The 47989-nt window shown below is 60.0% G+C and carries 41 protein-coding genes and 3 pseudogenes; 20 read left to right on the forward strand and 24 right to left on the reverse strand.

Features of this window, described 5'->3' with window-relative positions; all coding sequences use genetic code 11:
• Positions 1 to 878 (forward strand): annotated as a pseudogene (locus tag BO1_RS60405) (Mu transposase domain-containing protein); the annotation flags it as partial.
• Positions 829 to 1599 (forward strand): IS21-like element helper ATPase IstB, encoded by a 771-nt coding sequence (gene istB, locus BO1_RS34435; protein WP_028221454.1) that lies wholly within the window; start codon positions 829 to 831, stop codon positions 1597 to 1599. The pseudogene BO1_RS60405 and the gene istB (BO1_RS34435), both read left to right, overlap by 50 nt.
• A gap of 35 nt (positions 1600 to 1634) precedes the next feature.
• On the opposite strand, the gene BO1_RS53930 is transcribed toward istB (BO1_RS34435), so the two are convergent.
• The 3 genes from BO1_RS53930 to BO1_RS34450 form a co-directional block, all read right to left on the reverse strand.
• Entirely contained in the window at positions 1635 to 1958 is a 324-nt protein-coding gene (locus BO1_RS53930; RefSeq protein ID WP_043287786.1) for a DUF4158 domain-containing protein, read from the reverse strand.
• A gap of 3 nt (positions 1959 to 1961) precedes the next feature.
• The gene (locus tag BO1_RS34445; RefSeq protein WP_028221455.1) at positions 1962 to 2522 is read right to left on the reverse strand and encodes a recombinase family protein; all 561 of its coding nucleotides are present in this window, start codon (positions 2520 to 2522) and stop codon (positions 1962 to 1964) included.
• A gap of 369 nt (positions 2523 to 2891) precedes the next feature.
• Positions 2892 to 3770 carry a LysR family transcriptional regulator gene (locus BO1_RS34450; RefSeq protein WP_218002842.1) on the reverse strand — a complete coding sequence of 293 codons (879 nt, stop codon included), beginning with the start codon at positions 3768 to 3770 and terminating at the stop codon, positions 2892 to 2894.
• 184 nt (positions 3771 to 3954) lie between these two features.
• Between BO1_RS34450 and BO1_RS34455 the strand changes: the two genes are divergently transcribed.
• From BO1_RS34455 to BO1_RS53940, 4 genes and pseudogenes are all read left to right on the forward strand, one after another.
• Positions 3955 to 5379, forward strand: a complete 1425-nt coding sequence (locus BO1_RS34455) for a purine-cytosine permease family protein (RefSeq protein WP_028221457.1) — start codon at positions 3955 to 3957, stop codon at positions 5377 to 5379.
• 32 nt (positions 5380 to 5411) lie between these two features.
• Positions 5412 to 6992, forward strand: coding sequence for an AMP-binding protein (locus BO1_RS34460; protein WP_028221458.1), 1581 nt, complete (start codon positions 5412 to 5414; stop codon positions 6990 to 6992).
• On the forward strand, positions 6989 to 7981 hold the full coding sequence (locus BO1_RS53935) for a thioesterase, FlK family (RefSeq protein ID WP_043287788.1): 993 nt from the start codon (positions 6989 to 6991) through the stop codon (positions 7979 to 7981). The genes BO1_RS34460 and BO1_RS53935 overlap by 4 nt, the downstream gene beginning before the upstream one ends.
• Positions 7982 to 8084: 103 nt before the next feature.
• A pseudogene (locus tag BO1_RS53940) lies at positions 8085 to 9047 on the forward strand (PIN domain-containing protein); the annotation flags it as partial.
• A gap of 9 nt (positions 9048 to 9056) precedes the next feature.
• Here the strand turns inward: BO1_RS53940 and BO1_RS53945 are convergent.
• On the reverse strand, positions 9057 to 10022 hold the full coding sequence (locus tag BO1_RS53945; RefSeq protein ID WP_156992552.1) for an SIR2 family protein: 966 nt from the start codon (positions 10020 to 10022) through the stop codon (positions 9057 to 9059).
• 61 nt (positions 10023 to 10083) lie between these two features.
• Between BO1_RS53945 and BO1_RS61815 the strand changes: the two genes are divergently transcribed.
• Positions 10084 to 10209 (forward strand): hypothetical protein, encoded by a 126-nt coding sequence (locus BO1_RS61815; RefSeq protein ID WP_281179224.1) that lies wholly within the window; start codon positions 10084 to 10086, stop codon positions 10207 to 10209.
• Positions 10210 to 10713: 504 nt separating this feature from the next.
• On the opposite strand, the gene BO1_RS34480 is transcribed toward BO1_RS61815, so the two are convergent.
• The 4 genes from BO1_RS34480 to BO1_RS34495 all read right to left on the reverse strand — a co-directional run bounded on the left by BO1_RS34480 (position 10714) and on the right by BO1_RS34495 (position 15129).
• Complete coding sequence (locus BO1_RS34480) at positions 10714 to 10938, reverse strand: hypothetical protein (protein WP_028221460.1); 225 nt, start codon at positions 10936 to 10938, stop codon at positions 10714 to 10716.
• Positions 10935 to 11693: an IS21-like element helper ATPase IstB gene (istB, locus tag BO1_RS34485; protein ID WP_407670034.1), complete on the reverse strand. Its 759-nt coding sequence runs from the start codon at positions 11691 to 11693 to the stop codon at positions 10935 to 10937. Before istB (BO1_RS34485) ends, BO1_RS34480 begins: the two co-directional genes overlap by 4 nt.
• Positions 11686 to 13194: an IS21 family transposase gene (istA, locus tag BO1_RS34490; RefSeq protein WP_028221462.1), complete on the reverse strand. Its 1509-nt coding sequence runs from the start codon at positions 13192 to 13194 to the stop codon at positions 11686 to 11688. The genes istB (BO1_RS34485) and istA overlap by 8 nt, the downstream gene beginning before the upstream one ends.
• A gap of 1026 nt (positions 13195 to 14220) precedes the next feature.
• On the reverse strand, positions 14221 to 15129 hold the full coding sequence (locus tag BO1_RS34495; RefSeq protein ID WP_028221463.1) for a LysR family transcriptional regulator: 909 nt from the start codon (positions 15127 to 15129) through the stop codon (positions 14221 to 14223).
• Positions 15130 to 15233: 104 nt separating this feature from the next.
• Here BO1_RS34495 and BO1_RS34500 point away from each other — a divergent pair, with 104 nt between their 5' ends.
• The 5 genes from BO1_RS34500 to BO1_RS59680 all read left to right on the forward strand — a co-directional run bounded on the left by BO1_RS34500 (position 15234) and on the right by BO1_RS59680 (position 22629).
• Positions 15234 to 16040, forward strand: coding sequence for a phytanoyl-CoA dioxygenase family protein (locus tag BO1_RS34500; RefSeq protein WP_028221464.1), 807 nt, complete (start codon positions 15234 to 15236; stop codon positions 16038 to 16040).
• A gap of 228 nt (positions 16041 to 16268) precedes the next feature.
• The gene (gene ydiJ, locus BO1_RS34505) at positions 16269 to 19319 is read left to right on the forward strand and encodes a D-2-hydroxyglutarate dehydrogenase YdiJ (protein ID WP_028221465.1); all 3051 of its coding nucleotides are present in this window, start codon (positions 16269 to 16271) and stop codon (positions 19317 to 19319) included.
• 74 nt (positions 19320 to 19393) lie between these two features.
• Positions 19394 to 20698: an MFS transporter gene (locus tag BO1_RS34510; protein WP_028221466.1), complete on the forward strand. Its 1305-nt coding sequence runs from the start codon at positions 19394 to 19396 to the stop codon at positions 20696 to 20698.
• 75 nt (positions 20699 to 20773) lie between these two features.
• Entirely contained in the window at positions 20774 to 22216 is a 1443-nt protein-coding gene (locus BO1_RS34515) for an aldehyde dehydrogenase family protein (RefSeq protein WP_028221467.1), read from the forward strand.
• Positions 22217 to 22410: 194 nt separating this feature from the next.
• On the forward strand, positions 22411 to 22629 hold the full coding sequence (locus tag BO1_RS59680) for a hypothetical protein (RefSeq protein ID WP_156992554.1): 219 nt from the start codon (positions 22411 to 22413) through the stop codon (positions 22627 to 22629).
• Positions 22630 to 22825: 196 nt separating this feature from the next.
• Here BO1_RS59680 and tnpC read toward each other — a convergent pair whose 3' ends face one another.
• From tnpC to BO1_RS59685, 4 genes are read right to left on the reverse strand one after another with little or no spacing between them, the layout of a single operon-like run.
• A complete protein-coding gene (gene tnpC / locus BO1_RS34520) occupies positions 22826 to 24355 on the reverse strand; it encodes an IS66 family transposase (RefSeq protein ID WP_028221468.1) in 1530 nt (509 codons plus the stop codon).
• Between the two features lie 29 nt (positions 24356 to 24384).
• Positions 24385 to 24729, reverse strand: coding sequence for an IS66 family insertion sequence element accessory protein TnpB (gene tnpB / locus BO1_RS34525; protein ID WP_028221469.1), 345 nt, complete (start codon positions 24727 to 24729; stop codon positions 24385 to 24387).
• Entirely contained in the window at positions 24726 to 25151 is a 426-nt protein-coding gene (gene tnpA / locus BO1_RS34530) for an IS66-like element accessory protein TnpA (RefSeq protein WP_245643978.1), read from the reverse strand. The genes tnpB and tnpA overlap by 4 nt, the downstream gene beginning before the upstream one ends.
• Positions 25152 to 25196: 45 nt before the next feature.
• Positions 25197 to 25376, reverse strand: coding sequence for a hypothetical protein (locus tag BO1_RS59685; RefSeq protein WP_028221471.1), 180 nt, complete (start codon positions 25374 to 25376; stop codon positions 25197 to 25199).
• Positions 25377 to 26138: 762 nt separating this feature from the next.
• Here BO1_RS59685 and BO1_RS34540 point away from each other — a divergent pair.
• Positions 26139 to 28058 (forward strand): diguanylate cyclase domain-containing protein, encoded by a 1920-nt coding sequence (locus BO1_RS34540; protein ID WP_043287795.1) that lies wholly within the window; start codon positions 26139 to 26141, stop codon positions 28056 to 28058.
• Positions 28059 to 28072: 14 nt separating this feature from the next.
• On the opposite strand, the gene BO1_RS34545 is transcribed toward BO1_RS34540, so the two are convergent.
• Positions 28073 to 29524, reverse strand: a complete 1452-nt coding sequence (locus tag BO1_RS34545) for an aminotransferase-like domain-containing protein (protein ID WP_028221473.1) — start codon at positions 29522 to 29524, stop codon at positions 28073 to 28075.
• A 247-nt stretch (positions 29525 to 29771) separates the two neighbouring features.
• On the opposite strand from BO1_RS34545, the gene BO1_RS34550 reads away from it, so the two are divergent.
• A complete protein-coding gene (locus tag BO1_RS34550) occupies positions 29772 to 31328 on the forward strand; it encodes an EAL domain-containing protein (protein WP_028221474.1) in 1557 nt (518 codons plus the stop codon).
• Positions 31329 to 31393: 65 nt separating this feature from the next.
• Complete coding sequence (locus tag BO1_RS34555; protein WP_028221475.1) at positions 31394 to 32845, forward strand: aminotransferase-like domain-containing protein; 1452 nt, start codon at positions 31394 to 31396, stop codon at positions 32843 to 32845.
• A gap of 634 nt (positions 32846 to 33479) precedes the next feature.
• On the opposite strand, the gene BO1_RS34560 is transcribed toward BO1_RS34555, so the two are convergent.
• The 5 genes from BO1_RS34560 to BO1_RS34580 all read right to left on the reverse strand — a co-directional run bounded on the left by BO1_RS34560 (position 33480) and on the right by BO1_RS34580 (position 36340).
• Positions 33480 to 33917: a host attachment protein gene (locus BO1_RS34560; protein ID WP_407670035.1), complete on the reverse strand. Its 438-nt coding sequence runs from the start codon at positions 33915 to 33917 to the stop codon at positions 33480 to 33482.
• 7 nt (positions 33918 to 33924) lie between these two features.
• Complete coding sequence (locus BO1_RS34565) at positions 33925 to 35139, reverse strand: alkene reductase (protein ID WP_028221477.1); 1215 nt, start codon at positions 35137 to 35139, stop codon at positions 33925 to 33927.
• Positions 35140 to 35208: 69 nt separating this feature from the next.
• Positions 35209 to 35415 (reverse strand): hypothetical protein, encoded by a 207-nt coding sequence (locus BO1_RS53950; protein ID WP_043287798.1) that lies wholly within the window; start codon positions 35413 to 35415, stop codon positions 35209 to 35211.
• An 86-nt stretch (positions 35416 to 35501) separates the two neighbouring features.
• Positions 35502 to 35714, reverse strand: coding sequence for a hypothetical protein (locus tag BO1_RS34575; protein WP_028221478.1), 213 nt, complete (start codon positions 35712 to 35714; stop codon positions 35502 to 35504).
• A 95-nt stretch (positions 35715 to 35809) separates the two neighbouring features.
• The gene (locus tag BO1_RS34580) at positions 35810 to 36340 is read right to left on the reverse strand and encodes a DUF1269 domain-containing protein (RefSeq protein ID WP_028221479.1); all 531 of its coding nucleotides are present in this window, start codon (positions 36338 to 36340) and stop codon (positions 35810 to 35812) included.
• Positions 36341 to 36747: 407 nt separating this feature from the next.
• Between BO1_RS34580 and BO1_RS34585 the strand changes: the two genes are divergently transcribed.
• Positions 36748 to 37401 carry a BON domain-containing protein gene (locus tag BO1_RS34585; RefSeq protein ID WP_028221480.1) on the forward strand — a complete coding sequence of 218 codons (654 nt, stop codon included), beginning with the start codon at positions 36748 to 36750 and terminating at the stop codon, positions 37399 to 37401.
• 456 nt (positions 37402 to 37857) lie between these two features.
• On the opposite strand, the gene BO1_RS34590 is transcribed toward BO1_RS34585, so the two are convergent.
• Positions 37858 to 38730, reverse strand: a complete 873-nt coding sequence (locus BO1_RS34590; protein WP_245643979.1) for a helix-turn-helix domain-containing protein — start codon at positions 38728 to 38730, stop codon at positions 37858 to 37860.
• 579 nt (positions 38731 to 39309) lie between these two features.
• Here BO1_RS34590 and BO1_RS34595 point away from each other — a divergent pair.
• Complete coding sequence (locus BO1_RS34595) at positions 39310 to 39804, forward strand: MgtC/SapB family protein (protein ID WP_028221482.1); 495 nt, start codon at positions 39310 to 39312, stop codon at positions 39802 to 39804.
• Positions 39805 to 39891: 87 nt separating this feature from the next.
• Here BO1_RS34595 and BO1_RS34600 read toward each other — a convergent pair whose 3' ends face one another.
• Complete coding sequence (locus BO1_RS34600; protein WP_028221483.1) at positions 39892 to 40326, reverse strand: PRC-barrel domain-containing protein; 435 nt, start codon at positions 40324 to 40326, stop codon at positions 39892 to 39894.
• Between the two features lie 289 nt (positions 40327 to 40615).
• Between BO1_RS34600 and BO1_RS34605 the strand changes: the two genes are divergently transcribed.
• The 3 genes and pseudogenes from BO1_RS34605 (at position 40616) to BO1_RS53955 (ending at position 45339) form a co-directional block, all read left to right on the forward strand.
• A complete protein-coding gene (locus BO1_RS34605; RefSeq protein WP_028221484.1) occupies positions 40616 to 41191 on the forward strand; it encodes an HdeD family acid-resistance protein in 576 nt (191 codons plus the stop codon).
• Positions 41192 to 41350: 159 nt separating this feature from the next.
• Positions 41351 to 41977, forward strand: a complete 627-nt coding sequence (locus BO1_RS34610) for an Hsp20/alpha crystallin family protein (RefSeq protein ID WP_028221485.1) — start codon at positions 41351 to 41353, stop codon at positions 41975 to 41977.
• A gap of 529 nt (positions 41978 to 42506) precedes the next feature.
• Positions 42507 to 45339: pseudogene (locus BO1_RS53955) on the forward strand (ATP-dependent Clp protease ATP-binding subunit).
• 48 nt (positions 45340 to 45387) lie between these two features.
• Here the strand turns inward: BO1_RS53955 and BO1_RS58285 are convergent.
• From BO1_RS58285 to BO1_RS34630, 4 genes are all read right to left on the reverse strand, one after another.
• A complete protein-coding gene (locus BO1_RS58285; RefSeq protein WP_084688426.1) occupies positions 45388 to 45660 on the reverse strand; it encodes a UBP-type zinc finger domain-containing protein in 273 nt (90 codons plus the stop codon).
• A 57-nt stretch (positions 45661 to 45717) separates the two neighbouring features.
• Positions 45718 to 46965 carry an NAD(P)/FAD-dependent oxidoreductase gene (locus BO1_RS34620; protein ID WP_043287801.1) on the reverse strand — a complete coding sequence of 416 codons (1248 nt, stop codon included), beginning with the start codon at positions 46963 to 46965 and terminating at the stop codon, positions 45718 to 45720.
• Positions 46966 to 47141: 176 nt separating this feature from the next.
• On the reverse strand, positions 47142 to 47381 hold the full coding sequence (locus BO1_RS53960; RefSeq protein ID WP_052409711.1) for a DUF6566 family protein: 240 nt from the start codon (positions 47379 to 47381) through the stop codon (positions 47142 to 47144).
• 27 nt (positions 47382 to 47408) lie between these two features.
• Complete coding sequence (locus tag BO1_RS34630) at positions 47409 to 47651, reverse strand: hypothetical protein (RefSeq protein ID WP_028221487.1); 243 nt, start codon at positions 47649 to 47651, stop codon at positions 47409 to 47411.
• Positions 47652 to 47989: the final 338 nt, after the last annotated feature.

The following is a 47989-nucleotide window of genomic DNA, read 5'->3' on the forward strand; positions in this document are numbered from 1 at the left end:
TACCGTGGAAAACGCAATCAAGCATACGCAGAACACAGCCCTCAAGGGGCGCCGCTTCGACTCCATCGAATCCCAGAACGAATTCCTGATGCACTGGGAGGAGAACTGGGCCGCAAAACGCATCCATGGCAGTGCGCGGCGGCAGGTCGAGGCGATGTTCCAGGAGGAGAAGCCGCATCTGCAGGCGCTGCCGCTCACCGGGTTCCGGTACTTCAAGGAGGTCGTGCGTACCGTCAACGACGACACCACCGTCAGCATTGACCGCAGCCACTACGCCGCCCGTCCCGCACCCATCGGCTCTCTCGTGTGCGTGCGCGTCTATGACACTACCGTGGAGATCCGCGACCGCCGCACCCAGGAACTGCTTCGCACGCATCCCCGCCACACCGAGCCCGGCTCGCTCGAGCTTCCCGAGAGCGAGCGTCCGTTCAACCCGTCGCGCCAGACAAGCCTGGCGCTGGCTGGCGCCGGCGACATCGGACCGAGGGCGAAGGCACTGTGCCAGCACCTGTTCGACGCCGAAGGTCGCGTCGGCCATCGCGGCATGTGGGGCATCGTCGCGCTGGCGAAGAAGTACCCCGCCTGGCTCGTCGAACAGGCCTGCGACCACGCCCTGCGTCATCACCTCTATCGCTACCGGCAGGTGCGCGCCGTCGTCGAGCGGCTGTTCGAGCAGGCGCTCGAGCGCCTGGATCGTGCGCCACAACTCGCCTTGCCACTCACCCAGGAACACGCCCTGATCCGGCCCGCCGCCGAATACGGCGCGCTCTTCAACGCCGGCGCACAGCACAGTGCCGGCACCCAACCCTCCACAACGGGAGAAATTGAATGACTACCACGCTACCCGACATCGAACGCGCACTCAGGCTACTACGCCTGTCGGGCGTACGCGACACGCTCGAGACACGGGTGCTGCAGGCACAGGGCAGCCAGCAGCCGTTTCTCGAGACCTTCGCGCTGATTCTGCAGGACGAACTCGACCGGCGCCAGTCACGGCTCATCGAGCGACGCTACCAGCAATCCGGACTCGAGGAGAAGCTCACGCTTGCCGAAATCGACTGGTCCTTCAACCCGAAGCTGCCGCGGCAAGCCTGTTTCCAGCTGCATACCCTGAAGTTCATGGCCTGCGGCGAGAACGCGCTGATCATCGGCAAAACCGGCACCGGTAAGAGCCACGTTGCGAAGGCCGTGGCATACCAGGCTGTCCTGCACGGCCACAAGGTGCAATACATCGAAACGGACGACTTCTTTAACCGATATGTGCTGAGCCCACCGGCCCAGCGCGAGGCTAGGCTACGGGCCATCCTCGAGTGCGATCTGCTCGTGCTCGACGATTTGTTCCTCTCGCGCACGATCCCCGACGAGGCGGGGGCGTTGCTGCAAACGCTCATCCATCAACGCTACAAACTGCACCGCAGCGTGGTCGTCACGTCAAACCGGATCGTCCAGGACTGGGGCGCCTATCTCGGCGACAACACAATGAGCACCACAATCCTCGACCGGCTCATGCACCACTGCCACCTGCTCGAATTCGACGGGCGCAGCTATCGCCTCAAGGAGGCCGCCGAAACCCTTGCGAGAAAAACGAAAGAGAGCTAAAACCGATCTCGTCCTGCTTCACGGGGTGGGGGAATTTACGCGCCCATAAGTGGAGGAATTTGAACTGCCCGCCGGGGCGCATAGAGATCCCACACCGCAGGCGCGACCCGCAGCTGCGTCGCCACGATACCGAGAATCGGCGCATGGGGTTTCTCGCCCGGCCCCAGCACGCGTCCTGGATAGCGCAGGTAGATCATGAGCACCGCGACGCCGAGGCGGTTGTGATTGCCGCGGTGCTGACGCACGAACGCGAAGTCTTCCTTCGACAGGGTGGCGAGACGGATCAGTTCGCTTTCGTCATCGGGAAACGCGAACAGCTGGAAGCGCTGTGCGGGCGTAAGCAGTTCGCGGCGGGGCACGCTTCACCTCTCCGCGCGAAGGTACTGGTACAGCGTTTCCCGGCTGATCCCGTAATCGCGTGCGATCTGCGCCTTGCGTTCACCGGCTTCGACCCGACGCCGTAGATCGGCGATCTGCGCATCGGACAACGCGGGCTTGCGCCCGCGATACACTCCGCGCTGGCGCGCGAGCGCAATACCCTCGCGTTGGCGCTCGCGAAGCAGCGCGCGCTCGAATTCCGCGAACGCACCCATCACCGACAGCATCAGGTTGGCCATCGGCGAATCCTCGCCTGTGAAGGTCAGGCACTCCTTCGCGAATTCGATCCGCACGCCGCGCTGTGTCAGCGACTGAACGATATGGCGCAGGTCGTCCAGGTTCCGCGCCAGGCGGTCCATGCTGTGTACGACCACCGTGTCGCCACCGCGCACGAAGGTGAGCAGCGCGTCGAGTTGCGGGCGCTTCGTGTCTTTGCCCGACGCCTTGTCGATGAAGGTGCGGTCCAGCGTCACACCGTCGAGCTGGCGCTCGACATTCTGCTCGAACGTACTGACCCGAACGTAGCCCACGCGTTGCCCGTTCATGACCACCTTCTGGTGAATGTGTCAGGCTGAAATCTATGACGCGGAAACGGAAGCGTCAATAAAGCGCGAGTCGGACCCTAACCTGACGATGCTGACAGGCTTTACCTGACGTCAGGATAGGGTAAACCTCTGGCTGACAGGTATCTGGCCAATCGTCTCGGTGACGACCTTATGGCTATCGAAAGGCCGGGATCGGGTCACTGTCGGCCGTTCGGTCGGGTCCTCGGGCGGAGATCCGAGGGGCGGCACCAAGACTCGAAACAGTCGCTGGGAGGCTGCTCTGTCCCGTCTCTGAGTCACGCGGACTTTGCCGGTCCCTCTAACGGAATTTTTATGCCCGTGGGACATATTTGGCGCTACCAAGAACAATTAGGACTTCATGAACCGGTCGCGCATCACTTCAAGAAACGCGGCCGCCGGCCGCGGCAACTGCGTGGTCTGCGGCGCGGCGACGACAACCCGTTGCGCAGGAATCGTGGAGTCCAAAGGCCGGCAAACGATGGGCCGGCCGTCGTAGCTCATATCACCGACAGGGCGAGTCACGAGAATCGAAATTCCATGCCCGTTCGCGACCAGCGATCGGATCATCTCGACAGAACGCAGTTCCAGCGCGACAGATGGCGATACGCCAGCCAACCGGAACAGGGAAAGAAAATAGTCACGACTGTGCGGCATGTCCAGCAGGAAGAACGGCTCAACTGTCAGCTCCCTGATTGAAACAGCAGTCTGCTTGGCCAGCCGATGCCCCTCCGGGAGCAGGGCATAGGGTGATTGCTCCCCAACAGCGTGAAGCGTCACCTGACGCGCGAGATCCATATCGTAGATCAGCGCCAGATCGAGCGTGCCTCGCTCCACCTCTTCGACAAGTTCCTCCGTATCGCCTTCCTGGATCGTCAATCGGACGTCGGGATAGTGATTCTGAAAATGCCGGATGATCGGCGGAAGATGGCGCGCGCCGAGCGTCGCGAAACAGCCCACCGACAGGTCGCCCACGACGCTGCCGGTGTCCCGTGCGCCGAGTTGCGCCGCGCGTTGCATCAGTTCACGTGCTTCCTTGTAGCGGCGTTTGCCTGCGGCAGTCAATTCCAGGCCCCGGCTCGGGACACGCGTGAAAAGCCGCTCACACCACAACGCCTCCAGTTCGCCAATCGCGTGTGAGATCGAAGGCTGCGAGACGTTCATCGCCTTCGCGGCCGCCAAAGCGCCGCGATGTTCCACCGCCGCCATGAAATATTCGATCTGCCGCAACGTGAAGTGTATCAAGATCTTTGATATACAGAATTAAAAACCAACATTTTTTATTATACGGCGCTTTTCCTACTATCTGTGCATGGTCGCGCCGTTTCGGGATCGTCGATCCGAATACTGCGTACGTTCCGTTCCATATCGCCGGGTTGCTTCCGGCATCCATCACCACTTCAAGGTTCATGCCATGGCCACCTCGAAAGAAGTTGGCGCTTCCGCGTCAGTGATAGAGAAGCGTTCGCTTGACTACATTCCTGAAAACGAGCGCCACGGCACGGCGTTCGGCCAGTTCACGCTGTGGCTCGGCGTCAATCTGAATATCACTGCAATCGTCACGGGGGCGCTTGCCGTCGTGTTAGGCGGCGATGTCTTCTGGTCATTGATCGGCCTTTTCATCGGCCAGGTGCTGGGCAGTATGGTGATGGCTCTGCAGGCATCGTTCGGTCCAAAGATCGGTCTGCCGCAGATGATCCGCAGCCGCGTGCAGTTTGGCGTGTTCGGCGCGGTCATTCCGCTCCTGCTCGTGAGCTTCCTTTACGTAGGATTTTCGGCAGGCGGGACCTTGCTCGCCGGACAGGCTGTCGCCCGGATCCTGAGCATTAGTGACTGGCTGGGCATCGTCGTGTTCGGCATCGTAACGCTGCTTCTCGCGACGCTCGGGTACCGCACGATCCACTCGATCGCCAGGGTGGCCAGTGTGGTGGGTGTCTGTGCGTTCGTCTATATGTTTGCCGCTCTACTGGCACATCACGACATTAGCGGCCTGCTTGCGCAGCGGGACTTCGTCGCGAGCCATTTCGTGTTTGCCGTCTCGCTGGCGGCCGCCTGGCAGATTTCGTACGGGCCGTATGTAGCCGACTACGCTCGTTATCTTCCCGCCAGCACGTCGCGCCTCAGGATTTTTCTGGCCGCATCGCTCGGCACGGTAATTGGCTCGCAGGCATCCATGACCTTCGGCGTCTTCGCGGCGGCGCTCGCCGGTGCCGCCTTCTCGGGACGCGAGGTGCAGTTCGTGGTCGGGCTCGGCGCGACAGGCCCCATGGCGATGGTGCTGTACTTCATTGTCGGCTTCGGAAAGATAACGATGATGACGCTCAATGCCTATAGCAGCTACATGTCGACTGCGACCATCATCGGAGCGTTTCGCCACCGCGATGCCGTGTCGGTCCGTCACAGGTTCTTCTACGTGCTCGGCATGGTATCGCTCGCGGTGTTGATTGCCATAACGGGTTCGCATTCGTTTATCAAGTCGTTCTCGTCATTTCTGATCTTTCTCCTCGCGTTCATCACGCCATGGAGCGCTATCAGCATCGTCGATTATTTCTTCGTCAACGGGTCGAACTATGACCTGCACGCGCTCTCCGATCCCAGCGGCCGCTACGGAAGCTGGAATCTGTCGACGATCGCTGTCTATGTCTGCGGCGTTCTACTCGAACTGCCTTTCATATCGAGCGGCTTTTATACCGGCCCCATCGCGCGCGCACTCGCGGACTCCGATATTTCCTGGGTGATCGGGCTAGCCGCGACGGGATTGCTGTATGGCCTCGTCGCCAGAAAGCGCCGCCGTGCGCAGTCCGAACATCTGACCATCCCTACCGAACTGAGCCGCTGACGTGCTCGACATGCCCGGAGAAATTCGACGATATGCAAATACACGATCCCTACCAGGCCCTGCTTCAGTGCTTCGCCCGCTTTCCCGACCACGAGGGCCTTGTGTTTCCCGAGACAGGCCGACGTCTCACCTTCGCGCAATGGCTGCATGATGTGCGCGCGCTTGCGTCCGCGCTGCGACATGCCGGCGTCCGTCCGGGCGAGAGGGTTGCAATCTGGGCGGAGAATCGCATCGAGTGGCCCGTTGCGCAGGTTGCGATCGCAGCGATCGGTGCCGTGATGGTCCCGGTCAACACGCATTTCCGCGCGGAAGACGTGCGGCATGTGCTGACGCATGCCGGTGTCGCTGCCATCCTGTTGTCGGAGCGTTTTCGCGCCAATGAATATCTGTCGATCATCGAGTCTCTTCGACCGCAACTGAAACATCTGCGCGTCGTAGTGAATTTCGACGGCTTTGCGGTCCGGTCGCCGGGTACGCTGTCGTATCGGACGCTTCTTGACGAGCATAGCGGGAAGGCGGTGGAAGCATGGCAGTGGAACGTGCGCGACTGCGCGAGCATTCAGTACACGTCTGGCACGACCGGCAGGCCGAAGGGAGCGGAATTGTGTTTCGACGGCATGCTGCGCAACGCTCAGGGGACGATCGAGCGTCTGGGGGTCATTCCCGGCGATCGCTGGACTTCGATCATCCCGCTTTTTCATTGCGCGGGTTGCATCATGAACTCGCTCGCAGCGCTGCTCGCCGGGGCGACATACGTAGGTATCAGTGCATTCGACGCAGAACGCATGTTGCAGCTGATCGAGGACGAGCGGTGCACCGTGCTGACTGGCGTGCCGACCTCCTATCTTGCGATGCTGAACCATCCCCGGCGCGCGGAATGCGACCTGGGTTCACTGAGAACCGGCACTTGCGGCGGCGCCGATTGCGATCCGGCGCTGCTCGAGCGGTGCGCACGCGAATTCCCCATGCATGGGCTGGTTCAGGTATATGGCCAGACCGAAGCGAGCACGCTGATTTCTCTCGACGACGCTGCGAGTCCCCAGCGCATGCGCACGGCCGGACTGCCGCTGAACGGCATGGAAGTGCGTGTCACCGATGTCCACACCCGCGTGCCGCTCGGCAATGGTGAAGTGGGACAGCTCGAAGTGCGTGGCCCGATGGTTATGCTCGGCTATCACGATGACCCTGTCGAGACGGATCGAACCATCGACAGCGATGGCTGGATGCAGACAGGCGATCTCGGCTGCCTGCGCCATGACGGACGGGTCGAGCTGGTGGGAGGGCGGCTGCGCGACGTGATCATCCGGGGCGGCGAGAATGTTTACCCGGTCGAGGTCGAAAACCTGCTGAGAGAGCATCCGGACATCCGGGAGATTGCAGTTTTCGCTGTGCCCGATCATTACTACGGTGAGATCGTCGCAGCAGCGATCGAGTCAGACGCGTTGCTGACACCGGCCGATCTCAGGCAATTCTGTCGCGGCAGGATCGCGGGGTTCAAACATCCGGCCAGAGTGTTTTCGGTTTCCGAATGGCCGATGACGTCTAGCGGGAAAATCATCAAACGTCAGCTCCAGGTGGCGGCGAAAGAGGGCCGGCTGAAGGAGCTCACATGAGCAGGGTCGAGGCAGGCCGGCATTTCGCCGGCGAGTACCTCCCGACGGATGCGGATACCGCTGCCGCAATAGGGAACACGGGCGTGGCGGCAGTCTCAACGCCGGCAACGATCGCGTTTGTCGAACAGACCTGCCATCTGAACATCAGGAGCGCTTATGAAGTAGGATGGGGTTCGGTCGGCACGTCGGTGGAAGTGAAACACGTTGCGCCGGCGTGGCCGGGAATCGCCATGGTCTGCGAATCGACCGTCGAATCCGTGGCAGGCCGCGTCATTCGTTTCGACGTGCGTGTCGAACAGCGCGAACGCGTGATCATGTCTGGCTGGCATGAGCGGACGCTCGTCGATCTCGCGCGATTTTCCGCGCCGATAGCGCCTTCGGCCGATCGGGCACCGGTCGAATTTTTCTTCGACTTTCACAGCCCTTGGTGCTATCTCGCAATCGACCGCCTCGTGCAGATCGCGGCGAAGCACGGTCGTCAGATTGTCTGGAAGCCGATGCATCTTGCGAACCTGATCGATCGCATCGACGGACGGCGCCCGCTGGAGGCGTCCGGCGCGTTCGTCCACTGGTTCATGCAAGACATGCAGGACTGGGCGAGGCAGCGGAACCTCGTGATCCGGTATCACCCTGATTTTCCGCTGCGCCCGTCCCGCGCGCTTAGATGTAGTGTTTACGCAACCGAACAAGGCAAGGCGCATGAGTTTGTGAGAGCGACCATGCGCGCGTACTGGTCGGAAAGCCGTGACATCAGCGATCTGTCGACGCTCGAGAGAATTGGCGAATCTGTCGGCCTGAATGCGCACGAACTTGGGGCTGCCGCGACTTCTTCGCGATACAAGGAATTGATCGACAAGAACACCGACGATGCGATCGCGCGAGGCGTATTCGGCGCGCCCTCGTTCCTGGCTGATGATCGACTATTCTGGGGCAATGATCGACTTGAGATGTTGGACAATTTCCTCGGTAATTCGACGACGGGAAGCTGATATGACTTATGGGTCGTTCAGCGACATTCGGAACAGCCGCCAAAACGCTTAGCGTACGAAAAAGTCCGAATCTTGAGCGCACCCCGACTATCACGAGCAGCCCGTCATCAGTGCGCTCGAAGACCTTGTCGAGAACGGCCATATTGAACTGATCGTGCCGCAGCAGGTGCTGGACGAATTCGATCGGAACAAGGCCCGCATCGTCGGCGAAGCGCGACGCGGCCTGCAGTCGCATTTCCGGCTGGTCAGGCAGGTCGTGAATCAGTTTGGAGACGACGGCCGCAAAGCTGACCTGCTTGCAGGACTGAACGAGGTTGACCACCGGATCGGCGTTGACGGCGACGCGGTTGGCGGTTCGATCGAACGTATCGACAGGCTTCTACGCCGCGCTCCCGCGCTCGCGACCAGCGACGCGGTCAAGCAGCGCGTCACCGAGCGCGCGCTCGCGAAGCAGGCTCCTTATCACCGCGCGAAGAACAGCGTGGGAGACGCGATCCTCGTCGAGATGTACGTCGATGTGGTTTCGGACGCGACCGAGGACGCGCCATGCGTGTTCATCACTCACAACACGAAAGACTTCAGCGATGCAAACGGCGACTTTCGGAAGGCGCACGCCGACCTCGTGCACCTGTTCGATGCGCCGAAGTCATCCTACTGGATATCGATGGTTGAATTCCTGAAGGACTACTGCCCCGATCTGCTTGGCGAACACGACTTCGAGTTCAGCTACTCGCAGGAAGCGCGGCGGCTACCGGAGATCCTCGAAGCTGAACACCTGTTGTTCCGGCAGGTTTGGTACAACCGCCACTGGAACCTTCGCCATGAGATTGAGACTGGCAAACATCATGTCGTCGCGGAGAAGGACTACAGCCGGAACCCGTATCGGGCGGACCAGATGCTCGATACCGTATGGGAGGGCGCACTAGCTGCCGCGAAGAGGACCGAAGACGAGGTCGGCATCGAGAACCTCGGCCCGTGGGACGACTTCGAGTGGGGAATGATCAACGGCAAGCTCTCGGCGTTGAGATGGATTCTCGGGGATGAATGGGACATGCTGGACACGTAGGTGTCTCAATCAAGCGTTGAAGAAGCGCATCAGCTTCGCGCGTTCGAGTTCGTCGTTCGTGAAGGTCGTGCGTAGCGATCGTGTCGACCCACCAACGTAGCGGACGTCCTCGATCGCTCGACGCGGTTGCGGGATCTGGCCGGTGTCATTGTGTGGTCGGAGTGCCTTGCGTCCGCTCGGATTGACCACGAACATGCCGAAGGTCTCGTCGGCCTCAGCAGCGTCGACGATCGCCTGATTGACGTGCTCGTCGCCAAAGCCGTAGCCGATGGTCATTAAACGCGAGCCGCGTTCGCGCAGGCGCGCGCGGAACTCCGCGTCGTATCGCGTGAGAAGCGCCGAGCCTGCAATCGCCTCGACCTTGCGTGTACCCATCACGAGCAGTTCGTTCCCGTCCTCGCTGCGCCAGTTGACCGAGCCATGCAGCTTGAAGACCGGCTGGCCTTGATGTTCCACACGGTACTCGGCGTCCGGTCGCGGCCGCCAGTCCGCCGCGAGCTTTTCCTCCGGGCGAAGATTCCAGAAGTTCGGCGGAAGCGCCATGCCGGGGTATTGCACGCTTATGCGTGGATCGTGGGGCACATAAAACAACTCAAGGAGCAGATCTTGGTTGAGCGTGAAGATAGCGTCGAAGCGGGCCAGAAAGCTGGTGATGCTGCGCTGGACGAAGTTCGGACCGTTGCCCTGAAACTCCAGCCCGGGTCGATCCGCGAGCATCGCGTTCATGTCGTCGAAAGATGCCCTGACTGCGTGCTCCATCAGGTTTAGCCGCTCGCGGTGCGCGGGTTGCTGGTGATGATGCCACTCGCGTTGCAGGTCACCAAGTACCTCTTCGAAGTTTGGATTGTCGGTGAGTCGTTTGCAGAGATCCCGGTTGTCCGCAAGGCGGCTAATCAGGTCGTCGGCTAGTTCGCCGGCGAGCCAGCCATCCCAATTGCGGGTGAATCCCGCCCCGAGCAAAAGTAGATGTGCCACCCGCTTTCCCCTCACGATTCAGATCACTCATTCTACCCATGCGGCTGGACGCAGTTCTAACGTGAACGCAATTGCCGATGAAGGGCGGACGAAAGAAAAACTGGCTCGTCGCAGATTTGCGTGGCGGGCGTTTTCGGCTGCCTTCGGCCACGAGTCGCCGGTCGAGGTCGCCATCAAATTTGAATAACCGAGGTCTCGTCCGTGCTCACTCAAAGGCCGGTCTCCGGCGAGCGAATTACCGGCGGTACTGCCTCAACCCGGCCATGTGCAGTCGTTGGTTTCCACGGCATCAAAGGACAGTCGAACGGCGGCTTTGCAAACGTATAGCTGTCCGTCACCCAGCAATTGTGATCAAGACATCTCCGTGCGCCGACTATATCTCCCAATAATTTGGCCGCTGTCCTAGCTGATGCGGATCGTGCGAAAGCGAGACGTGACGTTAATGAGCTGCTTCAGCGATTTCACACTGCCTTATAACGCGATCGGACAAGCAGTCAAATCAACGCTACATACGGCGGCCGCAAATCAAAGCAGTTGTGAGCCCAGTTCAACCGGAAAAACCCTGTTCATCGCAATTGAAGTCGTACCGTGTTGGCGGCTTTGTAAATCCGACACTAAACGGCGGCGCAAGGTCGAGTAAATCGCTCAACAATGGAACGGCAGCCGACGCCGGCCGCCGGTACGAGTCGATTCAGATCGGTTCCGAGAGATCGTTGATGTCGCCGAGGTTCGGTGCAGGCCATCGCTGCCGGCGGATCAACTCGATCACGTCTTCGCCGTAACGTAGCCAGATGCGCGTGCGCAGATCGTTGAGCAACTCGTACACGGCGAGTGCCTGCTCCGGAGACCAGTTCGTGTCGATCAGGAAGTCCAGCCCGCAGGACAGCCCAGAGGGTAACGGGGTGCGCCTGCTCATGGCTTTTTCTCCGGGCGTGAAGCGCTACGTTTGCGGGCGCGTTGCTCGGCGCGCTCCTTTGCCTCCTTGACGCGATACGACTCTCCCTCGATGGCGATGACCTCAGCACGATGCACGAGGCGATCGACCAGGGAGACCACGCATGCAGCATTGGGGAACACCTCTGACCAGTCAGAGAATGCTTTGTTGGTTGTGACCACCGTACTTGCGCCACCATATCTGCGGCTCACCAGCTCGAACAGCAGGTCAGCGTAACGGTTCGAGTAGGCCAGGTATCCGACCTCGTCAATGACGAGCAGCGCAGGTGATGCGTAGTATCCGAGGCGCCGGCGCAGCGCTGCATCGCTGTCGGCGGCGGCCAGATCGCCCAGCATCTTGCCAGCCGTCGTAAAGAGCGCCGTGTAGCCATGGATGAGCGCCTGGTACGCCACGTTCAGTGCGAGTGTCGATTTGCCCACGCCGTTCGGGCCGATGAACACGGCGTTGGACTTCTCCTTCACGAACTCCAGCGCCATCAGTTCCTCGACGGCAGCGCGGTCGCAACGCGTGGGCCAGTTCCACTCGAAGTCGGCCAGCGGCTTGAAGCTGCCAAGGCGCGCGGCACGGATGCGCCGCTCCAGCGAGCGGCGCGTGCGCTCCTCCTCTTCCCACTGCAGCAGCGGTCCGAGCCACGGTTCGCCCAGTACCTCGGACCAGTGAGCAAGCAACCCGTGCAACCTTAACTCGCTGGCGCGTTCGCGCAGGATGTCAGTCATGCTTGTCGTCATCGTGTCCTCCGGTAAGCTGATCGTAGATTTCCAGGCGGTGCGGCGTGACCACTGCGTCCTTGCTGCGGATGTGCTCGGGCAGGTTCAGCGAGACCGGTGGTGGCGCCTGGCGCGCAATCCGTCGGCGCTCGAGTGCTTCGCGCACCGGGTTCGGATGGGGAGCCGCGTCGCTGGCGAGTGTCTCCTCGATGGCGGCCTGCAGCTCGAGCGCGCCGTAGCAGTCGAGCAGTCGCAGCAACTGCGTGGTGATATTGCCGATGTTGCCGCCCACCTCGGCTGCGCGCAGCATCAGCGCACGCGAGGCCGGCGCAGCATGGGCCAGGTGGTCAAGGCCGCGATGCTGGCGTGCGGCGCGCTTGCGCTGGACCAGTTCATCGATATGGGCAGGGTTCTCGACCTGCTGGCCGCGATCGTAGCTGCGCACATGCTCGGCCACAACGTCGGCGCCGTCGAGTATGCGCACCCGGTGTGGATCGGCGCGCACGGTGAGCGTGCGTCGTACATACGCCGATGGCGTTGAGTAGTCGTTGAGGTCGAAGCGCACGTAGGGCGTCTTGCCGACGCTCGCGGGCTCCTGCAGGTCGCATTCGTAGGGGTTGTCGGGCAGTGCAAGCAGACTGCCTTTTTCCCGCTCGAAGGCTTCACGTACGGTAATATCAGGCTCATCGGGGCACGGACGATCAGCGGCCACCGTGGCGCACCACTGCGCGGCCTGCGCGTTCAGGTCATCAATGTCGGTGAACTTGCGGGCTGCAAAGAATGAGGATCGTACGAAACGTATTGCGCGTTCCACCCGGCCTTTTTCGTTGCCGCGGCGAACGGCAACGGGTCTTGGCTCGAAGCGGTAATGACTGGCAAACTCGAGCAGTTGAGGGTTAAAGCGGATCGCATCACCCTGGCGTTCGAGCACGGCACTTTTAAGGTTATCGTAGAGGAGGACGCGGGCCGTCCCGCCCCAGGCCTCGAACGCGCCTACGTGGCCGAGCAGGAAGCTGTCCATGCGCGCATCAAGGAAGAACTTCAGCCAGATCTGCCTGGACCATGACAGCACCATCACGAAGGCCATCAGGGGTCGACTCGCACGACCAATCTGTAGGTGTCCGAAGTGAGCCCAGTCGACTTGACTTTGCTCCCCGGGCAAGGTGCGCAGACGCAGATAGGCCTCCGCTGGAGGGCGTGGCCGGTGCAGGGATATCAGATGTCTGAAGTGGTCCGGCGCCCCCTTGTAGCCACGCTCGCGTACCATCGCGTACAGCCGGCTTGCCGTGAGCGAGGGGAACTTCTTTAGCGTGTCGTGGATGAACGGCAGGAACGGTTCAATCTGCGAAGGCCGCTGAACCCCTCCCACCCTTGGCAGGCCCGCCTGGGCGAGCACCCGCTGCACGGTGCCCCGATGCACATGCAGCTGACGGGCGATGGTGCCGCATCGCCACTTTTCCACGTGATAGAAGCGCAATATCTTCGCCTCCAGTTCCGTGCTGATTGTCATGGATCAAATCCCCTTGTTCCAGTAGTAGTCCGAAGCGGACGGATGACCCGGTGTCGTAACGGCCCGTGACGTACAAATTCGCACGTGCGACGGCAGAAGTGGCATTGTCCGGACGCGCGCGAGGCACCCGCGATGGTGCCGGCCGGGTTGGCCGCCGTCGCCGAAGTCGGGCCTAGTAGAGCATCAGCGGCGGGCGGGGAACAGGGGTGATGCGTCACTTTCTTCTGGCAGTGACGACAGCGGTGTCGCCTGGCGGCGCGCTGTAACGGGAGAGCCCCCGCGCGTGCAACCCTGCCCGCGTGCCCGCAGCAGTCGCATTGCTCACACGGGTGCGCACCGGCGCTCGGGATGGGCGGCGCACTGGCCGATGTTGTCGAAACCGAAGCCGCCAGTGGCGTATCAGCGGCGTCGGCAGCATAGCGCCGATGCGCTTTTTCCTTCTGGCGCTGGCGATAGCGGCGTTGCCTGGCGGCGTGCCTCATGCGCCCGCGCATGCTGCGCTGGTAGCGCACGGCGGCCGTGCGCAGGCTCGCCCGACGCGCGTCATCGGCGCACTCCGGGCTGCAGTAAGTCCGGGCGCTATCGCATCTTCTGCACACGATCACCTGTGCCCGGCACCGCGCGCATAGAAACAAACGGCCTGAGTCCGCCATCGGCGCCCCCGTAAGCGCCGAATGCACACACTATCGACCGTGGCGGCAGGCCGTGCCATACTGGCGCGGCACCGTCCCCGGACAGTGTGGCGTGGAGGCCCGGCACCGGTCGAACCTGGCAGTTTGCGGTGTCGGGCCTGTTTTTCGGCGCTGAATTTTCAACGCCGCTCTTTCTACCTCATCCCGGGTTGGCCTTCACGCAAGTTGTGCGTGTATGCGCTCGCCCTACGGGCTCCCGCATACACGCACGACACCGATCGCCTGCTTGCATCGCCCCGATCCCCCGCTTTAAACGAGAGTCATTCCTTTCTCTAAAAATGCGACGCCGCCATTTTTTGTCGGTTTTCCACCGCCACTGACAGTACCGCTTGCCTTACTCGACCTTCGCTTTGCCCGGTGCGTGCGCGGCTATTTCGCACGCGAGTTGAACAAAAGAGCCTAGCGCAGCGGGCGGGTTGGGTTCCTTCCACACGAGGTAGAGTTCGCTTTGCGCGTGCTGTTCGCGCAGCGGACGATAAACGACGTTGTCCATGTGCGTTCGCTGAACCGACGCAGGTACGAGCGTCACACCAAACCCGGCGCTTACGAGGCCAAGGGACGCGTAGATCTGTCCCATTTCGAAGCTCGTGGAAGGAGAGAAGCCGGCCAGTGCGCACAACTGGTTGATGGTGGCGTGATAGTCCGGCGCGACATCTTTCCGGTAATTGATGACGCGAAGGTGCATACAGTCCTTGATGGAAATCTGCCGTTTCGCTGCGAGAGGGTTGTCCTTCGCGATGGCAACGTAAAACGGCTCCTGAAGCAACAAGACGCTGTGTAGTTGGGTATCCGGCGGCAAAGAGCGAACGAAGGCCAGATCGACGTCCCCTCGATCCAGCGCATTGATCTGTTCCGCAGAGGAAAACCATCGAAGTTCGACTGTCACCGCGGGGTAACGCTGCTGGAATTCACGCAAGATCGGCGGCAGCAGCGTGTACGCGATGTGCTCAAAGAACCCGACCGCCACCCGGCCGATTTCTCCTCTTGCTGCACGTTGTGAATCCACGATCGCGGAGTTCGTGTCCGCCAGAATTCGCCTGGCCCGTTCTTCGAAAACCTGGCCCGCCGATGAAAGAAAGACACGTTTGCCTTGGCGCTCGAAAAGCGCCACGCCGAGTTCCTCTTCCAGTTCCCGTATCTGCCGGCTCAACGGCGGCTGGGCCATGTGCAGTTCCTCCGCCGCCTTCGTGAAGTTGAGTGTGCGTGCCACTACCAGAAAGTAGCGAAGATGACGTAGCTCCATTTGGAACCTTTTAGGTATCAATACGCAACTTATTATATCTTTTACATTGGACTCGTGGGGTCTTAGGATCATGACAGCACACCAACAAGTCAGGAGATCCCCTCATGAAACTTACCGCGTCACAGTTGGAAGCGTACGAGCGCGATGGATTCGTTGTTCTGCCGGAGCTTTTCTCGGAAGAAGAAGTCGAGCATATGAAGAGCGAGTTGCGCCGGATCCAGAAGATCGACACCGACCATCTCGTCCGTGAAAAAACGGGCGGCATCGCGAAGACGATCTACAAAGTTCACGAAACAGAAAGTCCGACGGCATCGGCGGTCTTTCACTCGGCAGTGCGCTCCCCCAGATTGCTCCAGCCGGCCCAACAACTGATCGGCGATCCCGAACTCTACGTCTATCACACGAAGTGCAATCTGAAGACGGCTATCGACGGCTCCGTCTGGCAATGGCATCAGGACTTCGGCACCTGGCATATCGACGGCGTGAAAGAACCGCAGATGACAACCGCGTTGGTCATGCTCGACGAGCCGACCGAAATGGGCGGATGTCTCTACTTCATCCCGGGAAGCCACAAGCTTGGTTCACTCGATCCGACGTTCGATGAGGCAACCGGTTACCGCTTCTACGTTGTACCCAAGCCGACGATGCTCGATATTTTGTCCAGTCATCCCAAGGCCGTGCCTATCATGGGCCGCCCGGGAACAGTCGTGTTCTTCGACGCCAACATCGTGCATTCCTCGGGTCACAACCTCTCCGGTGACGATCGATGGCAGGCCTATGTCGTCTACAACCAGGTGAAGAACAAGCCTGAACAGGTCGAGCAGCCGCGACCGGATTATGTGCGTTCGACTAATTTCGTTCCTCTCGAGGTTGGCTCAGACGAGATTCTCGACAGAGTTCAGATCGGCTGAACTTGCGCGCGCGCCGCTCGCCGGGACGCATGTACCTGGCGAGCAGCGGCAAGTCACATCAACAGGGTAAGCCTTATCTCCTGAATGTCGGGCAGCCGACGCGTGACCTCGCGTCTTCTCTCCGAATGCGGCCATCACGACAACGCGTCGGGCCTGTTGCTCTGATGGACGCAAGTGAAGCGATACGTACGCAGAGTGCCGCGCAAGGACGCATGAAAGGTAAGCGACATGAAGGTCATAAAGATAAAACTGGAAGAAGCACGAGACACTACTTCCGAAGCAGCGTTTCTCGATGCTTTGCGGGTTGCGGGACTGGAGGGCGAGATCGACGTCAGCCATGCGACGCGCACGGTACTCGCAACGGACAATTCGATCTATCAGCGCAGACCCACGGCTGCGATTTTCCCTCGCAACGCCGCTGACGTTGAGCGCATCGCGCGGCTGCTCGCCGAGGAGCGATTTCGAAGCGTCGTGGTATCGCCCCGAGGCGGTGGCACCGGCACCAACGGCCAGTCCTTGACCGACGGTATCGTCGTCGACCTGTCCCGTCACATGAACCGCATCATTGAAATCGATCCAATTAAACGCACGGCGAGGGTTGAGGCAGGCGTCGTCAAGGATCAATTGAATGCGGCTCTCAAACCGCACGGATTATTCTTTGCTCCGGAACTGTCCACGTCGAATCGCGCCACAATTGGTGGAATGATCAGCACGGACGCCAGCGGACAAGGCAGCTGCACCTATGGAAAAACGCGCGACCACGTCATCGCTCTGAAAAGCGTGTTGCTTGGAGGCGTTCCGCTCGTCTCCGAGCCGGTCGACGATGCAGCACTGGAACAGCTTTGCGCACGGACGGATATTGTCGGACGGGCCTACAGAACTGCCCGCGAGATTTCCGACAACCAGGCTGAACTCATACGAGACACTTTCCCGCCGCTTAATCGCTGCCTGACGGGCTACGATCTCGCGCATCTTCGCGAACGGGACGGAAGGCTGAACCTGAATAGCCTGATTTGCGGCGCGGAGGGTACGCTCGGCTTCGTTGTAGAGGCGACATTGAACGTGTTGCCGATACCGCTTCATTCGGCGCTGGTGAACGTCCAGTATGAAGGATTCATGGATGCGCTGAGGGATGCGCGCGCTCTGATGGAACATCGACCGCTGTCTATCGAGACGGTGGACTCCACGGTACTCGCGCTAGCCCGCGATGACGTTGTCTGGACTTCCATATCCGAGTTCTTCCCGGACTATAACGACAAGCGAAGCGCTCAAGGTATCAACCTCGTTGAATTTAGCGCCGATGATCTCGGTCAGCTCCAAAGCCTTGTCGCTGAATTTGTCGAGCACATCAGGACGGACCAGAGCGTTCGGCGTCTCGGCCACACGATCGCCTGGGGACATGTGGCGGTCAACCGTGTTTATGCAATGCGAAAGCGCGCAGTCGGCCTTCTTGGCAACGTACGCGGTAGCAGGCGGCCACAGCCGTTTGTCGAGGACACGGCTGTCCCTCCGGAGCAGCTTGCGGAGTACATCGCAGAGTTTCGTGCGTTGCTCGATTCCCATGCTTTGAAGTACGGGATGTTCGGCCATGTCGACGCTGGCGTGCTGCACGTGCGTCCTGCGCTCGATCTGAGAGACCCCGATGATGTTGCCTTGATCAGGCCCATCTCGGATGCCGTGTCCGCGCTCACCATGAAGTACGGCGGACTTCTTTGGGGCGAGCACGGGAAGGGTGTGCGCTCGGAGTATGCACCGGCCTTCTTTGGGCGCCTTTACCCCTCCTTGCAGCGAATCAAGGCAGCGTTTGACACGTTTAACCAGCTCAATCCGGGAAAGATCGCCGTACCTGAAGGCGTCGATAGCACGCTTCTCAAGATCGATGCCATCACCTTATCAGGTGAGCTAAATCGTGAGATCAGCGACGCCGTATGGGAAGCGAATAGTGACGCAGTTCAATGTAATGGAAATGGCGCTTGCTTCAATTTCGATCCGGACGATTCGATGTGTCCGTCATGGAAAGCGACACGTCAACGCATTCATTCGCCGAAAGGCCGTGCGTCGTTGATGCGTGAGTGGTTACGTCTGCAGGTAGCGGCAGGTACCGACGTGATCGCACGACCGCGTGCGATGCGCTTACCCGTACGTTTCTTGAATTCGCTGCGTCGCGGTCGAAACAAAGAAGATTTTTCGCACGAGGTGTATGAGGCGATGAGCGGCTGCCTCGCCTGCAAATCTTGCGTCGCCCAGTGTCCTGTCAAGGTGAACGTCCCGGAGTTCCGATCGCGATTCCTGGAGCATTACCACACGCGATATCTTCGCCCGGCTCGCGACTACATGATTGCTTCTCTCGAATACACTATCCCACGGCTAGTCTCCATGCCCGGTGGGCGACAGTTTTACAACGGCGTTGTGGAAAGCCGGTTCGCGCGACTATTGCTCAAGCACGTTGTTGGAGTGGTCGACACACCGAGTATCGCCCAGAGCGAAGTCAGGAAAGCGATCCGGTGCGCTATTGCGACGCCTGAGCTTCTGATGCGCATGGACGCAAGCGAACGCGAGCGTTGCGTGGTCATTGTTCGCGACACTTTCACGCGTTTCTTTGGTGGAGACGTCGAAACTGCTTTTGTCGAACTCGCGGAATCTTTGGGATTTCGCGTCCTTTTTGCACCCTTTCATCCAAATGGTAAGCCGCTTCACGTTCTGGGCTTTCTGACACGATTTGCGCGAGCCGCACGTAAGAACGCCCAGACGCTGCTCGATATTGCTAATACGGGCGTCACGTTGGTTGGAGTCGACCCGGCCATGACGCTGACGTATCGCCAGGAATATTCCAAGGTACTCGGGAGCGAAAACGTCCCGAATGTGTTGCTGCCACAAGAGTGGCTCGCGGCTGCGATCACTTCGTCACACACGCCTATCGAGAGACGCAAGTCGTTCAAGTTACTAGCTCATTGCACGGAGAAGACGAATGCCGCGCAAGCTACGGCGCTTTGGAAAGCGGTCTTTGCCGCGGCAGGTCTGGACTTGGCGATGCCCACGACGGGGTGTTGCGGTATGTCCGGCACTTACGGTCATGAAGCGAGGAACCTGGCTACATCGACCGACATTTTCGCGCTGTCGTGGGCGTACCAGATTCCTGAGTCTGCTTACCCAACCATCGACGAAGAAGGCCCAGAGGTCCTGGCGACAGGCTATTCCTGTCGCTGTCAGGTCAAGCGGCTGCGAGGCAAGACGCTTCGTCACCCCGTGCAGGTGCTCGCGGATATCTACCGCCGATAGTCGTTAGCAACTCGGACGTCGCGCTGTTCAATACGTAAACTGAGACTTACTTTCCGAGAATATAAGGAGACGGAATGATCGAGAAGTCCAAGAAATTAAAGCGCATACAGGTAGCATCAATAGCGCTTCTGACCCTGGCCGGGATTGTCAACTATCTCGATCGGAGCACGTTGTCTATCGCGAACCATTCCGTCAGCAGTGAACTAGGGTTGTCGGCATCTCAGATGGGAATATTGCTTTCTGCCTTTTCGTTTGCTTACGCCTTTGCGCAGCTGCCGGTCGGAGTGCTTCTCGACAAATTTGGTTCGCGAGTGATGCTCGGACTTGGAATGTTCGTCTGGTCCGCCGCTCAGCTTAGCGGAGGGCTCATAACAAGCCTTCATCAGTTCATCATCGCGCGTATCGCGCTCGGAGTGGGTGAATCGCCAAACTTTCCGGCTGGCGCAAAAGTAGTGAGCGAGTGGTTTGGAATTCGTGAGCGGGGTCGACCGACGGGCATCTTCATTACTTCCTCGACGATTGGGCCGGCTCTCGCGCCCCCGATTTTGACTGTGATGATGCTGTCGTTCGGTTGGCGGCAAATGTTCATGATCATGGGTGGCTTCGGAATTGCGGTGTCGATCGGCTGGTACTTGATCTATCGTGACCGGAAAAGCGTAAAGCTCTCGGATGGAGAAACTGCCTATCTGAACGAAGGTGCGAGCGATGCTAAGATCGAGCGCAAGATGACCATGTCGGAATGGCGCAATCTGTTTCTGATGCGTACCACCTGGGGCATGATTCTCGGCAATGCGGGCATCATCTATATGCTGTGGCTCTATCTGACGTGGCTGCCTGCGTATCTCGAGCGCGAGCGTCATTTGTCGCTCGCCAGCACCGGATGGTTGGTGTCGATCCCCTATCTTTTCGGCACGATTGGCATGCTATCGAGCGGCTTCGTCGCTGATGCGTTGCAGGCCCGCGGTGTCGCGCCGGTTCGCAGTCGAAAATGGCCTATCTGTGTTGGTCTGATCGGCGGGGCTGTATTCACGGTTCCCGCCGCGTTCACCCCGAATCTGACACTTGCGATCTTCTATCTCAGCGTAGCGATGTTCTTTGTCCAGATGGCATGTGGGGCGAGTTGGGCGCTCGTGTCTGTGGCTGCGCCCCGGCACATGGCGGCATCCCTTGCGAGTATTCAGAACTTCGGCGGTTATTTCGGCGGCTCGTTCGCGCCTTTCGTCACCGGTGTTGTCGTCGATCGGACGCATTCATTTGTCGACGCATTCCTTATTAGTGCCGGAATCGCGCTTCTGGCTGCGCTCGTCTATGCATTTGTGGTGGGAAAGCGCGTCGATGAGCCGAAGGTCGTCGTGTCGACACCGCCGCTCGCGACGTGAGGTTTTCGCAGGGCGGTATAACCGTTCATAAGATCTCCAATACACGGCAAGACTCCTTTTTTTTGGCGAAGTTAAATGAATCAGTATAGAAACCTGATCAACGGTGAGTGGGTTGCCGGCGATCACTGGCGACCCAATGTGAGTCCTTCAGATAGCAACGATGTAATCGGTGAGTACGCCGACGCCGATGCGCTGCAGACTGAGATCGCAGCCGCTGCGGCACGTGAGGCCTTTCGCTCATGGTCAAAGAGTGGTCCACAGGAACGTTTTGAATTGCTAGACCAGACGGCCTCGATCATCCTGTCTCGGAAGGCGGAGCTGGCGAGACTGCTATCGCGAGAAGAGGGCAAAACGCTTTCGGAGGCCGCCGCCGAAGTGCAGCGAGCGGGGCAAATCTTCAAGTTCTTCGCCGGAGAAGCGTTGCGAATCAATGGCGAACTACTTCCATCGATTAGATCAGGTCTGACGGTCGAGGTCTCCCGGGAACCGATAGGCGTGGTTGGTCTCATCACACCGTGGAACTTCCCGATCGCAATACCGGCTTGGAAGATCGCACCGGCTCTTGCGTACGGGAATTGTGTCGTGATCAAGCCAGCAGAACTGGTGCCGGGATGTGCGTGGGAACTCGTGAAAATCCTGTCTGACGCCGGGGCGCCGCCTGGCGTCGTCAATCTGCTGATGGGACCCGGTGCGGCCGTGGGTGAAGCGCTCGTGCGGTCTGCCAACGTCGATGCAATCAGCTTCACGGGCTCGGCGATGACGGGTCAGAATGTCGCCGAAAAATGCGTGTCGAGCGGAAAAAAGGTCCAGCTAGAAATGGGGGGAAAGAATCCGATGGTCGTGCTCGACGACGCCGATATGGACGTTGCGGTCGATGCCTGCATCAACGGGTCTTTCTATTCGACTGGACAGCGTTGCACTGCATCAAGTCGTCTAATCGTCGGTCGCGGCATTCATGACTCGTTCGTCGAAGCAATGCATGCACGCATGAGAGTGCTGAAGGTAGGCAACCCGCTGGATTCGCAGACGCAAATAGGGCCGGTCGTCGATGCGAGGCAGCTTGCGCAGGACGAACGGTATATTCGACTCGCACGGCGTGAAGGCGGAAGCGTGTTCGGCGGTGCTCGTGTAGATGCCGACACGGAAGGATTTTTTCTCGCGCCTGCATTGGTGACCGGTACGCACCCATCCATGACCATCAATCAGGAAGAGGTGTTCGGCCCGGTTGCGTCGGTCATTCAGGTCAATGATTATGACGAGGCGCTTGCCGTAGCCAACGATACGCGCTTTGGATTGTCCGCAGGAATTTGCACGACGTCGCTCAAGTACGCAAGCCATTTCAAGCGAAACGTCGAGGCCGGCATGGTGATGATCAACACGCCGACGGCCGGGGTCGACTACCATGTGCCGTTCGGCGGCCGCAAAAAGTCTAGCTACGGAGCGAGAGAACAGGGCAGTTATGCGCAAGAGTTCTTCACGACGGTGAAGACCGCTTACATCTCGGCGGGTGTCGTGTGACCTAGCTTCCCTCGCCCCATTGTTCGATTTGCACTAGTTAGTGCGAACAGCCGAGGCTCCTCAAAGTTGAGACGTTCAGATTATTGGCGAGTATTGCGGTGTCGAAAATGAACAGCCTCAGTCTGCCGCAGCACTTGGAAGCTGGTTCAACAGTCGGAGCGACGTGACCAGTCTTTCGACGCCCGGATCTGATCGTGTCCATCGATCCGCCAAACAGTTTGACCGTAGTGACCCAAGAAGTGACGGCGAAGACAGCGGCTGTTGAACGGCAGATTCGGGTCGGGTTGATGCGTTCGCAGTTGACCGGGCTCGGCCATCTGCAGTCGTTCGTGTGGACACCAAGGAGGACGTTCAGGCGTCGCTTCGATACCGACGTCGGACTTTCGGCAGGTGTTGTGTCATCGCCACTTTGATCACCCTCTCTGGGGAGTAGTCCGTTAGCGAAGGCCTGTACCAAGGATGAGCTTTCAAACCCGGGCGCGAAGCGGATCAGGCGTAAGCGCCTCACGGCGGCCACTCTCGACGTTACGCGCGTGAATAAGGCATGATCGTGATGGAGGCAAGTTGATAGATCGGACAGTATCCAGCTGTCAGGTGAATGCCCGTGCGCTACTTGCCGGGCAGTCTGTCTGCCACGTTCCAAGGTAGCAATTCGTCGATGCGGTTGACCTTGTGATCAGCGATGTGGCTCAGGACATATTCCAGATAGGCGTGCGGATTGATGTCATTGATCTTGCAGCTCCCGATCAGGCCGTACATCGCTGCGGCCCGTTCTCCGCCACTGTCGGAGCCAGCAAAGAGGAAATTCTTCCTCCCCAGACTGACACAACGCAAGGCGTTTTCGGCCAGCGCGTTGCTGATTTCGATGCGACCATCTTCGCAGTACAGAACAAGCGCATTCCATTGATTGAGCGAGTAGCGGATCGCTTTGGCCGACTCGGACTTTGTCGACAGGGTTGCGATCTTCTGCATCATCCACGCGTTAATGGCTGCAAGCACTGGCAGGCTCTTCTGCTGTCTTATCCGCAGCCGTTCGTCCGGCGGTGCGCCACGGATTTGAGCCTCTACGTCATAGAGTTCGCCGATCAGTTCGAGCACATACTGCGTCGCCTCGGTCGGTGTACGGACGTGAACATCGTATATGTACCGTCTCGCGTGATCCCAGCATGCGGCCTCACGGATCCTGCCGCCCTCATACAGCTCGTTAAATCCATCGTAGGCGTCGGCCTGCAGGATACCCTCGAATCCGGCGAGATGGGTCTGCGGATGAATGCCTTTGCGGTCAGGCGAGTAGGCGAACCAGACTGCGGCGGGATCCCTCGATCCCGAACGGCGATCATCGCGAACATAGACCCAGAGGCGTCCCGTGCGCGTCTTCCTGTTACCCGGAGCAAGCACCGGGATCGGCGTGTCATCCGCGTGCAGCTTGAAGGTCGCCATCACATAGCGACGTACCGCGTCGGTCAGGGGGCGCAGAAGCTCCTCGCACTGACCGACCCAGCGACCCATGCTGGCACGATCAAGCGTGACGCCATCACGCGCGGCAATCTCCGATTGGCGGTACAGCGGTTGATGATCCGCAAACTTCGAGACGAGGATGTCAGCCAGCAGGCTCGGATGGGCGATGCTGCGCTCGATTGGCAGACCCGGCATCGGCGGCTGGGAGAAGTGATGGCAGCTGGGGCAGACTGTCTTGCGCCGGATCGTGCGAATCACCTTGAACGCGGCAGCGACACGGGCGAGTTGCTCGGATATGTCCTCGCCCAGTGCTTGCATGGCGTTGCCGCACTTCGGGCAGCTTGAAGCGGGTTCAAGCACATGTTCCTCACGATGCAGGTGCGGCGGCAAAGCCTCCTTCGACGATGTTGCACCGGCCGTCGCGCTCGTCCCCGACGCGCGGACACGCCGAACGTCGGCAACGCCACGCCCTCCGGTCAGATCCTCCAGCCCGGTCTCAAGCCGTTCGATCTGCCGCTCCAGTTGCTCGGACTTGCGGCCAAACTGCATCCGTTTCAGCTTGTCGATCTGGGCCTTGAGCTGTTCGATCTCGATATCACGCTCGGCAAGCTGGGCACGGGCCTCGATCAGCAAGGCCTTGAGAGCATCGACGTCATCTGGAAGCTGGGCATCCTCGGTCATGCGCGGAGTTTACGCGCGCCCCAATGCGTTTACAACACCGATAGCACCGCCGTTCGACGGGGCTGTCGCCAATCGATGCCTTCGAGCAACATCGACAGCTGTGCGTGGGTCAAATGGATCTTGCCGCCGTCAGCCTGCGGCCAGATAAAACGCCCTCGTTCGAGCCGCTTCGCGAGGAGCCAAAGTCCGTCCTCTGTGGCCCACAAAATCTTTATCAGGTCACCGCGTCGCCCGCGAAAAATGAAGACGTTGCCGCCCAGCGGATTCTCCTCGAGCGCCGTGTGCACCTTTGCCGCCAGCCCCTGGAATCCTGCCCGCATGTCGGTGACACCTGCGGCGATCCAGATGCGCGTGCCTGCCGGCAGGCCGATCATCGTGATAGCTCCCGGATCAGCAGTCGCAGCATATCCGGTGACACGTTACCGCATACTCTCAAGCGTGCCCGTTCGAATTCGATCTCGCAGAGAGCCTCCGGCGACGGCGCCGTATCGATCGTCATCGGCGGCGTATGCTCTGCCGTCTGAGCGTCGATATGCACCGGCAGCAGCGACGGCACCTTGGGCTCCGGCCTCGGCGCCGCGCCCTCCGGCAGTGTTGGCAAACCGTATTCGCCTGCCAGATAAAGCCGCCGCCATTTGAACAACAGGTTTGCATTGATATCGTTGCTGCGCGCGATCAACGCCACCGATGCGCCCGGCTCAAGCGATTGTTCGACCAGTTGCCGCTTGAACTCGGTCGGAAAGTTCGGCCGCTTATACGCGCCGTTCGTGGCGCACTCGTCCCATGTCTTGTCCACTTTGGTGCCCACCATAATTTGGTGCACACCAAACTACCCAAAACCTCAATCGTCGCGCAACAGCGGCCCCCGTGAGTCGCTTACGATCAGGCCGTCGCGCAAGCCCTTCGGACACTTGATGCTCCATACCCCGGGCGGCGCGATCTCCGCTGCGACGTCACCGACGGCGATCACTTTCGTGGCACTTTGTCGGGCGCCGCCATAACGATTTGCCAAATCACCCATTGCAGCTTGCCAATCCGACGAGCCTACGCAAAGTCGCTGGGATCATTCTTGTGCCGTGCCGACCCTGGTTGTCGTGTTCACGGTTAAGGCGAGCGCGTGAGCCACTGAGTAAGCAGACAAGCCTGCCTCAGCGAGTTGCCGCGCCGACTTACTCCGCGTATGACGGCGGATCTGATACGCATGTTTTGATACGAAACTGCTACTCGTTTTTCAAACGCAGTCAGGTCATAGTACGCAACACAGAGAACGGTGCGAAAGCACCTTCACGTGATTTTTCCAACGCTGCACAGCACGAATGCGCCGGCTGCGACCGGTATTCGATGGGCATTTTGAAGTGGTAGTGACTGTCGCCGTTACGTTGAGTCTGGCTTGCTTGCTCACGGCCAGCCTGATCACTTCTCGATACGCCGCGGTGCCGGTTGTTGCGCTATCGGGTTGCGCCGCGGCTGTGCACGTTGGTTACCTGGTTCGCCCAAAAGCAAGATTGCGGCGCGCGGCGCGCATCGGTCTTCGCCGCGGGGAGTTCCATGTCGTTTATCAGCCCATTGTGGACTGCGCACGCGACACTGCGTGGGCGTGGAAGCGCTGCTCCGGTGGGGCCATCCCAAGTTCGGAGTCGGGGGCCCGGGGCTGTTCATTGGAGAACTCAAAGGCACCGCAGGGTTACTGGATTGGGAAACCGATGGCAGTCGATCAGCTCCGGGCATTTGCGTCGGCGTCGATAAACACATTACAAGATGGCACCGGAACGGAGCTTAAAGCGTGAAAGACGAACGCATCATGGATGCGCAGCAACAACAACCAGGCAGCGTGCCCCTGCCCACAGAAAGCGACGACGATCAGTACTTTGAGCGGGCGACCCGGGTCACCGCGCGCGCGCTGAATTTACCAATATCCGTCGTATGTCTCGACCGTCTGGGTCAGCCAGAAGTCATAGGCGCAAGCGGGATTGGACGGGACGTCGTATTCCATCTGAATACGTACTATAGCCGGACGCTCCAATGCGAGGAACCGTTCGTCGTCAGAGATGCGCCGTCAGATGCGGAGCTTGCGCAGGGCTCAGTGGCAACCGGCGAATTGGGGATCCGCTTTTTCGCAGGCATTGCGCTGCGTCTACCGTGCGGCAAACCGATCGGTATGCTATGTATGATGCACTCGATGCCGCGGCGCTTCGCGCGCAAACAGCGTCAGCTGCTGGTGGATCTGGGGCAAATGATCGAACACGAAGTTGGCCTGCGCAAGCTGGACAGCTCTGATCGCTTGCAGGTGCGTCAGGCGATCGACCGGTTTCAGGCCCAGCATGCGCTTTACGTCGAGACTTTCCATCGGACTCCGGTCGCTATCGCGCATATCGGAAGCGACTGGGAGTGGCGGCACATGAATGATGCCTGCGTGAAATTCTTCGCGCACTCGCGCGCTCCGCTGACGAAAACGAACATACTCGATCTGCTGGATGCGAACGACCGGACCAGGCTTGAACAGGCCGTGCAAGCACTCAATCGTGGCCGCGCTGGTGAGGTCCTGACACTCGACGTAACGTTCCGATTGCGCAACAAGCAAAGAAAGCCAGCGCGCGTGCAGGTGGCACGGAAGCAGACGACGTCGGCCCGCGACGGAGGCTGGCTGTTTGTCATTCACGATACCCGGGCGGAGCGACAGGAAAAGGCCGCGCGCGATGCGCGGGAGGCTGCGTTGCATCGGGGAGCCCATGAGGCCTCGGAAGGTCTGCGCAGGGCGCATGAGCAATTGACGAGCACCGAGCGACAATTAGGAGCCACGCGCGTAGATTTGCACGCTATCGCTAACAATCTGCCGGTGCTGGTCGCTTACGTGGACGGTGAGCGACGTTATCGGTTCGCCAACTCAACCTATCGCGAGTGGCTGGGGGTGGACCCCGAGGAGATCGTGGGACGGCTCGCCCACGAGGTTCTCGCCGCTGACTATGTTGCTGCCATCGAGCCGTACGTCCAGCGCGTGCTCAACGGCGAAAGGGTCGAGTACGAGGTCGGAGCGACGGTTAACGGGAGTCGACGTGTCCTGCGTGGTGTGCTGGTGCCGCGTCGCGTCCATGATCAGGCGGCTGATGGGTACTACCTGCTCGTGCAGGACGTGACGGAGCGAACGGCGTTGCTCGATCGCCTGCGGCATCAGGCGTTCCACGACGCGCTGACCGGCCTGCCGAACAGACGCTCGTTCCTCGAGAGGCTGGATGAGGCACGCGCAGCAGGCGGCGACGGTGTGGCGGCCATCATGTTTATCGACCTGGACGGCTTCAAGGCTGTCAATGACACCTACGGGCATCAGTGCGGCGACGAAGTACTGGTTGAAACCGCGCGCCGGATCAGCCGCTGCGTGCGTGGCGGGGATCTGGTTGCGCGGCATGCCGGGGATGAGTTCACCGTGCTGCTGACCGGCCCTGCAATCGATCGTGCCGCACTGGAGAGGATTGCACGTGCAATCCTGCTGACACTGAGCCAGCCTATAACGTTCGGGGCGAAGGTCGTCCAGTTGTCGGCGAGTGTCGGCATACTACTGCGCGACCAGCGCGACCAGGCAGAGTCATTGAGTGGCGAAGCCCTGTTACGCGCGGCGGATGCCGCGATGTATCGTGCAAAAGTCGCGGGCAAGGCGCGTATTGTCGTGCATGAGCTTCACGATTCACCGACCGGCATGTTGGGTTGAGATCGACGCCCGTATCATGCCGGCCGAACCGGACCGGCCAGCTTTGCGCCGCAACGTGATTCATCGGCGCACAGGGCGCCTAGTGTCGCGACCGCTTTATCGAGCCGCACCGACCAGGGATATCCATAGTTCAGACGCACAAGGTGGCGAAAGGCGCCGTCCGCAGAGAAGATAGGTCCGGGCGCGATACTGATGCCACTGCCGAGCGCAGCCTGGAAGAACTGTATCGAGTCTACGTGATCCGGAAGCGCTACCCATGTGAAATAACCGCCGTCAGACTTGGTCGCCATCGTATCGGCCGGGAAGTACCGGCTGATCGCATCGAGCATCTGTGATTGCTGATGAGCCAACTCGCGACGTAGTTTGTGCAGGAAACGTTCGTAGCCGCCGTGCTGCAGATAGTCGGCGATTGCGCACTGCGCCGGCGTGCTGGCCGATAGCGTGGTCATCCATTTCGCACGTTCCAGCCCGCGCGCGAACCTTCCGGCTGCCGCCCAGCCGATACGATATCCGGGTGCAAGGCACTTCGCGAACGATCCACAATGGATGACAAGACCTTTCCGGTCAAAAAATTTGGCAGGACGTACCGGGTCCGGGCCAAAATGCAGTTCGTTGTAGACATCATCCTCGATGAGCGGCACGTCGTGTCGGGCAAGCAGATCAACCAGCGCCTGCTTCCGGGAATCGCGCAGCGTCACCCCAGTCGGATTGTGGAACGAGGTCATGAACCAGCAGGCCCTAACCGGATGTTGCTGCAGCGCCCGCGCAAGCGCATCCAGATCATGACCCTCTACCGGGTCGACAGGAATTTCCACTATGTTTAGCTTCAGGCGCTCGATAGCCTGCAGCGCCGCATAGAACGTCGGTTTTTCGATCACGATTACATCGCCTTGAGCGGCGAGCAACTGGGCACTGAGGGTCAGGGCTTCGAGTGCACCGCTCGTAATGATGATCTCTTCGACGGGCACCGTCATTCCCGCCATCAGGTAACGCAACGAAATCTGCTGGCGCAATCTTTCATACCCCGGCGGCAGGCAGTCAACCATGCTGGCCAGGTCCGTTGAACGATTGGCAGACGCGCACGACTTTCCGACACGCGCCATGGGAAACAGCGCAGGGCTCAGGAACGCTGAACCAAGCGGGACAGTCTCGGGCTGCCTGATCGTCCTGAGAACCTCAAAGACAAGGTCGCTGATATTGACGGTCTTCGGGTCGGCACCCGGCGAGGTCCCGGGCCTTCGCCGCGGCAATTGTCCGGCAGTCGGCGACACGAAATAGCCAGAACGCGGGCGCGCCTTGATCATCCCTCGATTCTCGAGCAGGTAGTAGGCACGAAATACCGTCGCGGGGCTTACGCCCCACGCCTTGCACGCCGCGCGAACCGAAGGAATACGCGCACCGGGTGGCAGATCACCGCGCTTGATGAGCTCACTGATCTGGTCGGCTAACCGCTCGTACCGTTTCAACTTGTGTGCTCCTCATAGAAAACACCATTGCGGGCGTGGACCCGCCGCGCTCGCACACATGCCTAATGCTTGAAGATAACCGTTTTTCAATCTGATACGGCTTTTCTTTTGCAATCTGCTTCTATTGCGGACGCACACGCGATGGCAAAGTGCGGCGCAGACCGGTTCCACTTCTTTCGAAGTTTCGCCTACGCGTGGCGGTCCGATCGATAACGATTTTCAGGCCAAATCTCTTAGCGACAAATTAATGGCATTCGGGTTCCCTGTAACAACAATCAGGCGCGGCGCCTTCATCGCGCTCCGTCGTGCCTCGCGTCGAGGGTTCGCAGTCGTCCTGGTCATCGGCGCAGGCACCTCGCTCGCTCTTGCTGGTCCGCCCGAAACTGGTTCGAACCGCAGTCTTCCGCTTGAACGCAAAGTCTGGCAGCAATTCGCGGACTGGCTTGCTGATCCACCGGCGTCCCCCATTCGCTTTGGCTCAGCCTGCGTGTCCATTGCGCAGTTGCCCCTTGTTCCCGCTGCCGTTGCCGGACCGGTCGCCGGCCCGATGCCTCTACGGACTAATACTTGCGATTCGCTCGAGGACACGCGCGCCGATGTCACCGGCGCCGCTGCCGCAACGGGCAGTTCGGGGCCGAACGTTGTGACGCTGCTTAGGGAAATGCGGTGGCAAATCAGCGACCACGCGGCGGCAGTTCGAGGGGGGGGGCTGGCCTCTGACGCCGTGGCCCGTATCGCCTCGCGGGTTAACCGGGCGGAGCAGTCGCCTGAATCACCAACGATGTCGCCCCCGGATTGCTCACTGGGTAAGGGTTGCGAAGAGCGAGCAATCTCGCCTTCGATCGGCACCGACACCCCCGCCTCGGTGCTACCTTCCGCGAGCATTGCGACGCAGCGTCCCTCGGTATGGACCATATTGCGCTTTGTATTGTGGCCGATCCTGGTGGCGGTTTTGGTCGTTGTTGCCGGTTGTGCCCTCAAAAGGTGGTTTCGCTACGACAAGTCGCTGCTGCGTGCTGCGCGTGCAGGGCTGCGTCGCGGCGAGTTCCACGTTGAATACCAACCCGTCGTGGGCATCAGGCGGGCCAGGTGCGTCGGCATCGACGCGTTGTTGCGGTGGGACAACCAGAAGTACGGCGCGCTGGGCCCCGCTCACTACATGAAGTTCATTGAGGACAGTAGTTTGATTGGACCCATGACGCGATTCGTCCTGTCGCGTGCCGCTCAGGAACTGCGGGAAATCGGCGCTCCGAAATCGCTCTATCTGGGCGTTACCGCTCCTGCTTCTTACTTGGTAAGTTCTGCGTTCATCGCGGACCTGCACGACGTTGGCTTCGTCGGTGTTCCGCCACTAATACTAAAGATCGGGGCAGGCAGCGCGAAGAAGTTCAAAAAACGTCTCATCCCGGTGATGGCCCAGGCACGTGCTAAAGGAATGCGGTTCGCCCTGTCGGCCGTGCGTCTCACTGACGTCGGACCTGCACTGCCGGCAGACATGAGCTTTGAGATGGTGAAGATTGACCGGGACGTGCTCGGAATGGATCCCGATGAACGCTCCAGACAGGTCAGTGCCTTGACGAGCATGGGCCACGAGATGGGCGCCGTGGTCGTTGTCGAAGGCATTGAGAACACGGCGCACCACAACGTCGCGCGGGCGAGCCGTGCCGAGTTTGGTCAAGGTTTCTTCTATAGCCGTGCACTCGGCGCCAGCCGACTGAAGGTATTTCTTGAGACCGCCAACGCACAATCCTCAACTGGGGCGGGAGCCTCGACCGTGCTCGGCTGGCGGATTCGAAATTACTAAATGGAGCGATCTATCCGCAACCTGAGCAGGTCAGGACATCTCCATTTAATTAGTATTGCATAGCAATGAAGCGCTATTTGCAAGTCGCGGCGGAGTTCGAAAACCTGATTGCGGACGGTACGCTTGCGCCCGGTGTGCGGCTCCCGTCGGTGCGTCAGGCGAGCAGTTCCCACCGCGTGAGCCCTTCAACGATTTTCCAGGCTTACTACACTCTAGAACGACGGGGCCTGGTCGTCGCAAGACCTCGGTCGGGTTATTTCGTCGCAAGTCGGCCTGCGCCAACGAAATCACTAGCGATTGTCTCGAACCGCAGTATTGACGAGGATGATGGTGACAGCCTGATTATCCGCTTCATGAAAGCTCAACGTCGATGCGCGCATCCGGGGCTTGGCGCTTCGGAACCAAGCGCCCAATTGTTCCCGTTCGGCCGGATTTCGCGCTCGTTGACTGCGGCAACCCGGAGGATGGCGAGCTCCCGGAACGCCTTGTCCGCGGGAGAGGCAGAAGCAGATCTGCGTCGCCAGATCGCCCTGCGCTACATTGTCACAGGTGTTACGGTTCCGATCGATGAGGTTGTTGTGACGAGTGGCGCGCTCGATGCACTGACACTCTGTCTGCAGGTTCTGACGCGGCCAGGCGACACCATCGCAATAGAACGGCCCGCTTTCCATGCTGTGCGAGATGCGGTTAAGCGCCTCTGTCTGAAGGCCGTGGAAATCCCTGTCGATCCACACCATGGACTCGACCTCGGCGTATTAGAGGAGGCGTTGCGGCACCATGCGGTACGGGCTTGCTGGTTTATGACGACGCTGCACCAGCCCACGGGCGCGACGCTCTCCGATGAACGGAAGGAGGCGCTCGTAAGGTTGCTCGCAAAACATGACGTGCCGCTCATCGAGGACGACGTATTCCGCGAACTGCATTTTGGCTTGACGCCGGCATATCCGGCGAAGCGCTTCGATTCTAACGGTCTTGTGCTGCACTGCGGTTCGTTTTCGAAGAGCCTTGCGCCGGGTCTGCGCCTCGGTTGGGTAGCGGCGGGGCGCTACGCCGCGAGAATTCAGCACGCACGTTGGCTGACGATGGCCCCGGCGTCTGTGCCCGTGCAATGCGCAGTTGCCGACTACCTTGAGCATGGGGACTACGGCCGGCTGCTACGCAAGTTGCGCCGCGAACTGGCGTTCCTTCAGAGCCGGATGGTGGCCGCGGTCGTCAGGTACTTCCCCAAAGGAACACTGGTGGTCCGGCCGCCGGGCGGATTCTTTCTATGGGTGGAACTTCCAGAAGGAGTCGAGGCAGTGCAGTTGTTCGAGATGGCCGAAGCGCACGAAATCGCGATAGCACCCGGTGCAATCTTTTCATGCAGCAGCGAATTCCGCCGTCACATCCGGCTTAACTATGGGCGTCCGTGGACTCCGGACGTTGAAAAGGAGGTATACACTTTGGGCACGCTGGCGAAGCGAGCAATGGCTGAGCAACGGACAGCTCGGCATGCTGGGCGCGAAGGAGCGAAGTGAGACGAGGCCGATGATTGATGGCGATGCCAACTGGAGCCCGGAGGATTCGAGGCGGCCTGGACCTGCGCCTGGCGGCAGTCGGCCGAGGGACTGTGGAAACGGTTTTTCCTATCGCTGGAAACGAACTCACCAGCCCGATCAATCGAGGTCGCAAGGCCGGCCACACGCTAACATAGGCGTCGGGCCAGCATTTTGATCCAACTCGACGCATCTGGTCCACTTCATCCGGGTTCAACGGATAGTGATTGGGCCACCCGCTCCACCATCTCCCCTCGAAGACGGGTGGGACGCCCAGACCGTGAGCCGAAATAAGCCAGACACTGCTAATGCGGTAAGTCGATCTTTGGTGAATACTCCCGTGGACACCAGTCGGGCACCGATGGTGCTCCGGGCTCGAGCCAGAGGCGGAAGCCAGAACACTGGCCCTCACCTGCACCTCGATGGATGACTTGTGCAGACCAACGCTGCAACCAGGCGAGCGAAGAAACGAATGCGTGATCGGGCTCGTCAACTTGATGGTGGCTGAATTTGTCAGAGGCAAGCAGGACAGGCCTGAGAGAGGGGTATTTATCTCTTGACCGTGGTCTTTCAATGGATGACACATTTAATGCGGTCTACACCGGGCAGGTCGCCGTTAATGCCTTAGCAGGTGCGCTTGAATTTCGCGCGCATCGAGGGCCGAGAGATCTTCGTTGATCTCTTCGAAAATCAATTGACGCGTCCCCTCGCTCAGACGCGCGTGCAGCATCCCGAGAAACTTCGGCTCGACGGCTAAGCGCAATCGCTGATACCGCTGATGGAGCCGTCCCTGTTCGATGTAGTCGGCGACGGTCTTCGCGAATTTTTCGCGGTCCTTCTCGCTCAGCGTCTGTCCACCAGCGACGACATTGACAAGGTCTTCGATTTCCCGCAAGTCCAGTTTAAGTCCCGGTGTCTCGAAGATTCGAGCACGGCTGCCGTCGGCAACGACAACCCAGGTAGTGACAGCCATGATGCGCCTCTCAGTGTGATTGGTCGCCGGCTCGGCGGGCATCGCAAATCGGCGCGTCACGCCAGCGAGCTCGCGGGTCAACGACAGTCTATCTCCAACGCCCATCGATGACGGACCGTGGGGCTTCCCCTCGCTCCTGCGCGAGCGACGGATAGTCGGTATATCCGCGCTCGCCGCCTCCGTAGAACGTGGACGGATCCGGCGAATTGAGCGGAGCGCGCGACCGCAAGCGTTCCGGGAGGTCGGGATTGGCGATGAATAAGCGTCCGAACGCGATCAGGTCCGCGTTGCCGTCCTCGATCCATCGCTCCGCACTTCCGCCGTCGAACCCGCCCGCGACCATCAGCACGCCGCGGTATGTGCGGCGTATCATCTCGCTCATGCGGTTCGCGCGCGCCGTGAAAGCGACATCCTCACCGGTTGCCGCCAGCGCGGGATTCACGATGTGCAAATAAGCCAGTCCGTATCGATTGAGCTTCTCGATGACATAAGAAACGGTCGTCTCGGGATCGTCATCATGCATGTCGTTGAAGGTGCCGAGAGGGGACAGCCGGACGCCGACCTTTTCTGGTCCCCATACTTCGCAAACCGTTTCGATCACCTCGAATAGCAGCCTGGCCCGACGCTCGCTCGATCCGCCGTATTCGTCCGTGCGGCGGTTCGTGCCGGACAACAGAAACTGGTCGAGCAGATACCCGTTCGCCGCGTGCACTTCGACGCCATCCATTCCGGCAGCCTTTGCGTTGCGCGCGCCCCTGAAGTACTGGCGCACCAGATAAGGCATCTCCTCGACCTGCAGCGCGCGAGGCGTGACGCAGGGCGCGACGACACCTTCGCCGCGCTCGTTCTCGATGAACGCCTCCGCTTTCGGCCAAACGGCGGAGGGCGCAACGGGCAGCATTTCATCGGGCTGCAACGAGGGGTGCGATATGCGTCCGACGTGCCACAGCTGCATGAACATCAACCCGCCCGTCTCGTGCACGGCGTCCGCCACGAGCCGCCAGCCTTCGACCTGCTCACGACTATGGATCCCGGGCGTCCATGCATAGCCCTGTCCTTGCATCGACACCTGCGTCGCCTCGCTGATGATGAGCGCGGCCGCTGCGCGCTGCGCGTAATAGCAGGCATTGAGCTGCGTCGGGATGTTGCCTGGTCGGCTCGCGCGCGAACGCGTTAGGGGCGCCATCACGACACGATGACGCAAGTTGTAGGGCCCGACCTTTACGGGTTCGAAGAGCTTGCGCTGCGAGACTTGCTCGTCGTGCTGCCCGGCGTCCCCGGGCGCGATTTCCCGCTCACGCATATTCGCTCCTTGTGTCTTTGTTCGCCCCGAAGAGCGCTGCCATAGACGCGTCGACGCGTCAGCGTCAGATCACATCGACATGATGATCCCGCTTGGTACAGACGACGACTGAGTTTGCGTCTTCGCGGGTTGTTCGGGCTCGGGATGAACGGCGATTGGATCGCTCGCAGGAAAGGTTTCTCCGAGCGCTTCGTCGAGTTGTTCATCCAAGGTCATCGGCGCTTCCTGCACCTCGACATTCGACTTCCGGATGTCGACGCAACTTGCCTTTGTCATGTAGCGCTCCTTAAGGGAACCAGCGGAATCCCGCTAACCCGCCGGCGATGCGCGCCTGCAATCACGGTCGTTGGAAGCGGAGATCGTCACCGCATCACGCAGTTCAAAAATTGCGGCATAACGACATTCAGGTCGACGTCACTGATCTTTGGGTCGGCGAGAGATGGAGCATGCGTGAAGCAGGAGATGCCTGACACTACGGATCTCGCATGCTCGATCCGATCGCGCATGACAATCTGCTCGCGCAGGCGTGAGCACTCCCCAATGTCGAACAGCGCTTCGATGTGATCAACGTCCACACGAAATAACCCGCATAAATTGTCGGAGTGCCGATCCGGCCAAATGCGGACTCAACAGGATCCAGGATCACAACCCTGATGCAGCGCAGCGATGCTTATGCTGTCGTACCACTGCTGTTCAGGCTCTCTAACGCCTTCCTCAGGCGTTCCTCCTGGTCGTTCGTGAGAGACGTCTTCAGTACCTTCCCGCCGAAAGGCTTCAGTTCTGGCAGGACCTTGTCAAAATTCACGCGACGCACGAGGATGAAGAGCGCCGACGAACCCGGCTCAATGTTCTGACCGGTCGAACGCATGAAATCGTCATCGATTCCATAGTCCGAGAGCGCGCCCGACAATGCGCCCGTGCCAGCACCAATGGCCATGCCTGTTGCCAGCCCGACGAGCGGATTGAGCAACATCAGTCCAACCAGCGCACCAAATAGCCCACCCCAGGCCGCGCCACTGAGTGCGCCTATCTTGACAAGATCGACGGCTTGCTTGAGGTGTACCTTGCCATTCGCACTACGGACCACGATGCAGGCATCCTCAAGGTCGATCAGATGTTCCTTTTGCATCTGCTGGAGTTTGGTCAACACCTGGTCGGCCGTCTCTTCGCCTTTGAAGCTTATAACGACTAGATCGCTCATCGATTTGCTCCTCTTCTCCGGGGACTAAGCTGAGACTTTTCCGCGCCAAAATGGTTGAAATCATGCTCCGCGCCGCAAGGCAGAGGTGGCGCCAGACAGCCTTGCATGTCCCGCCCGGCACGTGCCTTCGGGTGTTGACAGGGCCTTTGACGCGATGACGATGACGATGACATCGAGACTAGGCTCTTGCCGGTTTTACTTCTTCCTCATTCCTGCGAAGACGTGTCGGATCTCTGCGCTTCTGCTGCGTGGGTTTCAGATGTGAATGTACGGCAGCATTGCGCAAAAACTGCGCAGGCGTGGGGAAGAAAATCGGCCCGGCGGCCCCTACTGTCGATCGATGCGTGTGGCGCTCGTGTGGCCCGCGTGCGCGCGTCAGTCCATCAACAAACCGACGAGGAGCAGCGATGAGAACCGACGAAGACATCAAGCGAGACGTGGAGTACGAACTGAAGTGGGATCCCGACATCGATCCATCAGATATCGGGGTCGCGGTCAAGGACGGTGCGGTCACATTGTCTGGTTTCGCGCGCAGCTTCCGGCAAAGGAAAAAGGCCGAGGAGGACGCCGCCCGCGTGCGTGGCGTCAGGGGAGTCGCAAACGATGTGGAGGTGCGCTTGCCTCTGATCAACAAGCGGCCCGATCCGGAGATCGTGCGCGAGATCATTGCCGAACTGAAGGCCGAGGTGCCTTATGCGGCGGAAGATATCAAGGCAGTCGTCAGGGACGGACACGTGACGTTGAAGGGCGAAGTCGAATGGGACTACCTGCGCCGCCGCGCGGCCGACACGGCGCTGCGGGTGAGCGGCGTAACCGGCCTCACGAACGAGATCCAAATCAAGCCGAAGGTCAAACCCGAGGAACTCAAGCACAAGATCGAGGACGCATTCAAGCGCAACGCGGAAGTCGACGCCCAGCACATCACTGTCGAGGCAGAAGGCAACAAGGTCGTCCTGCGCGGCACGGTCCGCTCATGGGCTGAGCGCGAGGAGGCCGAGCGGGTCGCATGGCTTGCCCCCGGTGTGATGCGGGTCGACAACCGGATCACCATCGAATACTGACGGGCCACTGGAGACCAGGTGGCTCGCTTGCTTAGCGGATGGCCGAGGAACGGACAGGACACGGCACCAAAACCCGAAACGCCCTCGGCGCTGCTGACAGCTGCCTATACTGCCAGAACGACTTTGGTTGACACGTTCTTCGGCTCGTTGCAAGGCGAGTCGAAGAACTCGCAAGGTTGGTCTTGAAAATCGTGGTGGTACTGACTTCGAAGACCGGCTCGGCGATACGGGCGGGGAAAACTGGATTTTGGCTCGAAGAGCTTGCCGCGCCTCATTACGTGTTCAGGGGAGGCAGGCGTCGAGATGACACTCGCTTCGCCAAAGGCGGGCAGCCCCCGTGACACCAAGCAAGGGTCCGGATACAAACCGAGGCGACCTGTCATTTCAAGACTCTGATTCAATCGCGAGCGCGGAAGTCCGCGGTCATTGTTTTGCTCGCAACTTCCCAAAAAATAATTAGCTACCGACGTTTCGGTGGGCAAGCCGGAATGCGCGAGGCGTCACACCGGTATATCGATGAAACACGTCGGTGAAATGCTGTTGAGTCTGGAACCCCGCGCGCGCGCCAACCTCAACCAACGGAAGCGTCTCCTCACACAACATCGTCCTGGCAAACTTCACTCGTTCGAGCGTCACGTACAGATGGGGCGGATTACCTGTCGCCGCTTTGAAAACGTGTGCAAAGTTTGAGGCACTCATGTGCACCAGCACTGCGAGTTGCTCGACCCGAATGTTTTCGGCTATGTGCTCATGAATGAAGACTTGAATGCGAGTCAGCATTTGACGGGTAAGTGGCGTGTCCGGCTCGGCCGCACCAGCACAGTGCCCGTACCGGAGAACAATGTGCGCCGAGATGACATCGGCAAAAGCGTCGGCGCAGGCAGCGTCGATGAGATCCGCGTCATACAAGGCACCCAATGTATCCACAGCCTCCCGCAGGAACGGATCCCAGGACATAGACCATTTTGGGACTGCGCCAAACGCCTCTTGCGAGACTTGCCCAAGTACGCCTGATCTGAGTGCGATAACCCATCCATTGAGATCGTCGCCAGCGGTCGTCGTCAATATCGCCCTCGTCGGAATGACTGCGGAAAATGGTGCAGAGATCAGGATGGAGTGACTCACCCCAAGGTCGTCGCCGCCTGCGGCATGCACGACAGTGCAACCAGTCGGCACAATCAACCGGAATCCCGGTATCAAATTCTGTCCGCGGTCGGTAAAAGCGACGCTCATCGGTTGGCAGCGTAATCCGCGATTCGGGGCCATGGCTTTATTCATGATAAGAAAGGATGTCGCTTCCATCTCGTCGGTACAGGAAGCGTAGGCCAAGTTCAGGGTTGCCTAAGACGGATTCGTCATATGGGCAGAAGCGAAGCCTTTTGGAGTGAGGGAACTTGATGCGATAACACATCCTTTCGGAATGCATTCAGAAAGCTGACGCTTGCGCTAGATATCACGCGGCGTAAGCGGTGGGGCGAAGTGCTCGCGTGGTCAGATATGTTGCCGACAGCATCGTCGTCATCGGCTTCTCGCAGGCAGTTGAAGCGCACGGATTGCACTGGTACTTAAAATATTGCTCGACGGGGCAGTCAGCAGTCTGGATCAGTTAATTTCTTTGCTGCACCGGCTTATTATCAAGGCACCCCACGGCTTTAACGTCGCACGCTTTGGGAGCATTTCCCGACGCGCGACCGCTCGCGTGAGTTTCTGCGGCAGATCTGCACGCGCATCATCGCATCTACGCCGCCCGATCGCTGCGATCGCAAGAGGACGGCTGCGGCTTAGGGAAAAAGGGACTCCCGAGCGGCATTTGACGCTCGTGCAGTTGGCTCTCCTAGACGCTAGACTGCAGTGAGCAGCCAGGTGCTCGCCGAGCGCGACGTCACCTGGAAAAATTGCGGGGTGCCGATGATTTCGCACGTCCAATTGTTTGAGTCGATCTTGCGCATGGTCGCGGCAGTGCTGGTGGGCTGCATCGTCGGGCTCGATCGAAACCTGCATGGCAAGCCGACCGGTGTCAAGACGCTGGGCCTCGTCGCGCTCGGCTCCTGTCTTGTGACGATGGCCGGCATGTCCTTCGAACTACACGGTTTTACTAACGGCAGCGACGCTGGTCGTGCGATTCAAGGCGTCATTACGGGCATCGGTTTTCTCGGCGCCGGGGTGATCCTGCAAAACCGCGCCACCGGCAAGATCAGCGGCTTGACGACAGCGGCTTCGATCTGGGTCACCGCCGCGCTCGGCATTGTGTGCGGCATCGGCGCCTGGCAGATTGCAGGTATTGCCACCGCCCTGCTCCTGCTGCTGCTCTCAGTCGGCGGCAGCATTGAACGTGCGTTGCACCGGCGCTGGCTAAGAAAGTCGCCCGAAGAGCAGGCGGCAATCACGCGGCACGACGAATAGCGCTGCGGCGCACTGATTGGCGCACTGCCCGTGGAACGAATGTGCGGCGCGTCAAATGCATTCGCCACGGACAATGCGAGACCTATGTCAGTGATGTTCGCTGTAGTCGGACCTTGGTTTCGGTGTTGCGCGTACCTTTGCGTATTGAAACTCGGGCAGCGCCTTGATCGCATCTTTCGTCGCACCGGCAAGCACCAGTTTTCCATTGTTGAAATCGAGCTGCTCGATCGGAATGGCCACGTCGTGATGTGACACACCCAGAAGCTGGTTTGCGGCTACGATTGCAAACGATACCGACCGGTCCGGTGCAACGATAATGTCATGAATGACGCCGACACGCTCGCCCTTCTCGTTGAAGACCGGCTTGTCCATGATCGACTTTCTCACGCTCCAGCCTGCCACGATCGCGGCCGACTCTTCCACACTGACACCAAGCGGCTGGGCGCCGGCCACCTGGGCGTGCGCGTCTAGAGGGAGTCCGAGCGACGACACGAGCAGCCATACAAGCAGATTCCTTTTCATGAGATTCCCTTTGTGGTTTCACAGTGCGACACCGATCCACTAGTGAACACGATAATGCTGGATCGTGAGTAGCGTAAGTTCATGTTAGGAGACCTGATGGCGTGGCGCTATGAAAAAGACGGCGGTGGATCGCGTAATTTCGACGCGTCCCGATGTCGATGTGTACACCATTCAGCGCGCCTCGCGAATCAAAGCAGAATTGCGAAATGCATGGCAGAAACGCGAAAGAATCGCAGGTGCACGGAGCCTAGACTTAAGTTCATCACCTGACGTTGAGCCGGAGTGCCACATGGATGAACTGCTTGGGCGCGCTTGGTGGATGCTCATTCTGCGTGGCACAGTAGCGCTGCTGTTCGGCACTCTGGCGTTATTCTTGCCCGGTCTCACTCTTCTACTGCTTATCATCCTCTTTAGTGCCTACGCAATCGCTGGCGGCGTTGTCGCGATTGTCGCGGCCATCCGCTACCGCGCGACGCACGGCGGCTGGTGGATGCCCTTGCTGCTCGGCATCTGCAGCATCGGCGCCGGCGTGATAGCCGTGCTGGTGCCGGGCATTACCGCCCTCGTGCTGGTCGCCGTAATCGGCGCAAACGCGATTATCACTGGCGTATTCGATCTGATCGCAGCAACCCGGCTGCACAGGCGCCTGCGTAATGCGTGGATGCTGGTGCTAACTGGAGTGCTGTCCGTGCTTTTCGGCATCTTCGTTTTGCTCTTCCCAGGCGCCGGCGCGCTAGCGCTCGTCTGGCTGATCGGCGTGTACGCAATGTTCACGGGCGCGCTGCTATTCGTACTCGGCATCACTGCCCGTGCCTGGCGTCATGAGGACCTGACCGGCGAGCCACACGCACCATTGCATCTCTAAGCGCACCGCTCACGGGCCACTCGTGGGTCACGAGGTCAAACCCGCGGGCGATGCCGCGCCGGGCGTGCCGTGGTATCAGGAGGTCGAATGCGCCGCCCCTCATCTCCGGTGGTCCAGCCTCGGGTCTGGCACTGGCGTACCTCACGTAAGGAGAATGACATGCCACTGGATCTCGACAAATGGAACCCGTTCCGGTTTTTACGCTCGCACGCGCAAAAAAGCGCATCTGGCGGCGTCGGTGCGCCGCGCACCGGTCAGCAAAGCGCGCGGCACAACGGGCAGACTGGAACGCAAACAGGTAACGGGGCACCGATGGAAGTCGCTGCTGCGCCGGTATCACTTGCGGCTGCCAGCTGGCCGCTGCCTGATCCGATTCATCTGTTTGCCGAATTGATCCGCGATCCGTTCGGAGGTCGTGGACCGCTCGGAAGCTGGTTCGGCGACTTCAGCGCGAGCGAGTTCCAACCGCGGATCGACGTCACCGATGAAGGCGACGCACTGCGTATCGTTGCCGAATTGCCGGGCATGAACCGCGACGACGTCGAACTCGAAGTGATAGATGACATGCTGATCGTGAGCGGCGACAAGCGCTTCGAATCGACGAGCGAAGAAAAGGGCTGCTATCGGGTCGAGCGGTCGTTTGGGCATTTTCAGCGTGCGGTCCCGCTGCCCGCGGGCATCGATCTCGATCGGGCAGAGGCCAGATTTGAAAACGGCGTGCTGACGCTGCGCATCCCCAAAGCGGTCGGAGAACCGGCAGCGAAGCGGCGCATTGAGATCAAATAACACCCGTCCGTCGGCGATGGAACTGGTCAGTTTGCGGGCGGGGGATTGTAAGCGACATGCTGCGCACCGGCGACGCTTATCGCGTCAAGCTGCGGTTGGTACGATCCACTGCCGCGCGAGGCGCCGAGGAAGAAGCTGAACAACTGACGGCCTCACTCAGAACTGCGTTCGACGAACCCGGAAGGGGACCTGCTGGAGCGTCGCATCTTGCATGACTAACCGACGCCGGTTGACGGGATCGACAGAACGTTTGCGCGCGCATGTCAGCGCGCCGGCGAGCGTCCCGGTATATCGATTGGAGAAGGCACGCTGCATTGCCCCCTGCTGCGGGTACCGCACGATGAATCAGTGCACCGGCCGACGCGACGAAGGACGATGGGATTCGCTTGGATCGATTCGAGCGCAGCGCGAGCCCAGCACGCAAACAAGGCGACACCGAGAGATCGGAATAGGAAGCGGAATAGATAGTTCCTACCCACCCAATACCCGCGCGGGAAGCGATGCCCGCCCGGATGAAAAGGAGATCATCATGGCCGAGTGCAGCGTTTGTGGTAAGCCCGCAACCTCGCAGATCACGATCACCGAAAACGGTCAACGCCGTCAGCTGATGCTGTGCAACGAGCACTACATGGAGTTCATGACGCGCAATCAGCGCCACCTGTCGCCGCTCGAGTCCCTCTTTCACGGCGGACTGTTCGAGAGTCTGTTCGACGATATGTGGCCACAGATGGAAAGCGGCCGCGGTAGCCGGTTTGTAGGACGCTCGCCCGGACAACCCGGCGGCGCCAATCAGGGTACAGCGGCCGGCAGCGGGCAAATGGGCGAGTCAGCGGGCGCACACCCGGGCGGCCGCACGCGCCGGCATAGCCGGGCGCGTGAAGCGGTGGACCTGCAGACGTACCTGAGCCAGAGCGGCCTGGACCGCCTGCAAGCAGCAGCGCAAGCCGCAGTCGAATATGGCAAGAACGAAGTCGATACGGAACACCTTTTGCTGGCGCTCGCCGGTAACAATGTGGTGCAGGAAATCCTGCGTGAATTCAAGCTTGATCCCGAAGAAATCAAGAAGACCATCGATCAGACCGCGCCACGTGGCACCCGCAAGGAGCCGGGCGACAACGAGCAGATCGGCGTGTCGCCGCGCGCCAAGAGTGCGCTGGAAAATGCGTTGAAGGCGTCGCTGGAACTGGGTCACAGTTATGTCGGACCAGAGCACATCCTGATCGGGCTCGTCGAGGAAGAAGACGGTTTTGCAGGTGAATTGCTGCGCAAGCTCGGGCTCTCGCCACAAGCGATGCGTCAAAAAGCAGTCAAGGTGGTAGGCAAGGGTGCCGAAGACGGCAAGATGGACGACCGCTCCACCACGCCCACGCTCGACAAGTACGCGCGCGATCTCAGCGCGCTTGCTCGTCAAGGCAAGCTCGACCCGGTGATCGGCCGTGACAAGGAAATCGAAACCACCATTGAAGTGCTCGCGCGGCGGCGCAAGAACAACCCGGTACTGATCGGCGAACCCGGTGTGGGCAAGACCGCTATCGTCGAAGGTCTGGCGCAGCGCATCGCTCAGGACCAGGTGCCGGAAGTATTGCGCGGCAAGCGCGTGGTCGAACTGAACATCAATAGCGTCGTGGCTGGCGCGAAGTATCGTGGCGAGTTCGAAGAGCGCGTCAAGCAGGTACTGGATGAGATCATCGAGAACCAGGACCGCCTGGTTGTATTTATCGACGAACTGCATACGATTGTCGGCGCCGGCCAGGGCGGCGGCGAAGGCGGACTCGATATCGGCAATGTCTTTAAGCCAGCGCTCGCTCGCGGTGAGTTACACCTGGTGGGTGCGACCACATTGAACGAATACCAGAAATACATTGAAAAGGACTCGGCATTGGAGCGGCGCTTTCAGCCCGTGACGGTGCCTGAGCCTAGCGTCGAGGAAACGATCGAGATCCTGCGCGGCCTGCGCGACCGGCTCGAAGCACATCACAAGGTGAAAATTACCGAAGAGGCGATCGCTGCAGCGGCAAAGCTTTCGGACCGCTACATCGCGGCGCGCTTTTTGCCGGACAAGGCAATCGATTTGCTCGATCAGGCCGCCGCCCGCGTGCGCATTTCGTCGAATTCGCGTCCGCAGCCATTGCACGATGTCGAGGCGAGCATCCGCCGTATCAGGCAGGAACAGGACGCGGCCAGCGCTGCAAAGCAATTCGATAAGGCCAAGGAACTGGAAGGGCAACTTGTCGCGGAACAAAAACGCCTGCATGAAGCCACCGAAACATGGAAGAAGGAGCGCGGCACCAGCTCGCAGGAAGTGACGGCGGAAGACATTGCACAGATCGTTTCGTCGCTCACGGGCGTACCGTTGTCTGAACTCACGGCCGAGGACCGTGAAAAGCTTTTGCGACTGGAAGACCATCTGAAGGAACGCGTGGTCGGACAGGATGAAGCCGTGTCCGCAGTCGCCAAAGCGGTGCGGCTTTCGCGTGCCGGTTTGACAGAGGCCGGCAAGCCGACTGCGAGCTTCCTCTTTCTTGGGCCTACGGGTGTGGGTAAAACCGAACTCGCGAAGGCGCTAGCCGCTTCGGTGTTCGGCGACGAGAACGCGTTGGTGCGCATCGACATGAGCGAGTATTCCGAGCGTCATACCGTGGCGCGGCTGGTTGGCGCGCCGCCCGGATACGTCGGCTACGAGGAAGGGGCAACTCACCGAGCGTGTGCGGCGCAGACCATATTGCGTGGTGTTGCTCGACGAAATCGAAAAGGCGAACTCGGAGGTGCACAACCTCCTGCTACAACTGTTCGACGAAGGGCGGCTCACCGACGGCAAGGGACGTCTGGTCGATTTCACCAACACGATCATCATCGCCACCAGCAATATCGGCTCACAGCTGATCCAGGACAACATGAAGGCTGATTCCAAGCAGCTTGGATACCCTGAACTGCGCGACCGGTTGATGGAAATGCTGCGGCATCACTTCAAACCCGAATTCCTGAACCGGGTCGATGAAGTCGTCGTGTTCCATGCGCTCGGCAAGGAGCAGATTCGCAGTATCGTCGATCTGCAACTTGCGCGCGTAGCGCGTACGGCGCTGGTTCAACACATCGATCTGTCATTCGACGACGCTTTGCGCGATCATCTTGCGCAGATCGGCTATGACCCGGATTTCGGTGCGCGGATGCTCAAACGCAAGATCCGTCTTGAGGTGGAATCGCAACTTGCTGATGCGCTGTTGCGAGGCGACGTGCGCGATGGCGACAAGGTCACAATGACCTACGATTCAGGTACACGCTCTGTGCGTGTGGAGAAAGGAGCCTCGCCCACCGAAGCGCCCAGCGACGCGTCAGCGCAGGGAACACCGGCACATGCATGAGCCCTGGAGAACGCGCGACGCCGCCCGCCCGTGCGGGGAGCGTCGCCCTCACGATTCAAGCTCACCTGCCACGATCTCGTCGCGATAGCACCAGATCCACGTTTCGCCGGGTTCGATTGAGCGTACCAGTGGATGACCGGTCGCGTGAAAATGCCTGCTTGCATGCCGGTTGGGAGACGAATCGCAGCAGCCGACGTGTCCGCAAGAAAGGCAAAGCCGCAAATGTACCCACGGCTGGCCGAGCTTCACGCAGTCCTCGCAATAGTCGATGGGCGTGTGGAGAATGCGGGCTTCGCCCAGGTGCGTGCAACCGGAGGTCATGATCGTGCTCCTCGGACAGGTATGGCAGACGCGCTGGAATCAAGGTTGCGCTCGTGCTCAACTGCTATTCAGATAGCGATGCACCAGTGCCACGGCCATTGCCCCCTCACCGACTGCCGACGCCACGCGCTTGATCGATGCGTGACGCACGTCGCCCGCTGCGAATACGCCAGGCATACTCGTTTCCAGATGCAGCGGCGCGCGTTCGAGAGGCCAATTCAGGTCCGCCCGATATTCCTGCAGATCGGGTCCGGTTACGAGATAGCCGGCTTCATCGCGAACGATGCCGACCTCCTGCGCCCATTCCGTCTGCGGCACGCCGCCAATGCAGACGAATAGCCAATTCGTTCTTACCGTGCGGGACCGGGCGGTTCGCACATCGGTCAGCGTAATCTCCTGCAACACGTCACTGCCAGCGAGCGCGGCAACTTCGGTGCATGTGAGCACTTCAATGTTCGATGCCGATGTGATGCGGTCCACCAGGTACTGTGATAACGTGTCTTTGAGCGATGCGTCACGCACGAGCATATAGACGCGATTGGCGGACTGCGAAAAATGCATGGCGGCCTGGCCCGCCGAGTTGCCGCCGCCCACCACATACACGTCTTCACCATGGATCAGTACGGCCTCGCTCGCCCCGGCGCCGTAATAAAGGCCTGCGCCAAGAAAGCGCTCTTCACCTGCCAGGCCTAACGTGCGATATGCGACGCCCGTCGCGCAGATAGACGTGCGCGCCGTGATGCGCGTGCCGTCTTCCAGATACACGATGCCCTGACCGGGCGGGAACTCCGCGTGGACGCCGGCGCGCGCCAGCAGGATTTCGGCGCCGAACCTGATGGCCTGATCGCGCGCCCGTTCAGCGAGTTCCGCGCCGCTCACGCCTTGTGGAAAGCCCAGATAGTTCTCGATCTTCGAACTGCTGCCTGCCTGTCCGCCCAGTGCCCAGCGCTCCACCAGCACGGTATGCAGTCCCTCCGATGCACCGTACACCGCGGCGCTTAATCCCGCCGGTCCGGCGCCGTAAATCGCAAGATCGTAGGCCTCACGGGATGGACTCGCAAACCAGCCGAGCTTCTCGGTGATTTGCCGGATGGTGGGACATTCCAGCCGCGTTCCGTCGTGGAAGACGCAAACCGGCAGGCGCGAATAGGAAAGGTGCTGCACATGCGCCAGTTCCTCCGCCTCCTTGTCCGCCTCCTTGTCGCTGCCCAGTTCGATCCATTCGAACGGTATATCGCAGCGATGCAGGAAGTCGCGTATCGCGTAGCCATGTGCGCTGCGCATGCGTCCATAGATCCTGACCATGAATATCTGTCCGCCTTTGAGGACGTTCAGGAGTTACTTTCGTTTCTCACGCTTCACAAGCAGGCGACCGCGCCAAGACAACGGCGGTTAGCCATATCTGTGCACCGTAGGCCCGTTCTGCAGCGGCGTCTTTCGCGATCCTGCGGGGCTTTGTTCGCTTTCTGCTGATGGCACCATCACATCAGGTCGTGCGACTCTTCCAGCTTGCGATCGACAAAACGCGTGCCCCATTCGATGCCGTCGCGCACCGCCTCCTCCTGCGTAAGCCATTCCGGCTGAGTCGTCCCAAGACGGAATTCGGCCACGGGGCTATCGGCATGGCGCACACTCACCTTCGCCTGCCACGCGCCGTATGCTTTCTGCTCCGGCTGTACTGCAATCTCGTAGCCTCGATGCTCAAACACGTGCGATTGCATGAGCGGCTCCCGTTTTATATCAAGGGGTCAATCTGGAAGCACGAACTCAGTGCGCATGTCTTCGATCACCTTCTGGACATGATGTGCGCAATGTGCGCCGAGGTCATTGAGCGGCACCATGTTCCAGTTGCGGCCGGATGCGTCGGGCGGGTGCCGCTCCGGTAGCGGTATACGCACGCGCAAAGCTCCTGGCACATCAGCAGCCATGTTCGCCATGCGGTTCTGCACTTCGTCGCGAATCTGCTCAGCGGTTCGAACGATCTTCGGCATCGGTCCGTCTCCCTCGGTCGCACGTCCCGACCATGACTGAATAGCGCATAGTGCCTCGTGCGTAGGCATGCACCGACGATGCTTTAAGTCTAGTCGCTAATCCGGGGATGTACGGATAATCGCTCGCTTCTGCGGTCTGCATCAAGAGCCGGTGTCCGCAGTTGATGAACTGCTGGCGAGTTGACAAAAAAGGAAAATATTCGACCTGCAGGGGGCCAGGCTCGAGCCAGTCATACAGGCGCTGGTGCTCCGGTTGCCAGATAACCGCAGCACCGCAGCAAGCCAGCGCGTGTGCGAGTGGCCTCGAAGCATGCGACACGACCCGTGACGGAGTCTGC

This window comes from Paraburkholderia oxyphila NBRC 105797 (assembly GCF_000685075.1).
Lineage (GTDB): Bacteria > Pseudomonadota > Gammaproteobacteria > Burkholderiales > Burkholderiaceae > Paraburkholderia > Paraburkholderia oxyphila.

Bases quoted from the DNA above. Each gene is read 5' to 3' on its own strand.
- istB (WP_028221454.1), top strand. From the start codon at position 829: ATGACTACCACGCTACCCGACATCGAACGCGCACTCAGGCTACTACGC.
- BO1_RS34445 (WP_028221455.1), bottom strand. From the start codon at position 2,522: ATGAACGGGCAACGCGTGGGCTACGTTCGGGTCAGTACGTTCGAGCAG.
- BO1_RS34455 (WP_028221457.1), top strand. From the start codon at position 3,955: ATGGCCACCTCGAAAGAAGTTGGCGCTTCCGCGTCAGTGATAGAGAAG.
- BO1_RS34460 (WP_028221458.1), top strand. From the start codon at position 5,412: ATGCAAATACACGATCCCTACCAGGCCCTGCTTCAGTGCTTCGCCCGC.
- BO1_RS53935 (WP_043287788.1), top strand. From the start codon at position 6,989: ATGAGCAGGGTCGAGGCAGGCCGGCATTTCGCCGGCGAGTACCTCCCG.
- BO1_RS34480 (WP_028221460.1), bottom strand. From the start codon at position 10,938: ATGAGCAGGCGCACCCCGTTACCCTCTGGGCTGTCCTGCGGGCTGGAC.
- istB (WP_407670034.1), bottom strand. From the start codon at position 11,693: ATGACTGACATCCTGCGCGAACGCGCCAGCGAGTTAAGGTTGCACGGG.
- istA (WP_028221462.1), bottom strand. From the start codon at position 13,194: ATGACAATCAGCACGGAACTGGAGGCGAAGATATTGCGCTTCTATCAC.
- BO1_RS34495 (WP_028221463.1), bottom strand. From the start codon at position 15,129: ATGGAGCTACGTCATCTTCGCTACTTTCTGGTAGTGGCACGCACACTC.
- BO1_RS34500 (WP_028221464.1), top strand. From the start codon at position 15,234: ATGAAACTTACCGCGTCACAGTTGGAAGCGTACGAGCGCGATGGATTC.
- ydiJ (WP_028221465.1), top strand. From the start codon at position 16,269: ATGAAGGTCATAAAGATAAAACTGGAAGAAGCACGAGACACTACTTCC.
- BO1_RS34510 (WP_028221466.1), top strand. From the start codon at position 19,394: ATGATCGAGAAGTCCAAGAAATTAAAGCGCATACAGGTAGCATCAATA.
- BO1_RS34515 (WP_028221467.1), top strand. From the start codon at position 20,774: ATGAATCAGTATAGAAACCTGATCAACGGTGAGTGGGTTGCCGGCGAT.
- tnpC (WP_028221468.1), bottom strand. From the start codon at position 24,355: ATGACCGAGGATGCCCAGCTTCCAGATGACGTCGATGCTCTCAAGGCC.
- tnpB (WP_028221469.1), bottom strand. From the start codon at position 24,729: ATGATCGGCCTGCCGGCAGGCACGCGCATCTGGATCGCCGCAGGTGTC.
- BO1_RS59685 (WP_028221471.1), bottom strand. From the start codon at position 25,376: ATGGGTGATTTGGCAAATCGTTATGGCGGCGCCCGACAAAGTGCCACG.
- BO1_RS34550 (WP_028221474.1), top strand. From the start codon at position 29,772: ATGGCATTCGGGTTCCCTGTAACAACAATCAGGCGCGGCGCCTTCATC.
- BO1_RS34555 (WP_028221475.1), top strand. From the start codon at position 31,394: ATGAAGCGCTATTTGCAAGTCGCGGCGGAGTTCGAAAACCTGATTGCG.
- BO1_RS34565 (WP_028221477.1), bottom strand. From the start codon at position 35,139: ATGCGTGAGCGGGAAATCGCGCCCGGGGACGCCGGGCAGCACGACGAG.
- BO1_RS53950 (WP_043287798.1), bottom strand. From the start codon at position 35,415: ATGACAAAGGCAAGTTGCGTCGACATCCGGAAGTCGAATGTCGAGGTG.
- BO1_RS34580 (WP_028221479.1), bottom strand. From the start codon at position 36,340: ATGAGCGATCTAGTCGTTATAAGCTTCAAAGGCGAAGAGACGGCCGAC.
- BO1_RS34585 (WP_028221480.1), top strand. From the start codon at position 36,748: ATGAGAACCGACGAAGACATCAAGCGAGACGTGGAGTACGAACTGAAG.
- BO1_RS34595 (WP_028221482.1), top strand. From the start codon at position 39,310: ATGATTTCGCACGTCCAATTGTTTGAGTCGATCTTGCGCATGGTCGCG.
- BO1_RS34600 (WP_028221483.1), bottom strand. From the start codon at position 40,326: ATGAAAAGGAATCTGCTTGTATGGCTGCTCGTGTCGTCGCTCGGACTC.
- BO1_RS34605 (WP_028221484.1), top strand. From the start codon at position 40,616: ATGGATGAACTGCTTGGGCGCGCTTGGTGGATGCTCATTCTGCGTGGC.
- BO1_RS34610 (WP_028221485.1), top strand. From the start codon at position 41,351: ATGCCACTGGATCTCGACAAATGGAACCCGTTCCGGTTTTTACGCTCG.
- BO1_RS58285 (WP_084688426.1), bottom strand. From the start codon at position 45,660: ATGACCTCCGGTTGCACGCACCTGGGCGAAGCCCGCATTCTCCACACG.
- BO1_RS34620 (WP_043287801.1), bottom strand. From the start codon at position 46,965: ATGGTCAGGATCTATGGACGCATGCGCAGCGCACATGGCTACGCGATA.
- BO1_RS53960 (WP_052409711.1), bottom strand. From the start codon at position 47,381: ATGCAATCGCACGTGTTTGAGCATCGAGGCTACGAGATTGCAGTACAG.
- BO1_RS34630 (WP_028221487.1), bottom strand. From the start codon at position 47,651: ATGCCGAAGATCGTTCGAACCGCTGAGCAGATTCGCGACGAAGTGCAG.